Consider the following 55476-nt stretch of genomic DNA (forward strand, 5'->3'; position numbering starts at 1 on the left):
CGCGTGCGCATGAGCGAGCGCAGCTTCGTGCGCCACTACCGAGCCGGAACCGGCCGCACGCCCGCGCGCGCGGTCGAGCAGATCCGCGTCGAGGCCGCGCAGCGCCTGCTCGGTGAAACAGCATGGCCCGTCAAGCGGATCGCCGCGCGCTGCGGCTTCGGCTCGGAGGAGACGCTGCGACGCTGTTTCGCGCGCGTGCTGGGCGTGTCGCCGCAGGGGTATCGCGAGCGATTCGTGCGGTAACGCACGGCGTGCGGCCGTGATCGGGCCGGAACGATTGCCGTGTGGAACTGAACGGAAATCGATCGCTTTCCAGTCCGAAACGCCCAAATTATTCGGGATCGGATAACAATGGGTGGGGGCTTGTGCCGTGCCCGTCGCGCGCTCTATTCTGTTCCGTTGGCGATTCGAAGGGGGGCAGCATGGACCGAATCCAGGCAATGGAAGTTTTTACCCGCGTGGTCGACGCGAACAGCTTCACGCGGGCGGCCGACACGCTCGCGATGCCGCGCGCGTCGGTGACGACCATCATCCAGAACCTCGAGGCGCTGCTCGGCGTGCGCCTGATGCATCGCACGACGCGCAGGCTGTCGCTGACGCCGGAAGGCGCGGCGTACTACGAGCATTGCATGAAGATCATCTCGGAGATCGCGGAGGCCGACGCAAGTTTCCAGACCGGCAACCGCAAGCCGAGCGGCGTGCTGCGCGTCCACATGCCGAGTTCGCTCGGGCGGCGCGTCGTGCTGCCGTCGCTGTCGATTTTCCGCCAGCGCTACCCTGACATCACGCTCGAACTGGGGCTCTCCGATCGTTACGTGGATCCGATCGAGGAAGGCATCGACTGCATGATCCGGGTCGGGCCGCTCGAGGATTCGTCGATGGTCGCGCGGCGGATCGGGATGCTCAAGCGCGTGACCTGCGCGTCGCCCGATTACCTCGCGCGTCACGGCGAGCCGCACGAGATTGCCGATCTCGCCGAACATCATGCGGTGAATTTTCGATCGAGCCACGGCGCGCGGCCGATTCCATGGGTGTTCATGATCGACGGCAAGCCGTTCGAGGTGCGGATGAACGGGGGCGTCACGGTCAACGATTCGGATGCCTATGTGACGTGCGGGCTCGAAGGGTTCGGGATGATCCAGCCGACGCTGTTCATGGTGCTGCCGAACCTGCTCGACGGCTCGCTGGTCGAGGTGCTGCCGGACTGCAATCCGAAGCCGAAGCCGATTTCCATCGTCTATCCGCACAACCGGCATCTGTCGCAGAAGGTGCGCGTGTTCGCCGACTGGATCGCGGAGGTGTTCGAGTCGACGCCGTCGCTGGAAGGTGGGGAGAACTGGCGCGGGCGGGTGGAGGCGCAGGCGGCGAAGCTGCAGAGAGGGGCGGTGGCGGCGTGAAGTGCCGCATGGCGTGCAGCGAACGCACCGGAGGGCATGCACGTGCGTCTCGAGGCGCAGAAGCAAGGCGATGATGATGCGGCCAGGTACGGGCGCGACATGCGTCGTGCCCGGCCGCGCATGCAGATTGGCGGGTCCGCGACTCGGACGATCTGCCGTTTGACCGACGTTGCGACTTTCTCGACATATCTTCCGCTCGGCGATCCCGCCCGGAGCGGTTGAGCCCCTGACAACCCCGACAGTTATCTTTTAAACGACGGATTCGTTCAATTCGCGCAGCGGCTTTCCGCATGCGGTGGAGAGGCCGCGGCCGAGACGACAGCGGCGACAAGAAATGCTTGCGACTACCGGGGGGAACCGTGTCGAAGTCGATGACGATCGTTCGACGTCTCGCGTGCCTGTTGTGCGCGCTGGCGCTCGGTGCGTGCTCGAAAGACTGTAGCAACATCCTTTCCGGTAATCACTCGACGGCGTGCGATCTTGCGTGGGGAGCCGCGATGGTGGTCGTCACACCCTATGCGCTGGTGTCCAACACAATCGACGAGCACCGGCAAAATGTGCGCGAAGAGGAAACCTGGAAGCGGTGGAAAGCGGGCGATCCCCCGGTCGTTGCGGAATGCGTGATCGACTGCCGGTTACCGTTGCATGTGACGGCAGCGTTTATCAGCCGGTTCGGCCGAAGTAATATGCGCGTCTCGTCGCTCGGGCGGCGCGCCCGATCGGCCGTACGGATGGCGGCCGATCAGGACGGCAGTATGCCGATGCGCGGACTCAGGCATGCGTAGACGAGGCTGAAGGCGAGCAGTGCGAACAGCAGCGACGTGACGATGCGGGCGACCGTGCGTGCGCGTTCGATCCGGATGAAGAGCGTGCCGCCGACGAGCATCAGCGCCACGCCGATGTAGAAGCTGTTGGCGAAATCGCCGAGGTCGTGCTCGACGAGGCTGTCCGCGAAGCTCATGTAGTCGTAGCTCAGCAGGCGGTGCAACTGGCCGGGCGTCGACAGGTTGGCGAACGTGCCGGCGACGGACACGAGCCCGATCAGCGTGAACAGCGAGGCGATGACGATCGTGATGCGCCGCTTCATCGGTCAGCCCACGTTGTAGAACGCCTGGATCTGCGCGTTGACGAGCACGATCAGCATGACGAGGGCCCAGCCGAGCACGAGCGCAGAGCGCTTGCGGCTGCGATGGGCGTCAAGTGCAAGGCGCGCGGCCACTGCGTTGAGCGCGGCCAGCACCAGCACGTAGAAGCGGCTGGCGAACAGGTCCGCTTCGGGGATCGCGCGATCGACGTGATTGACCCAGTGATAGGTGATCGGTTTGAGGGCGAGGCCTTCGCCGATCACGGTGGGGGCGAGCAGGCGGGAGAGCGTCGGAGCACCGGCGCCGGCATAGCAAAGCACGACGACTCCCAGTGCGAGGGCGGTGGTGCGCCATGTCTTGTCGGGAGTGGTCGGGATCATCGGGTGACGTCGGCCGTGCGCTGGACGGTGTCATTGTGCCTGCGAAGCAGGGCCGGTGTTGATGCACGACTGAGGTGGCGCGAAGGTTGGCTCGTGAAAGCGGAACCGGCGCATCGGACGATGCAAATGAAAAAGCCGCTGTTTCTTTCGAAACAGCGGCTCTCGCATCTGGTGGCGAATCAGGGATTCGAACCCCGGACCTGCGGATTATGATTCCGTCGCTCTAACCGACTGAGCTAATTCGCCGAAGAATTGAATTATGTAGATCGACGGCCGGGCTGTCAACACCTTTTTTCATCTTCCGCGAAAAAAGTGCCGGCGACCCGTGCCGGCCTGGTCGCGGGGCGGGTTGCCGTTCACCGGAACCCGCCCGCTCCTCGCCGTCAATCCTGCGCGTAGATGTTCGAGTCTTTCGTCTCCTTGACGAACAGCAGGCCGATCACGAATGTCGCCAGCGCGATCACGATCGGATACCAGAGGCCTGAATAGATGTCGCCCTTCGCGGCGACGATCGCGAACGCGGTTGCCGGCAGGAAGCCGCCGAACCAGCCGTTGCCGATGTGATAGGGCAGCGACATCGACGTGTAGCGGATCCGCGTCGGGAACATCTCGACCAGCATCGCGGCGATCGGGCCGTAGACCATCGTCACGTAGATCACGAGGATCGTCAGGATCACGATCGTCATCGGCCAGTTGAGCTGCGCCGGGTCCGCCTTCGCCGGATAGCCGGCCGCCTTCAGCGTCGACGCGAGCGTCTTGTCGAACGCCGCGCCCTGCGTCTTCGCGTCGGCTGCCTTGCCCTCATAGGCCGGGATCACCGTGTCGCCCACCTTGATCTCGGCCATCGCGCCGGCCGGTGCCGCGACGTTCTCGTAGTTCAGGCCGGCCTTCGCGAGCGCGCTCTTCGCGATGTCGCACGAGTTCGTGAACTTCGACGTGCCCACCGGGTTGAACTGGAACGAGCAAGCGGCCGGATCGGCGACGACCGAGATCGGCGCCTTCTGCGTCGCGAGTTCGAGCTGCGGGTTCGCGTAGTGCGTGAGCGCCTTGAACAGCGGGAAGTAGGTCAGCGCCGCGATCAGGCAGCCCGCGAGGATGATCGGCTTGCGGCCGATCTTGTCCGACAGCGAACCGAAGAACAGGAAGAACGGCGTGCCGATCAGGAGCGCGATCGCGATCAGGATGTTCGCGCTCGCACCGTCCACCTTCAGCGTCTGCGTCAGGAAGAACAGTGCGTAGAACTGGCCCGTGTACCACACGACAGCCTGGCCGGCAGTCAGGCCGACAAGCGCGAGGATCACGATCTTCAGGTTTTTCCACTGGCCGAACGCTTCGGTCAGCGGCGCCTTCGACGTCTTGCCTTCCGCCTTGATGCGCAGGAACACCGGCGATTCGTTCAGCTGCAGCCGGATCCACACCGACACCGCGAGCAGCAGGATCGACGCGACGAACGGCACGCGCCAGCCCCAGCTGCCGAACGCTTCCTCGCCGATGAGCGTGCGCACGCCGAGGATCACGAGCAGCGACAGGAACAGGCCGAGCGTGGCGGTCGTCTGGATCCACGCGGTGTAGAAGCCGCGACGGTTGGCCGGCGCATGCTCGGCGACGTAGGTCGCCGCGCCGCCGTACTCGCCGCCGAGCGCGAGCCCCTGCAACAGCCGCATCGCGATGAAGATCACGGGCGCGGCGATGCCGATCGACGCGTAACCGGGCAGGAAGCCGACCACGAACGTCGAGATACCCATGATCACGATCGTCACGAGGAACGTGTGCTTGCGGCCGACGAGGTCGCCGAGGCGGCCGAACACGATCGCGCCGAACGGCCGCACCGCGAAGCCGGCGGCGAAGCCGAGCAGCGTGAAGATGAAGGCGGCGGTCGGATTGACGCCGGAGAAGAAGCTCTTGCTGATGTAGGCCGCGAGCGAGCCGGCCAGGTAAAAGTCGTACCACTCGAACACGGTGCCGAGCGACGACGCGAAGATCACCTTCTTCTCCTCGCCCGTCATCGGCGCGTGCGAAATTTGCCCGCCTAACGTTGCCATGAGTCGTCTCCAAGTCCCTTGATATAGATATGCGGCCGCCTCGGGTGGGCGGGCCTGTCGAGGATTATTGGTACGGAAACTTACGGCCGACTGACTCGCGCGTGCAAAAAGACCGCGCGTCAACCTGCGTCAAATTGATTGCATTGCACGCCTATCATGCCTTGAAGTTCAGATAACGTCCTGTAAATCGCCGATCTTCGTGCAATCGCGGCGTGCCGGGGCGGCGCGCGTCAGGGTTAATCCGGGGCGGTTTCGGTCAGCGGCAGGCTGACGCGCACGAGCGTGCCGGCGAGGCGCGGTGCGTGCTGGTAGACGTGATCGTCGAGCGTCAGCGTGCCGCCGTGCTGGGTGGCGATCTCGCGCACGATCGCGAGCCCGAGGCCGCTGCCGTCGCCTTCGCGGCCGAGGATCCGGTAGAAGCGCTCGACGACGCGCTCGCGCTCGGCGGCCGGGATACCCGGCCCCGTGTCCTCGACTTCGAGATGCACGCGCCGCGCCGCGGGCTCGGCGCGCACGCGCACCGTGATGCGGCCGCCGTCGGGCGTGTAGCGGATCGCGTTGTCGATCAGGTTGCCGAGCATCTCGCGCAGCATCACCGGATTGCCGTCGACGTCGAGCGGCGTGTCGTCCGGCGGGCCTTCATAGCCGAGATCCATCCGTTTCGCGAGCGCGGCCTGTACCCAGTCGCGCACTGCGCGCCGCGCGAGCGTGGCGATCTCGACCGGCTCGAACGTCAGCCCGCTCGCGCGGTTCTCGGCGCGCGCAAGGGCGAGCAACTGGGTGACGAGCCGCGCGGCCTGCTCGGAGCTCGTCGCGATCTGCTCGAGCGAGCGTTGCACGTCGGGCGGGACGGGGTGGCGCAGCGCGAACTCGGCCTGCGTGCGCAGGCCCGCGAGCGGTGTCTTCATCTGGTGGGCGGCGTCGGCGATGAAGCGCTTTTGCAGCGCCATGTTCTGTTCGAGACGGGCGAGCAGGTCGTTGAACGACGTGACGAGCGGCTCGATCTCGGGCGGCGCGCGTTGCGCCTCGACGGGCGACAGGTCGTCGGGCCGCCGCGCGCGGATGTGCGCCTGCAGCGCGTTGAGCGGCGCGAGCCCGCGCGACAGGCCGAACCAGACCAGCAGGATCGCGAGCGGCAGGATCACGAACTGCGGCAGGATCACGCCCTTGATGATGTCGTTCGCGAGCGCGTTGCGCTTGTCCAGCGTTTCGCCGACCTGTACGAGCACGGGCTGCGGGTTGCCCGATTGCGGCAGCGCGACCGTCGTATAGGCGACGCGCACGTCGTTGCCGCGCAGCAGGTCGTCGCGAAACATGACGACGCCTGGCGGCGGGCGGTCCTCGTCGCGCGGCAGCGGCATGTCGGCTTCGCCCGCGACCAGCTCGCCGCGTGTGCCGAGCACCTGGAAGTAAACGCTGTCGACGTTGTCCGCGCGCAGGAAATCACGCGTCTGCTCCGGCAGCGTCAGCTCGGCGACGCCGTTCACCGGATGGATCTGCCGCGCGAGCACGTACGCGTTGGTCTCGAGCGCGCGATCGAACGGGCCGTTCGCGATCGTCTTCGCGACGAGATAGGTGACGGCGATGCTCATCGGCCACAGCAGCAGCAGCGGCGCGAGCATCCAGTCGAGGATCTCGCCGAACAGCGAGCGCGGGCGCGGCGCCTCGGGCGTATCGGTTTCGTCGGGCGGCGCGAACGGGTTCTCGTAGCGCGCGTCGCGCGCCTCGTCGGCGGCCGACGACGGCGCGCCGGTCGGGTGGCGGGTAGGGGCCGGCGTGGCCATCGCGGCGACGCCCGGTTTCAGCGCAGCGGCGTGCCGGCCGCCGCGGGCTGGGGCGCTGCCGTGTCGGCCGGCGCGGCGGGCGCGACCTTCTCGAGGCAATAGCCGAGACCGCGCACGGTCGAGATCCGCACGCCGCTGGGTTCGATCTTCTTGCGCAGCCGGTGCACGTAGACTTCGATCGCGTTGTTGCTGACTTCCTCGCCCCATTCGCAGAGATGGTCGACGAGCTGCTCCTTCGACACGAGCCGGCCGATCCGCTGCAGCAGTACCTCGAGCAGGCCGAGCTCGCGCGCGGAGAGGTCGAGCACGTGATCGTTCGCATACGCGATGCGGCCGACCTGGTCGAATGCGAGCGAGCCGTGGCGCACGACGGTCGGGCCGCCGCCCGCGCCGCGCCGGGTCAGCGCGCGCACGCGCGCCTCGAGCTCGTTGAGCGCGAACGGCTTGGCCATGTAGTCGTCGGCGCCGAGGTCGAGCCCCTTCACGCGCTCGTCGACGCTGTCGGCGGCCGTCAGGATCAGCACGGGAAGGTTGGAATTGCGGGCGCGCAGGCGCTTGAGGACGTCGAGCCCGGACATTTTCGGGAGCCCGAGATCGAGGATCAGCAGGTCGAACGTCTGCATCGACAGCGCGGTATCGGCGTCGACGCCGCTCTTCACGTGGTCGACCGCATAGCCCGATTGGCGGAGTGACCGGGTGAGGCCGTCCGCGAGTATGCTGTCGTCTTCCGCGATGAGAATTCGCATGGTGCTGACCGATGGCCGGCAGGGCGTTCGCGCCGGCCGGCTGTCTCCGAAGTTATTCGTGTACAACGCCGCCTGCATTGCGGGCTTGCACAAAACACTGTTTTTTTATACAGTGTCTGCATTCGTGGGCAGCGCTTGAAAGCGGGCGCGCCTCTGACAGACGCTGCTCATCATAGCAAAGGACGATTCATGGAAGATAGCAAGAAGGGCTCCGGGATGACCGCCGAGAAGAGCAAGGCGCTGGCCGCCGCACTCGCGCAGATCGAGAAGCAGTTCGGCAAAGGGTCGATCATGCGGATGGGCGACGGCGAGGCGGCGGAGGACATCCAGGTCGTCTCCACGGGTTCGCTGGGGCTCGACATCGCGCTCGGCGTCGGCGGCCTGCCGCGCGGCCGGGTGGTCGAGATCTACGGCCCGGAATCGTCCGGTAAAACCACGCTCACGCTGCAGGTGATCGCCGAGCTGCAGAAGCTGGGCGGCACGGCCGCGTTCATCGATGCCGAGCACGCGCTCGACGTCCAGTACGCGTCGAAGCTCGGCGTGAACGTGCCGGAGCTGCTGATCTCGCAGCCGGACACCGGCGAGCAGGCGCTGGAAATCACCGATGCGCTGGTGCGCTCGGGCTCGATCGACATGATCGTCATCGACTCGGTCGCGGCGCTCGTGCCGAAGGCCGAAATCGAAGGCGAGATGGGCGATTCGCTGCCGGGCCTGCAGGCCCGCCTGATGTCGCAGGCGCTGCGCAAGCTGACCGGCACGATCAAGCGCACGAACTGCCTGGTGATCTTCATCAACCAGATCCGTATGAAGATCGGCGTGATGTTCGGCAACCCGGAAACCACGACGGGCGGTAATGCGCTGAAGTTCTATGCGTCGGTGCGTCTCGACATCCGCCGGATCGGCTCGATCAAGAAGAACGACGAGGTGATCGGCAACGAAACCCGCGTGAAGGTTGTCAAGAACAAGGTGTCGCCGCCGTTCCGCGAAGCGATCTTCGACATCCTGTACGGCGAGGGCATCTCGCGTCAGGGCGAGATCATCGATCTCGGCGTGCAGGCGAAGATCGTCGACAAGGCAGGCGCCTGGTACAGCTACAACGGCGAGAAGATCGGCCAGGGCAAGGACAACGCGCGTGAATTCCTGCGCGAGAATCCGGAAATCGCACGCGAGATCGAGAACCGTATTCGCGAATCGCTCGGCGTCGTTGCCATGCCCGATGGCGCAGTCAACGAAGCCGAGGCGGTGGACGAAGAAGAGTGATGGTCGGGCGCCGGGGGCAGGCTGGCGAGCCGGAGGAGAGCGACGCGCGCGGAACAGCGGGTCGCTCCGGCCAGCGAGCCGGATCCTCGGGCGCCGATCGGCGGGGCGCTAGCAGTAATGCCGCGAACCGCACCGCGACGAGGGCATCCGACGATGCTCTCGTTTCGTTTGAGATTGCCGCACCGGACGATCCGTTCGACGACGATGAATCGTTCGACGCGCACGACCGCTCCCGTCGTCGTGTTTCCGGTGTCAGCTTCCCGGGCGATCGCGCAGCCGATGCGGCGGCGCTGGCCAGGGAAGATGTCTATACGCGCAGCAGCCAACATCCGCGCCGCACGCGTCGCGCGTCGGGTGCTTCTTCCGGTACCTCGTCAGGTGACGCTCCGGGCGCTGCCGCGCGCAAGTCGTCGAAGCCTCAGCGATCGTTGAAGGGCCGCGCGCTCGGCTATCTGTCCCGCCGCGAATACAGTCGCGCGGAACTCGCGCGCAAGCTCGCGCCCTACGTCGGCGAAGACGAATCCGTCGACCCGGTGCTCGACGCGCTGGAAAAGGAAGGCTGGCTGTCCGACGCGCGCTTTGCCGAGAGTCTCGTGCATCGTCGTGCGTCGCGTGTCGGCGCCGCGCGCATCGTCAGCGAACTGAAGCGTCATGCGGTCGGCGATACGCTCGTCGAGGAGGTGAACGCCCAGCTTCGCGAGACCGAATGGGCGCGCGCGCAGGCAGTTTGGCGCAAGAAATTCGGTGCACTGCCGCAAACGCCGGCCGAGCGTGCGAAGCAGGCGCGCTTTCTCGCCGCGCGCGGCTTCTCGAGTGCGACCATCGTGAAGTTGCTGAAGGTCGGCGACGATTTCCCGATCGACGACTGACCGCGCCGATCGCGCGCATGTCGCGCGATTTTGCTGCAACGCAACCACTTCCGGACAGGCGGGAATACCCGCCGTCGCGTCAAGCTGTCTCAAATACCCGATATGCTAAAATCCGTGGGTTTTCCTCTTCGGCCTCAACCTCCAGCATGCCGCTATCCGAGCCCGTGCCCCGTCAGTTGCGACATCAACGCGCAATCCGAGCGGAAGCTTACGAGCGCGGCGACGGCTTGTGGGACATCGAAGCCTGCCTGACCGACCACAAGCCGCGCGATGTCGCGCTTGCGTCGGGCATCCGGCCCCAGGGCCTGCCGATCCACGAACTCTGGCTGCGCGTGACTATCGATCGTGACCTCAATGTCGTCGACGCCGAAGCGTCTTCGGAATGGGTTCCCTATCCCGGTCACTGTCAATCCGCCTCTCCCGCCTATCGGGCCCTTATCGGGCTCAATCTCTTTCGCAATTTCCGCCGCAACGCGAACCGGCTGCTCGCTGGCGTCGCAGGCTGCTCCCATCTCACCGAACTATGCGCCGTGCTGCCGACGGCAGCGATCCAGGCGTTCGCCGGTGATGTGTGGAACGTGCGCGAGGAGGGGGGCGAAGGGCCGGATCATGGCGGCGTGCACGACGAAGCGCCTTTCCAGCTCGGCCGCTGCCGGGCGTTGCGGTTCGACGGCGAGGTCGTGCGGCAGTACTACCCGCGCTGGTATGGCGCGAGCCGGCCGGACGTGCCCGGTGAAGGCAGCACGAAGGAATGAACGGAAATCATTCGAAGAAGCGTCTAAAGCGACTTTTCATCCAACTCTCAGACTGAAGGGAATCACGCATGAAGATTCACGAGTACCAGGGTAAGGAAATCCTGCGGAAATTCGGAGTCGCGGTACCGCGCGGCAAGCCGGCGTTCTCGGTTGACGAGGCCGTCAAGGTGGCAGAAGAGCTCGGCGGCCCGGTATGGGTCGTGAAGGCTCAGATTCACGCGGGTGGCCGTGGCAAGGGCGGCGGCGTGAAGGTGGCGAAGTCGATCGAGCAGGTTCGCGAATACGCGAACCAGATCCTCGGCATGCAGCTCGTCACGCACCAGACCGGTCCGGAAGGCCAGAAGGTCAACCGCCTGATGATCGAAGAAGGCGCCGACATCAAGCAGGAACTGTATGTCAGCCTCGTCGTCGATCGCGTGTCGCAAAAGATCGTTCTGATGGGTTCGAGCGAAGGCGGCATGGACATCGAAGAAGTCGCCGAAAAGCACCCGGAACTGATCCACAAGGTCATCGTCGAGCCGTCGACGGGCCTGCTCGACGCGCAAGCCGACGACCTCGCCGCGAAGATCGGCGTGCCGGCCGCATCGATTCCGCAAGCACGCGCGATCCTGCAAGGCCTGTACAAGGCATTCTGGGAAACCGACGCATCGCTGGCTGAAATCAACCCGCTGAACGTCTCCGGCGACGGCAAGGTCATCGCACTCGACGCGAAGTTCAACTTCGACTCGAACGCGCTGTTCCGCCACCCGGAAATCGTCGCGTACCGCGATCTGGACGAAGAAGATCCGGCTGAAATCGAAGCGTCGAAGTTCGATCTCGCGTACATCTCGCTCGACGGCAACATTGGCTGTCTCGTGAACGGCGCAGGCCTGGCGATGGCGACGATGGACACCATCAAGCTGTTCGGCGGCGAGCCGGCGAACTTCCTGGACGTCGGCGGTGGTGCGACGACCGAGAAGGTCACGGAAGCGTTCAAGCTGATGCTGAAGAACCCGGACCTGAAGGCGATCCTCGTGAACATCTTCGGCGGCATCATGCGCTGCGACGTGATCGCGGAAGGCGTGATCGCCGGTTCGAAGGCCGTGAACCTGAACGTGCCGCTCGTCGTGCGCATGAAGGGCACGAACGAGGACCTCGGCAAGAAGATGCTGGCCGATTCGGGCCTGCCGATCATCTCGGCGGACAGCATGGAAGAGGCTGCGCAGAAGGTCGTCGCGGCTGCCGCAGGCAAGTAAGCGCGCTCAATGAATAGGTATGGCGGCGCGGTTTGCACGCGACGCCAATCGCACAGAGGTCAAAATACATGTCGATTCTGATCAACAAGGACACGAAGGTCATCACGCAGGGCATTACCGGCAAAACCGGTCAGTTCCATACGCGCGCCTGCCGTGAATACGCAAACGGCCGCGAAGCATTCGTCGCGGGCGTGAACCCGAAGAAGGCCGGCGAAGACTTCGAAGGCATTCCGATCTACGCAAGCGTCAAGGAAGCGAAGGCGGAAACCGGCGCGACCGTGTCGGTCATCTACGTTCCGCCGGCAGGCGCGGCGGCTGCGATCTGGGAAGCGGTCGAAGCCGATCTGGATCTCGCGATCTGCATCACGGAAGGCATTCCCGTGCGCGACATGATCGAAGTGAAGGACCGCATGCGCCGTGAAGGCCGCAAGACGCTGCTGCTCGGGCCGAACTGCCCGGGCACGATCACGCCGGACGAACTGAAGATCGGCATCATGCCGGGTCACATCCACCGCAAGGGCCGCATCGGCGTCGTGTCGCGTTCGGGCACGCTGACGTATGAAGCCGTTGCTCAGCTGACGGCACTCGGCCTCGGCCAGTCGTCGGCGGTCGGTATCGGCGGCGACCCGATCAACGGCCTGAAGCACATCGACGTGATGAAGATGTTCAACGACGATCCGGATACGGACGCAGTCGTGATGATCGGCGAAATCGGTGGTCCGGACGAAGCCAATGCGGCGGAGTGGATCAAGGACAACATGAAGAAGCCGGTCGTCGGCTTCATCGCCGGCGTCACGGCGCCTCCGGGCAAGCGCATGGGCCACGCCGGCGCGCTGATCTCGGGCGGTGCGGATACGGCCGAAGCGAAGCTGGAAATCATGGAAGCGTGCGGCATCACCGTCACGCGCAACCCGTCGGAAATGGGCCGTCTGCTGAAGAAGGCGCTGTAATATTTCCACCTGGGTTCGTCCTGCAGAAAACGCCGGCTTTGCCGGCGTTTTTTGTTATGCTCGCGCAATGAATTCGTAAGCACCGGGCATGCATCGCGCATGTGCCGGCGATGAACCGGGTCGCCTGCGGGCGGCCGCCGTCCTGCCCGTCACGCCATGCTCGAATTCCTGACGTCGCTGCACTGGGGCGCCGTCCTCCAGATTGTCATCATCGATATCCTGCTCGGCGGCGACAACGCGGTCGTGATCGCGCTCGCATGCCGCAACCTGCCCGCGAACCAGAGGCTGCGCGGAGTCATCTGGGGCACCGCGGGGGCGATTCTGCTGCGCGTCGCGCTGATCACGTTCGCGGTTGCAATGCTCGACGTGCCGTTCCTGAAGCTCGGTGGCGGGTTGCTGCTGTTGTGGATCGGCATCAAGCTGATGGCGCCGGCCGCCGACGCGCACGACGACATCAAGCCGGCCAGCCGGCTGTGGGACGCCGTGAAGACGATCGTGATCGCCGACGCGGTGATGAGCCTCGACAACGTGATCGCGATCGCGGGCGCGGCCGAACAGGCCGACCCGTCGCACCGGATCGCGCTCGTGATCTTCGGGCTCGTCGTCAGCGTGCCGATCATCGTGTGGGGCAGCACGCTGGTGCTGAAGCTGCTCGATCGTTTCCCGATCGTCGTGGCGCTCGGCGCCGGGCTGCTCGGCTGGATCGCGGGCGGGCTGATCGTGAATGACCCGGTAGGCGACCGCTGGCCGGTGCTCGATACGCCGGAGGTCCTCTACGGCGCGAGCATCGCGGGCGCGCTGTTCGTCGTGGCGATCGGTTACGCGCTCAGGAAGCGCCGCGACGCACCGCACGCGCACTGACATTGGCCGTCCGGCCGACTGCCGGATTCATGGCCCGCTGGCTACGATCGAGACGCCTGCCTTTATCGGCAGGCGTTTTTCGTTTCCGGAGCCTGCCATGTTCGAAGCCTTTTCCGTTTCCCTGTTCCGTCGCGTGGCCGCCGATCTGCGGCGCGCGAACCGGCCGTCGCCGCGCTGGCGGCCGGCCGGCTTCACGCTGATAGAACTGATGATCGTGCTGGCGATTGTCGGCGTGATCGCGGCCTATGCGATTCCCGCGTACCAGGATTACCTTGCGCGCTCGCGCGTCGGCGAGGGGCTCGCGCTTGCGTCGTCCGCGCGGCTTGCCGTCGCCGACAACGCCGCAAGCGGCGCGAGCCTCGACGGCGGCTACAGCCCGCCGGCCGCGACCCGCAACGTCGAATCCGTCGCGATCGACGGCGAGACTGGCCAGATCACGGTCGCCTTCACCACGCGCGTCACCGCGGCCGGCGCCAATACGCTGGTGCTCGTGCCGTCCGCGCCGGACAAGGCCGACGCGCCCACTGCGCGCGTGCCGCTCAAAAAGGGCGCGATGCAGGCGGGTGCGATTGCGTGGGAGTGCTTCGCCGCCGGCAAGAATGCGTCGTCGTTGCCGGCACCGGGGGCCGGGCCGCTGCCGGGCGACGCCGCGACGCTGCCGGCGAAATATGCGCCGGCGGAGTGCCGCGCGTAGTGATGGCGGCGGGGCTGGGCGGTGCGGGCAGCCTCCCGGCCGCCGCTTCAGCCGGCCGGGGTGGCCACGCGGTGTTGGGTCGCGGCGCGAAGGCCCCGCACAGAGGGAGGAAAGTTTTGTATAGTGCGCCGGTTGCTGACATCCGGTTCGCTCATGCCTTCTACTTTTTCCCGTTCGTTGCCGCTCGTTGCGCTGGCTGTCGCCCTGATCGTGCCGTACGCAATCACGAATCACACGTATCCGATTCCGACTTTCTATTCCGAGTTTTCCGCGCTGGTGCTGTACCTGCTGGTGGGGGTGTCCGTCGTGCTGCTCGCGCGCACGGGTCGCCCGGCCGAGCCGTTTGCGGCGCCGGCTGCGTTCGCGGCGCCGCTCGGGTTCGCCGTGGTGCTCATCGCGCAGGTCGCGCTGATCCCGCTCAAGGTGCCGTCGATGAACTGGCTGGCGGTCGGCTATCTTGCCGCCGCGCTGGTCGCGATGCAGGCCGGCTATGCGCTCGCACGCGACGGGCTGGCCGAGGCCGTGTCGCGGATCATGGCCGGCGCGCTGCTCATCGGCGGCGTGTTCGCGGTCGGAACGCAGATCGTGCAGTTGTTCCACCTCGAGTCGGCGCTGTCGCCGTTCGTCGTGATGTACAACGTCGCGGTCGATCGCCGTCCGTACGGCAACATGGCGCAGGCGAACCATCTGGCCAGCTACATCGCGTTCGCGCTCGCGGGCGCGCTGTATCTCGTGCAGGCGCGCCGGCTCGCGGTATGGGCATGGCTCGCGCTGTCGATCGTGCTGTCGGTCGGCCTTGCGCTGACGGTGTCGCGCGGGCCGTGGCTGCAGGTCGCGGTGATGGTCGTCGCGGGCTTCTGGATGGCGTGGCTCGAATCGCGCCGCGCGCCGGGCAATGCGCGCGCGTGGGTCATCCCGGTCGTGCTCGCGGCGGCGTTCATCGCGGTGAACGTCGCGGTGCGCTGGGCGAACGTCCACTACCACCTGGGTCTCGCGGAATCCGCGGCCGACCGGATGCGTGACGCGGGGCAGATCGCGCCGCGCCTCGCGCTGTGGAAGTACGGGCTCGCGATGTTCCGCGAGCATCCGCTGCTCGGCGTCGGCTGGGGCGAGTTCCCGTCCCACCAGTTCGCGCTAGTGCGCGCGCTGGGCGGCGTCGAGATCGCGAACAACTCGCACGACATCTTCATCGACCTGCTCGCGAAGTCCGGCCTCGTCGGCCTCGGCGTGCTCGTCGTTGCGCTCGTGACGTGGTTCGTGCGTGCGGTGCGTGCGCCGCAGTCGAGCATGCGCGTGTTCGGCTTCGCACTGATCGGCATCCTGCTGATGCACGCGCTGGTCGAGTATCCGCAGCAGTACATGTTCTTCCTGTTGCCCGCGATGTTCGTGATCGGGCTGCTCGAGGTGAAGCCGCTGCGCATCCTGCCGGGGCGTGCGGCGTTCGGGTTGTTCGTGGTGCTGTCGGTCGGCGGCGTACTGGCGGCGGTGCCGGTGCTGCGCGACTACCAGCGCGCGGAAGTGCTGTATTACGGTAGCGATCCGGCCGCGCAGTACCGCGATGCGCCGTCGCTGCTGTTCGGCGCGTGGGGCGAATACGGTGCGGCCACGCTGCTCCCGATTTCGGCGGATGACCTGCCGGCCAAGCTTGCCGCGCATGAGCGCGCGATCGCGCTGCTGCCCGGCGAGACGGTGCTGCGCCGCTATGCGGTGCTGCAGGCGCTGGCCGGCCGCGAGGCCGACGCGCTCGACACCGTCGCGCGCCTGCACGTGTTTGCGAAGGAGTTGAAGGACTGGCCGCAGCAACTGGCGGCGCTGTACAAGCTGTGCGACCAGCAGCCGGCGCTGAAGCCGTTCAAGGCGGCGGTCGTCGCGAAATATGGCGAAGTGCCGGCCGATGCGGCCGACGACGAGGACGACGACGATTCGGATTGATGCGCGCAGCGCTTGCCGGAACGGGGAATTCCGGCATGTGCCGCGCCGTGAGGAAGTAGCGGCGCGTGTCGGGCGTTAAAGCTCGGCGCCAACCCGCCGAATCCGGCCGCATATCGATTACCTCGCGGATCGCGTGGATTCCGGCTGAAGGCGCGGCGATTCGCGTCAACCATTGTCAAATCGCCGCCGCTCGCCGGGCCGCGCGTGCACAATGCGCGAAAACGCTCGCGTGCTGGCCGGTGGAAGGCGGGGGCCAGCGCGAACACCGGCAACACCCGGCTAGCCGGGAAGTCCGTCACGCAGGATCGCGGCCGAGCATCGAGCGGCCGTGCGGCCTTAACGGGGCGCCGGTCCGATGGCCGCGGCGCAGCGTGACGCATGCGATGCGGCCGGGCGACGTTTTCCGGTGCGCGGCGCGTGCGTCCTGAACAGTGCTGAAGAACGATATTCGACCATGTCTATTCGCTCGATCTACCTGATCTTGCCCGCCGTCGCGATGCTGTTTTCCGGCTGCGCGATGCTGTCGTCGTCGCAGGAAAGCAAGCTGACGTGCCACATTCCGCGCGCCGTCTATCCGGATACCGCGAAGCCGCTCACGCGCCCGGCGACCGTGCTCGTGCGTGCGCTGATGACGACGTCCGGGGAAGCGCAGAACGTCACCGTGACGACCAGCAGCCGCAATGCGGCTGCCGACCGCGCGGCCGTCGATGCGATGACGCACGCGACCTGCGTGCAGACGGGCGCGACCGCGAACCCGTTCCTGCTGACCCAGCCGTTCGTATTCGAGCCGCAGCGCGGCCAGTGATGCGTGGGCTACGTGTGCCGCGCGCGCTCGATGTGCGCTGCCGAGGAGTCGACGTCCGAATCGCGACGAGGGCTCCGCGGCGATCGCATCGGAACGGTCAGAACTGTCGCTTCTTGAGCGTATAGGCGACCAGCGAATACAGCGTATTCGTTTGGGTGTTGAAATATCCGCCCTGAGTCGCTTTCTCCCGGCTCGAGTTCCAGGTCTTTCCCGCGTCGCTGCTGACGAACGTGAGGTCGAGCGGCGCGCCGTTGCGGCCGGAGTCGGTTGCGTAGACGAGCAGCAATCCGTCCCGGCCGACGCTCAGGCTATCGAGCGTCAGCGTGTCGTCAAACGAATGCAACTGCTGAACCTGCTCGGGCGCGCTGTTCGTCCAGGTCGAAATGGCGCCGGCGCGCTGCCCCTTGTCGGCGGGATTGTCGAAATTGCGCGGTTCGCCGAGGCGTGACAGTGCGTAAAGCGCATAGTGATTCGACGCGACCGGTGACGAGGACAGGTTGACGATTACCTGTTCCGGCAAAACGGTATCCAGCGCGAACTCGGATTGTTCCCAGCCGAGCCGATAGACGACGCTTCCGGCGGCAGCGTGCTCGGATTTCCCGACGTGGTACGCCACGCGCAAGGTACCGTCCGGGCCGAGATCGACGCCGGCAAGGGTACGGCGAGGTTTGCCGGCCTGCGCGGCACCCGGCGGCAATTCGATTTCCCGCCACGATTGCCCGCCGTCGGCCGTGCGCCACACGTGCGGGCCCCAACCGATCGCATAGCCGCGCTGCGGATCGAGAAACAGCAGGCGATCGATGTTCCGGTCTTCGGGCCACGCGAGCTGGACCCAGTCGCGTCCGCCGTTGGACGACTTCCAGAGCTTGGTCACTTGCGGCGTCAGGCCGTCGGCAGGCGGCTGCGACTTGTAGTCCATCCAGCCGGTGCTGATGTACTCGACCGTCCAGTCCTTGGCGTGCCACCAGGCGGCGTGCTGGCCGACCTGCTTGAAATAGCGCGTCATGTCGCCGTTCACCGGGCCGCGCCAGAATTCGACCGACGTCCGGTTCAGCGTTTCGCGACTGTCGTTCATCCAGGCTTCGGCCGGTTCCGCCTTTTCCTTGTCCTTCCATTCCGCGTACGGCTTGAAGGTGATCTCCGGATCGCTGATCTTCAGCGTGATCGCTTCGTTTCCCGATATCACGAAGTCGCCTCCGCCGTACGGCGTGCTGTTCTTCATGAAATTGTTGGAAACGACTTGCCAGTCATTCGACATATATGAGTACCCGACAATCAAGACAATGAGCACGACTGCCGCACCGAGCGACAGCTTCAGGAATTTTCTCGTCATTTCATTTCGACATCAGTTTGTCGAGTGCCCGTGCAACAGGGTCGACGACATTTTTGTTGATAGCGTCACCTGTGTCTTTTGCGAATTCCACGGTATTGTCGAAATATTGCTTGCCGACACCTTTGGCGCTGTCGAATGCCTGGTAGTACGTTCTGCCATCGCCCCATTCCTGAGTGTTGGGTTGCATCAGGATGTTTTTCATATCGATCGGCCCGAGCCCGGCCAGACCGCCGTCGAGATAGGCGAGAGGATGGGTCTTGAACGCGTATGTCTTGAAGGTCTCGTCGTCCAGTTCCAGCGTGTACTGCGGTACGTTCATCACGCAGGCGCCGCTGTTCGGCTTCTTGCCCCGGATGGAAATGGTGTCGCCGCGCATGTTCTGTTGCAAACCCTGTTCCAGATAGTGCTGCAGGAACCAGCGTGCGCTGGCCAGCCACGCCTTGCCTTTGTCGCTCAATTCCGGAAGCAGGTATTTACCGTAATTCGAGCAGTAGTAGTAACCGTAGCTGACGTAGTACCCCGGCGGTTTATGCCCGCATCCGATATGGCGCATCATGAAATTGCCATGACGTGACCAGTCGGAATCGGTGCTTGCGATTTCTATCAGTTTCTCCCGCCGATGCAGCAGTTCACGGGCAACTTTCGTGTCTTTCCAAGGATCCCATGAGGTGGCGAATTTCTTGACGGTCGCCCAAATGCTCGACTTGCTGACTTTTTCAACCGTTTCCCAGTACTCGCCATGCAGCGGCCGGTAATAGTACGGACAGGTTCCGATAATGGAATCTGCCGCCGGCGTCACATGCTTGTCGCAGATGTTGATCTGCACCTTGGGCCGATTCTTGTAGTCCGTCGGGGTCAGCATCCCCGCGCCGGTGCCGAGCACCTTGTCCTGTTGTCCGTCAGCCATTCGATTTCCCTAGAAACTTGACGACGACGTCATGCGGCACGTGGCTCTGCGTGAGCCCCGTCTCACCCGCCGCGTTGGTGACGCCTTCCGAGATCAGCGTGCCGTTCGAGAACATCTGGTATCGCGTGTTCGCGACCGGAATGTCGGTGCCGGCCCAGTGCGCGATGAACGCCTGGTCGTAGTTGCCGCTCGAGTTCGGCAGCGTCGGCATGGTTTGCGACAGGTGCGTGGGGCCGCTGAACGCGTGCTGCGCGCCCTTGATGTCGATCTTGCCGGGCGCATGCACCTCGATGTTGCCGTCCGCGATGCGGATATAGGCGCCGCCGGACGTCAGCAGGATTTCCTTTGCCGCGGCACCTTCGATCGATTGCGTGACGGCGATCAGCTTCAGCGCCTTCTGGGCGGTCAGCTCGATGTTATCCGTGTGCGCCTGCACTTCGATCTTGCCCTTGCCGGCGAACAGCTTCATCCCCGCGTTCTGCGCGAACAGGCTGATCCGGTCGAGGACGCTCGCGATCAGCGACTTCCCGGCCGCGACGTGCGTGCTCTGTCCGCTGACGAGGTTGACGTGCTGGTCCGCGGCGAACTGCACCGATTGCTGTGTCGACAGCGCGATGCCGGCCGGGCTGCCAAACAGCATCACGGGTTCCTTGAACGCATTGGCGCTGCCGGTTCCGCCACCGCCGGTTCGCCCGCCCGACGCGCTGCGGCTCACACTGCTCTGCGTCGCATCGCTGAACTGCTTCAGCGCCGCGTGGCCGGGGTCGAGCGACTCGCCCTGATGCTGCGCGCTGATCCCCGACATCGATTCCATCAGGCCTTCCGCCCTGACGAGCTGCTGTTGCGTCTCCTGGACGTCGAGCGGCTGGCTTGCCGGTTGTTTCGGATGCGTGGTGACGTACAGGCCGCGGTTCGCGCGAACCGCGCCGAAGGCGTCGGAGCGCAGGTCGAACCCGCTGCCGAGGTAGCGGCCACGGTTGTTGCCCGTGTGGTCGATCAGGTAGCCGAGGTGCAGGTGCGTGTTGGCCTGGCTGCTGTACAGGTGCACGCGGTTCTGCGCGGTCGCGTCGTCGAGCACCAGCTGGTTGTAACCGACGCCTGCGTATTCCTTCGATCGGTATCCGGACAGGATGCCGTTGCTGTGCCATTGCGGGCTGGTCGCACCGTTGTACAGCTTCCCGACGACGATCGGGCGGTCGCAGTCGCCGCCGAGGAAATCGACCAGCACTTCCTCGCCGCTGCGATGGGGGTGCACGGCACCGTAGCCGTTGCCCGAATCGGATGCCGCGGCGCGCAACCAGCACGAGGCCTTCTCGTCGCCGTCGTTGAGACGATCCCAGTGGAAGCGGACCTTGATCCGGTTGAGTTCGTCGGTATGGACTTCCTCGCCTTGCGGCGCGACGACGATCGCCGACTGCAGATGCATCGGCGGCTTGGGGTGTTCGAACGGGCTGCGGAACGGCACCGTGGTGCGCTGCGCTTCGATGCTGACCTGGAAAACGCCCGCGCTGCCGTCCGGATGCCGGACATGCGGCAGGTCGGCGCCGGCGGCCTGCACGAGTTCGTCGATTTCGGCCTGCAGGCTGTGCGGGAATCCGGCCTGCCGATCGGCGACGGGCAGGTTGTTGGCGATCAGCCATGCCGTTTCGATCACGGCGAAGCGGCGCTGGGCCGCATCGTCCTTGTCGTGTTCGGGGTGATCCGCCAGCTCGAACGTGCGTCCCGCGTCCATGCGCCGGACGCCACCGATACCGTGGAAGCGCTTCGCGAACGACTCCTGCTCCTCCATCCAGATCTTCGACAGATGGTCGCCGCGAGACTGTTCGGGGTACGTGTAGGCTCCGGTGTATTCGTAGACTTCGAGTTGCTGCGGCAGGTCGCCCTGGTTCGCGATCGTCGGCAGGTGAGTCGCCTTCGGATTCGAAGCGGTGGGCGGCTGCTTGTAGTCGAACGTGCGCGTCGTGCGCGCGACGCTGCGCAGCGTGCGCGTGCCGGAGAACTGGACGAGCGTGTCGGCTTCGTCGTGTGCGCCGGCATGATGAAAGCGCAGGGTCTGTGGTGACAGCGCGGGCAGTGCGTCGATCCGGTCGACGATGACGAGCTTGTGCGACTTGCCGTCCTGCGCCTGCTCCCAGAAACCGTACAGGCCTTCCGATTCCATCAGGCGGTGCACGAAGTTCCAGTCGTCCTCGTATTGCATGCAGAACGAACGGGACGGAAGCGGCTGGTAAAGCCTGAAGTCGAAACAGCCCTGGGCCTGCCGATGCTGGTTCAGGACGTCGGCGATGATCTCGTCGGCGGACTTGTCCTGCCAGATGCGCTGGTCACGGCGGAACTTCAGGAAGTGCAGGAACGAGGCGAAGACGAGCTGGTAGTGCGTGAGCCCGCTGTCCGACCCGAGCCGGCGGGCAGCGTGCACGTACCCGTGGTGCGGCGCGTACGACTTGTCGGCCTGCTGGATCCGCAACGTCACCGGCTGCGCGATCAGCTTCTTGAGTTCGATGTCATCGGACACCGACACGGCGTCGACCGTGAACTCGAAATGCCGCCCGAGCCGGGATCGGCCCTTGACGCGATGGGGCAGGAGGACGTCAGGGCCAAGTGGCGTTTCCAGTTTGACGAGTCGTTCGTCCTGGATCGGACCGGTCAGCAGCGCGCTTCTCAATGCTTGCGAATTCATCACCCGTGCTCGCTTTTTTTGTGCTGGGTCGCACGCTCTCTCGTGCGGAATCTCGCAATTGTATGAGATAAACGACGGATATCTCGAATTTGCCCTTCAACGGCATTTCAAATTTGGTCAGATCGTCGGCCTGACGAGCAAGGCGCGCACGTCGTCCGGCCGGGCAACGGCAGGGCGTTAGCGGTTCTGGCCGGATCGACCGTCGCAGGGCCACTCAGCCCGCCGGCTCCTCCGCCTTCCAGTCCCCCGACTTCCCGCCGCGTTTCTCGCGCACGCTCACGTCGGTGATCACCATCCCCCGATCGACGGCCTTGCACATGTCGTAGACGGTCAGCAGCCCGACCTGCACGGCCGTCAGCGCCTCCATCTCGACGCCGGTCCGGCCGAACGTCTCGACCTGCACGACGCAGTGGACGCCCGGCAGCGCGTCGTCGAGTTCGAACTCGACGGCCACGCGCGTCAGTGCGAGCGGGTGGCACAGCGGGATCAGGTCGGCCGTGCGCTTGGCGCCCTGGATGGCCGCGATGCGCGCGACGCCGAGCACGTCGCCTTTCTTGGCCTTGCCGTCGCGAATCAGCGCGAACGTGGCCGGCAACATCCGGATCGTGCCGCGCGCGATCGCGATGCGTTGGGTTTCCTGCTTGCCGCCGACGTCGACCATGTGCGCATGGCCGGCGGCGTCGAAATGGGTGAGTCCTGACATGTCATGCTCCAGTGGAACGGCGTGCGCGCGCGAGCACGCCCCGCGGTCCTGCTTCGCGATCAGGCAGGGCGCCGTATCCAATCCTCGCACCCCGATCCGATCCAACGTTTCAACGGGCGCCTATCATAGCAGCGGCATTCGCGGCGCCGGGTACGCAGATGGCGCGTATGCCGCACGGGACAGTCGTGATGTCGCCGGTACAATGACCCGAATGTTCAGACCAAACGCCGCGAAGCGCGCCCGGCGCGCGGGACGGCGTCGTTTTCATCCTGCCATGCGTGTCAAACAGTTGCTTGCCATATCGCTGTCGGCGGCGCTCGCATTGCCGCCGAACAGCCATGCGCAGAGCGCGTCCGCGCCGCCGCTCGAATCGGCGGCCGGCGGCGCCCGGTCGATTTCCACCGTGCCATCCGGTATCGCGGCCGGCGTGTTCGGCACATACGGCGGCGCGGAGAGCCGATTTTCGGACGCAGGCGGCGCATCGGCGCCGGCCGCGAGCCTGCGTGCGCCGCTTCGCTCGCTCGAGCTGCCCGACCTTGGCGACGGTTCCGGCGGTTCCCTGACGCCGCAGGCCGAGCGCCGGCTCGGCGAGCGTGTGATGCGTGAAGTGCGGCGCGATCCCGACTATCTCGACGACTGGCTCGTACGCGACTACCTGAACGCGATGGCGGCGCGGCTCGCGGCCGCGGCGGCCGCGCGCTTCATTGGCGGCTACACGCCGGACTTCGACCTGTTCCCGGTCCGCGATCCGCAGATCAACGCGTTCTCGATGCCGGGCGGTTTCATCGGGATCAACAGCGGGCTCGTCGTCACGACACAGACGGAATCGGAACTCGCGTCGGTGGTCGGCCACGAGATGGGGCACGTGCTGCAGCGGCACATCGCGCGGATGATCGGTGCGAACGAGAAGACCGGCTATACGGCGCTCGCGACGATGCTGCTCGGCGTGCTGGCCGGCGTGCTCGCGAGAAGCGGCGATCTCGGCAGTGCGATCGCGTTGGGCGGGCAGGCGTATGCGGTGGACAACCAGCTGCGCTTTTCACGATCGGCCGAGCGCGAGGCCGATCGCGTCGGCTTCCAGCTGCTCGCGGGCGCGGGCTATGACCCGTACGGGATGCCGGGCTTCTTCGAGCGGCTCGACCGCGCGTCGATGGGCGATGCGGGCGTGCCGGCCTATGCGCGCACGCACCCGCTGACCGGTGAGCGGATCGCCGACATGGAGGATCGCGCGCGCCGCGCGCCGTACCGTCAGCCGCGCCAGTCGGCCGAATACGGGTTCGTGCGCGCGCGGCTGCGCGTCCTGCAGAACCGCGCGCCGACCGACATCGCGGCCGAGGCGCGGAGGATGCAATTCGAGATCGACGATCGCACCGCGCCGAACGTCGCGGCGAACTGGTACGGCATCGCGCTCGCGAAGGCGCTGCTCGGCGAGTACGACGCGGCCGGCAACGCGCTCGCGTCGGCGTGCACCGCGTTCGACGCGCGCGAGCGGCGCGAGGACGATCCGGTGACGAGTTCGCCGAGCCTCGACGTGCTGGCCGCCGATATCGCGCGCCGCGCGGGGCGGGCTGACGACGCGGTGCGACTTGCGGCACTCGCGCAGCGGCGCTGGCCGGCATCGCACGCCGCGATCGTCGCGCATCTTCAGGCGCTGATCGCGGCACGCCGGTTCGCCGAAGCGCAGGCGCAGGCACGCGCGCAGGCGAAGGCAGATCCCGAGCAGCCGGACTGGTGGGACTATCTTGCGAAGGCGAGCGACGGCAAGGGCGACCTGCCGGCGCGGCGCCGCGCGCTCGCGGAGAAGCTCGCGCTCGACGGCGCGTGGCCGTCGGCGATTCGCCAGCTGAAGGAAGCGCGCGACGCGAAGGACGTGTCGTTTTACGAACAGTCGATGATCGGCGCGCGGCTGCTGGAATTCGAAGCGCGCTACAAGGAAGAGCGCGAAGACGAGAAGAACGGCCGCGGGTAGCGGCCGGCGTGCGGTAAAGGCGGACGGCGCCGCTGCGGGTCAGTTGCCGCCGCGGGTCGCGTCGCGAGCCTGTTGCGCCGGGCTTGCGATGTAGCCGAATCGCGTGGGCACATCGGCGCAGACGATGCTGCCGAGCGGCACGGTGCGGCCGTCGCGCCAGCGCAGCACCGGCGGCGCGGCATCGAGATCCGCGTGATCGGCGAACAGCCCGAGATCGTGGTCGTGCAGCGCCGCGATGCGCGGCGGCGTGCCCGCCGCGTGAAACAGCACGCCACCCGCGTCGTCGAGCCATGCTTCGTCCGGTTCGAACGGCGTGCCGGTCTGGTCGGTGAGCGTGAGTTGCCCGTCGCGCTCGGCGAGCCGGACGACCCACGGCGTATAGGCGAGCTCGACGTACACGCGCTGCGGCCCGTTCTGGAAGAACCACTGGCCCTGCGCGTCGCATTCGTAGTTGCGGCCGATGAACGCGTTCAGCGCCGCATGCCGGATCGGCGAGCCGAGTTCGCCGGCCGCCTGCGCGGCATCATCGCGCAGCCGCCATTCGCCGCGCCGGTCGAGCAGCAGCCAGCCGGTACAGTGCGGCACGTCTGGCCATTTGGCGAGGGCCTGCCTGACGATGTCATCCATGGTCGACGAATTTGGAGCAATAGCCGAACACCCGCGCCGACAGCCAGTCGAGGCGGCCGGGGAACGGCCCGGTCATGAATCCCGCGTGCCCGCCCGCCGCGGGCTGGTCGAGCTCGACGGCCGGCGATACGTCGGCCGGCCCCGGCAGCGCCGATTCAGGCAGGAACGGGTCGTTGCGGGCGTTGAGAATCAGCGTCGGCACGTCGATCGCGGGCAGTAGCGGCCGTGTCGTCGCCTTGGTCCAGTAGTCGTCCGCATCCGCGAAACCGTGCAGCGGCGCGGTCACGACCTCGTCGAAGTCGCGCATCGTCACGGCCTGCAGCATGGCTTCGCGGTCGAACAACCCAGGGTACTGGTCGAGCTTCGCGAGCGCCTTGCGCTTGAGCGTCTTCAGGAAGCTGCGCGTGTAGACCATCGCAAAGCCTTGCGACAGCGCGCGCCCGCCGGCGTGCACGTCGATCGGCGTCGAGATCGCGGCGGCCGCCCGCAGGATCGACGTGTCGCTGCGATGCTCGCCGAGCCAGCGCAGCAGCACGTTGCCGCCGAGCGATACGCCGGCCGCGACCAGCGGCCCGCGATGCTGCGCGGCAAGCCGGCGCAGGATCCAGTCGACCTCGGCGCTGTCGGCGAGATGGTAGAAGCGCGGCTGGCGGTTGATCTCGCCGCTGCAACTGCGGAAGTGCGGCACGACGGCGTGCCAGCCCTTCGCGCGCGCGGCGGCCATCATCGCGAGTGCGTAGTGCGAGCCGGAGCTGCCTTCGAGGCCGTGGAACAGCACGAACAGCGGCGCGTCGGGCTGCGGCGCGGCGCTGTCGAGATGCGCGACCCAGTCGAGATCGATGAAGTCGTGGTCGGGGGTTTCCCATCGCTCTCGTCGGTAAGCGACGACGGGGCGCCGCGCGAACAGCGCGGGCACGATGGTTTGCGCATGGCTGTTCGGCAGCCAGCGTGGTGCGCGATAGCGCAGGTTGTCGTCGTCGGGGGCCGGAGCCCCGGTCAGCGGCGATGTGGGCGGAGAAGCCGTACTCATGATCGCCCCGCGGATGCGTTGCTTCGTCTTTTCGTCAGTGCAGCGGACCCTGCCCATGACGGATCTTCGCGGCGAATTGTCCGGCCGCTTGTTCGGGAATCGGGCTCGCGTGAATATGCGCGATGCGCCACTCGCCGCGTTCGTGAATCATCACGTACGTGGCGAAAACCATGTCGGGTTCGGCCGTCAGGTCGGCCTGCTGATGCGCTTCGGCGATCGTATAGACGACCGTGCCGAGGCTGTCGTACACGCGGATGTCGAGCGGCTCGATCGTCACGGGGCGCGTGGCGAGCCGGTTGGCGAGCCCGCTGCGGATCTGGTCGAGGCCGTGCAGATGCTCACCGTCCGCCCACACGCAGCTGGCGAAATCCTCGTCGATCCACAATCCCAGCAGCGCGTCGAGATTGGCATCGGCGACGGCCTGGTAGTAGGCGTTCAGCGTATCGGCGGCGGCTTCGAAGAGGCGGGCAAAACGTGGCATCGGGGTTATCTCTCGCGCGCGTCGCGCGCCGTATTCAGCACGGCGGCCCGGATGGAGCCGCCGTACACCGGTGAATCGGATTGCCCGGCGCGTCGTGCGACGCTGCCGGCCAGGGTCAGCGCTGCCCGACGAGCATGCCGCGCAAATCGCCGAATACCTGCTCGGGACCGAGTTCGCGCAGGCACTTCAGGTGGCCGAGCGGGCACTCGCGTTCGAAGCAGGGACTGCATTCGAGATGAAGCCATTGTACCTTCGCCAGGTCCGACAGCGGAGGGGTGTGGCGCGGATCGGTCGATCCGTACAGCGCGACGAGCGGCCGGCGTAGCGCGGCGGCAACGTGCATCAGCCCCGAATCGTTGGTGACCACCGCGTTCGCGCGCGCGATCAGCGCGCACGCCTCCGACAGCGAAGTCTGTCCGCACAGGTTGCGCACGTTCGGCGCGTGGTCGGCGATCGCCTGTGCCGCGGCGGCGTCCTTCTGCGAGCCGAGCGCGACGATCTGCGTGTACGGGAACGACTGATGGACGATGGTGGCGAGCGTCGCGAAGTGCTCCGGGGGCCAGCGCTTGGCCGGGCCGTACTCTGCGCCGGGACAGAACACGACGAGCGGCTTGCGTGTATCGAGATTGAAGCGCGCGGACACGCGCGCCGTCTCGTTCAGGTCGGCGTCGAGGCGCGGCGGGGGCAGCGTCTTCATCGATTCGGGCAGCTTCGCGCCCGGCGCGTACGCGAGCGCTGCGTAGTGAGCCGTCATCGGCGGCCGCTCGCCCGACTTGTCGGGGTTCGCGTGCCGCACGTTGAGCAGCCCGTAGCGGTGCTCGCCCGTGTAGCCGACCCGCAGCGGGATGTTCGCGAGCCACGGGATCATCGCGGATTTCAGCGAATTCGGCAGCACGTACGCGGCGTCGTAGCCGACGTCGCGCAGGTCGCTCGCGAGCTGCCAGCGGCGCAGCAGCTGCAGCTTGCCGTGCGCGAGATCGGTCGCGTAGACATCGTGGATCTCGGGCATCCGTTCGAGCACGGGCGCGACCCACGAGGGCGCGACGGCATCGATCGCGATGCGGGGATGGTTTTTCTTCAGCAGCGCAAAAAGCGGCTGCGCCATCAATGCGTCACCGATCCAGTTCGGTGCGATAACCAGCGCTCGACGCATCAGGTCGACTTCCGATGTCGTAATGAAGCACGGCGCTCAGGCGCCGCGTTCGGGTTGCCAGAATGGAGAAGGGCGGCGCGCCGGCAATCCGGCTGCGCCGCCTTGCGGGCCGGCGGTCCTGCAAACCTGCAGGACCGGCCGCCGGGGCTCAGTGGCCCTTGACGACCTCGCCGTCGCGCAGCTTGTAGCGCGTGCCGCAGTACGGGCAGCGTGCTTCGCCGTGCGAGACGTCGATGAAGACGCGCGGGTGAGCGCTCCAGCGCGCCATGGCCGGGTTCGGGCAGTACGCGGGAAGATCCTTGGCCGTCAGCTCGACCAGCGGCATTTCCTTGATTTCACTCATGAGACTTTCTCTTATCACTCTTTTGTGGGGCGGTCGGTGGCGCGGCGCGCTCAGACCTTCGTCAGCCAGTGCGCGTACTTCGCGTTCTTGCCCGACACGATATCGAAAAACGCCGACTGGAGCTTTTCCGTGACGGGGCCGCGTGCGCCGCTGCCGATCGTGCGGTTGTCGAGCTCGCGGATCGGCGTGACTTCGGCGGCCGTGCCGGTGAAGAACGCTTCGTCGGCCGTGTAGACCTCGTCACGCGTGATGCGCTTCTCGATCACCTCGATGCCGGCGTCTTTCGCGAGCGTGATGACGGTATCGCGCGTGATGCCGTCGAGGCACGACGACAGGTCGGGCGTGTACAGCTTGCCGTTGTTCACCAGGAAGAAGTTCTCGCCGGAGCCTTCCGACACGTAGCCGTCGACGTCGAGCAGCAGCGCTTCGTCGTAGCCGTCGGCCGTCGCTTCCTGGTTCGCCAGGATCGAGTTCACGTACCAGCCCGACGCCTTCGCGCGCACCATCGACACGTTCACGTGGTGGCGCGTGAACGACGACGTCTTCACGCGGATGCCCTTCGCGAGGCCTTCCTCGCCGAGGTACGCGCCCCACGGCCATGCGGCGATCGCGACGTGGATCGTGTTGCCCTTCGCGGCCACGCCGAGCTTTTCCGAGCCGACCCAGATGATCGGGCGCAGGTAGCACGACTCGAGCTTGTTCTCGCGCACGACTTCGAGCTGCGCGGCTTCGAGCGTTTCCCGGTCGAACGGCACGTCCATCTGGAAGATCTTCGCCGAATTCAGCAGACGTTTCGTGTGCTCGTACAGGCGGAAGATCGCGGTGCTGCCGTCGGCCGACTTGTACGCGCGCACGCCCTCGAAGACGCCCATGCCGTAGTGCAGCGTGTGGGTCAGGACGTGGATCTTGGCGTCGCGCCAGTCGATCAGCTTGCCGTCCATCCAGATCTTGCCGTCGCGGTCGGCCATTGACATAGATTTCTCCTGGGATGCGGTTGTATGCAGCGTTGAGCCGGAAAGACGCTCATTTTAGCGTCATTTGAAGGCGATCCGGTCGGTCGGCGCGGGGCCGGCGCTATAATCGCCCGGTACCGATTCCAATAACGACGGGTCGTACCGGCAGGAGGCGCCGGCGGCCCGACGAACCGCCCGCTGCGGCCCGCTTCCCATGCTCGCTCGATTGTCCGCCACCGACCGCTTCGCGCTGATCCAGGGCGCGCGCGACTATTCGCCGACGTTGATGGCGATTTTCTCGTGGGGGCTCGTCACCGGCATCGCGATGAGCAAGTCGGTGATGACCCTCGGGCAGGCGAGCGCGATGTCGCTGCTGGTCTACGCGGGCTCGTCGCAGCTCGCGGTGCTGCCGCTCCTCGCGGCGAAGCTGCCGATCTGGACCGTCCTGCTCACGGCCGCGATGGTCAACACGCGCTTCGTGATCTTCAGCGCCGGGCTTGCTCCCCATTTTTCCTACCTGCCGCTGTGGCGGCGCCTCGCGATCGGCTATTTCAACGGCGACGTGATCTACCTGCTGTTCCAGAAACAGGGCTTCGCGTACGGCCACGTGCCCGGCAAGGAGGCGTATTTCTGGGGGATGGCGCTCGCGAGCTGGCTGTCGTGGCAGGTGTCGTCGCTCGCCGGCATCCTGCTCGCGAGCGTTTTTCCCGCGAGCTGGGGGCTGGAGCTGGCCGGCACGCTCGCGCTGATTCCGATCATGGTGTCGGCGGTCGCGAACCGCTCGACGCTCGCGGCCGTCGCGGTCGCCGGTGTCGTGTCGCTCGTCGCGTTCGACCTGCCGTACCGGCTCGCGCTGCCGCTCGCGGTGCTCGCCGCGCTCGCGGCCGGCTGCACGGCCGATTTCTTCGTCGAGCGGGCCGATTGGCGGCGCATCCGCACCGAAACCGTGCACGAGAAGGAGATCGAATGAGCGCGACGGAAATCTGGATCGTCATCATCGGGATGACGATCGTCACGGCCGTCACGCGCGCGCTGTTCCTGATCGGCGGCGAACGCACCGTGCTGCCCGAACGCGCGCAGCGCGCCATGCGCTACGCGCCGGCCGCGGCACTGGTCGCCGTCGTGTTGCCCGACGTGCTCGAAACACCGGCCGGGCTGTCGTTCGCGCTGTCCAACCATCCGTTCTACGCGGCGCTCGCGGGGCTCGGCTGGTTCCTGTGGCGGCGCAGCATGCTCGGCACGATCGTCGTCGGGATGCTCGTGTTCACCGCGCTGCGCCTGATCTTCTGATGGGCCGCCGTTCCGGCCCGTCGGGTACTGGCCGCTCGTGCGGATGCATTGCCGCGTTGCGGCGATGTGTCCGTTCCCGCGCGCGATCCCAAATAGGCGGAATTCGCCGCCCGCGGGTCAGTCCGCCGGGTGGATCGGCTAGAATGCCCGTTCGAGATTTTTTACCCGTGCGCGTCATGCGAACCGCCAGCCACGGCCGCATCCGGCGCCCTTTCGCGGCAGCCCGCGCACGTCCAGCGTGAACCCCCTTTCCCCATCCACTACTTCAATCTGTTCAACATGAGCCAAGTCAAGCGTCTTACCGACCTGATCGCCGCCGGCCAGCTCGCCGGCAAGCGGGTGTTCATCCGCGCCGACCTGAACGTCCCGCAGGACGACCAGGGCAACATCACCGAAGACACGCGCGTGCGTGCGTCCGTGCCGGCCATCCAGGCTGCGCTCGACGCCGGCGCGGCCGTGATGGTCACGTCGCACCTCGGTCGTCCGACCGAAGGCGAATTCAAGCCGGAAGACTCGCTCGCGCCGGTCGCGGCGCGTCTCGCCGAGCTGCTCGGCCGCGACGTGCCGCTCGTGTCGAACTGGGTCGAGAACGGCGTGAACGTCGCGCCGGGCCAGGTCGTGCTGCTCGAGAACTGCCGCGTGAACAAGGGCGAGAAGAAGAATTCGGACGAGCTCGCGCAGAAGATGGCGAAGCTCTGCGACGTGTATGTGAACGACGCGTTCGGCACCGCGCACCGCGCGGAAGCGACCACGCACGGCATCGCGAAGTACGCGCCGGTCGCGTGCGCGGGCCCGCTGCTGGCCGCCGAACTCGACGCGCTCGGCAAGGCGCTCGGCAACCCGGCCCGCCCGCTGGTGGCGATCGTCGCCGGCTCGAAGGTGTCGACCAAGCTCACGATCCTGAAGTCGCTGGCCGGCAAGGTCGACCAGTTGATCGTCGGCGGCGGCATCGCGAACACGTTCATGCTCGCGGCCGGCCTGTCGATCGGCAAGTCGCTCGCGGAAGCCGACCTCGTCAACGAGGCGAAGGCGATCATCGACGAAGCGCGCGAGCGCGGCGCATCGGTGCCGATCCCGACCGACGTCGTGACGGCCAAGGAATTCTCGCCGACGGCCGCGGCCACGGTGAAGCAGGTCGCCGACATCGAAGCGGACGACATGATCCTCGACATCGGCCCCGATACGGCCAAGGCGCTCGCGAGCCAACTCGAGAAGGCCGGCACGATCGTGTGGAACGGCCCGGTCGGCGTGTTCGAGTTCGACCAGTTCGGCAACGGCACCAGGACGCTCGCGGAGGCGATCGCCAAATCGTCCGCGTTCTCGATCGCAGGCGGCGGCGACACGCTCGCGGCCATCGCGAAGTACGGCATCCATGACCAGGTCAGCTACATCTCGACGGGCGGCGGCGCCTTCCTCGAGTTCCTCGAGGGGAAGAAGCTGCCGGCGGTGGAAGTGCTGGAAACGCGGGCGGCCTGAGCGTGGCGGCGCGCGCAGGGGTGACGAAGGCCGCGCGCTCCGCGACAGCGGAGCAGCCGGCCGGCGCGGGCAAGCGCAAACGCGCGCCCGCGCGGGCGAACACCGCCCCGCGCGCACCGGCGGCCGCCGGCGACGCGGCCGAGCAGCACCACGAGATTCAGAACAAAGCGATGCCGGGCGCAAGCACCGGCACGCCCCCCGGAACGGCCGCCGCTGGGCCTGCCGCTTCCGGCTCTCGCAGCGTTTCACCCAGCGCATCCACCTTGATCCAGATGAGGAGTTTCATGCAGCGCGCCACCAAGATAGTCGCCACGATCGGCCCGGCTTCCAGTTCGCCGGAGATTCTGCTGCAGATGATGCAGGCGGGCCTCGACGTCGTGCGGCTCAATTTTTCGCACGGCACGGCCGACGATCACCGCCAGCGCGCCGAGATGGTGCGCGAGGCCGCCCGCAAGGTCGGCCGCGAGATCGCGATCATGGCCGACCTTCAGGGCCCGAAGATTCGCGTCGGCAAGTTCGAGAACGGCAAGACGACGCTCGAGCCGGGCCAGTCCTTCATCCTCGACGCGGGCTGCGAACTTGGCAACGACGAGCGCGTCGGCCTCGACTACAAGGAACTGCCGCGCGACCTGCGCACGGGCGACCTGCTGCTGCTGAACGACGGCCTGATCGTGCTGACCGTCGAGCGCGTGCTCGGCGACGAGATCCACACGATCGTGAAGGTGGGCGGCGAGCTGTCGAACAACAAGGGCATCAACCGCCAGGGCGGCGGCCTGTCGGCCCCCGCGCTGACCGCGAAGGACATGGAAGACATCCGCACCGCGATGTCGCTCGGCGCGGATCTGGTGGCGGTGTCGTTCCCGAAGAACGCGACCGACATGGAAATGGCGCGCCAGCTCGCGAACATCGCGGGCGCGCCGTACGGCATCAAGCCGAAGATGATCGCGAAGATCGAGCGCGCGGAAGCGATTCCGGCGCTGCAAAGCATTCTCGACGCATCCGACGGCATCATGGTCGCGCGCGGCGACCTCGCGGTGGAAGTGGGCAACGCGGCCGTGCCGGCGCTGCAGAAGCGGATGATCCGGATGGCGCGCGAGTCGAACAAGCTCGTGATCACCGCGACGCAGATGATGGAATCGATGATCCACGCACCGGTGCCGACGCGGGCGGAAGTGTCGGACGTCGCGAACGCGGTGCTCGACGGCACCGACGCTGTGATGCTGTCGGCCGAGACGGCTGCCGGCAAGTACCCGGTCGTCACGATCGAGACGATGGCGGCCGTGTGCGTCGAGGCGGAAAAGTCCGAAGAGGTCGAGCTGGACAAGGATTTCCTCGACCGCACGTTCACGCGGATCGACCAGTCGATCGCGATGGGCGCGCTGTTCACCGCGTATCACCTGGGCGCGAAAGCGATCGTCGCACTGACCGAATCGGGCGCGACCGCGCTGTGGATGTCGCGTCACTACACGCACGTGCCGATCTTCGCGCTGACGCCGCGCGTCGGCAGCGAGCGCACGATGGCGCTGTACCGGAACGTGACGCCGCTGCACGTCGACTTCAACAGCGACCGCGACTCGGCGCTGCAGGCGGCGCTCGAGATCGTCGTCAAGCAGGGCTACGTGCAGCACGGCGACATGGTCGTGCTGACCGTCGGCGAGCCGATGGGGCAGGCGGGCGGCACCAACACGCTGAAGATCGTGCGGGTCGGCGAGCACTATTGAGCGCCGACTGAGCATCGGGCCGGCCGGATCGGCTGACGAATCGATCCGACACCGTTTGTCACGCGAAAGCCGCGTGGGGTCCGAAGCCCCGCGCGGCTTTTTTTCTCTTTTTTGCCCGCATTGTGCCGTGCCAACGTAACAAATTGCGGGTCGGCGCCACCGGGCGGTCGGAATCGGAGGCGCTTCGCGATAAAATGCGGCTATTCGACGCTCAGCCGCGCCGCGCCACCCCACCCCGGGTTCGACCGGGAGCGAGCGCCGCGCCGGCGTCAGGGCGCACCGGTTTTCATTCCAAGGAGTTCCACAATGCCTCTCGTATCAATGCGTCAATTGCTGGACCACGCGGCAGAGCACGGTTACGGCCTGCCGGCCTTCAACGTGAACAACCTGGAGCAGGTCCAGGCGATCATGGCGGCGGCGGACCAGGTCGGCGCGCCCGTGATCATGCAGGCATCGGCCGGCGCGCGTAAGTACGCGGGCGAGCCGTTCCTGCGCCACCTGATCGAAGCAGCCGTCGAGTCGTACCCGCACATCCCGGTCGTGATGCACCAGGATCACGGCCAGTCGCCGGCAGTCTGCATGGCCGCGATCCGCAGCGGCTTCACCAGCGTGATGATGGACGGCTCGCTGGAAGCCGACGGCAAGACGGTCGCGTCGTACGAGTACAACGTCGACGTGTCGCGCAAGGTCGTCGAGATGGCGCACTCGATCGGCGTGACGGTCGAAGCCGAACTCGGCGTGCTCGGCTCGCTCGAGACGATGAAGGGCGACAAGGAAGACGGTCACGGCGCGGAAGGCACGATGACCCGCGAGCAACTGCTGACCGATCCGGAGCAGGCCGCCGACTTCGTGAAGCTCACGCAGTGCGATGCGCTCGCGATCGCGATCGGCACGTCGCACGGCGCGTACAAGTTCTCGAAGAAGCCGACGGGCGACATCCTGTCGATCCAGCGCATCAAGGAAATCCACGCGCGCATCCCGAACACCCACCTCGTGATGCACGGTTCGTCGTCGGTGCCGCAGGAACTGCTGGCCGAGATCCGCGAATTCGGCGGCGACATGAAGGAAACCTACGGCGTGCCGGTCGAGGAAATCCAGGAAGGCATCAAGCACGGCGTGCGCAAGATCAACATCGACACCGACCTGCGTCTGGCGATCACCGGTGCGATCCGCCGCTACCTGTTCGAGAACCCGGGCAAGTTCGATCCGCGCGACTACCTGAAGCCCGCGCGCGAAGCGGCGAAGCAGGTCTGCGTCGACCGCTACCTCGCGTTCGGCTGCGAAGGCCAGGCCGGCAAGATCAAGCCGGTGTCGCTCGACAAGATCGCCGAGCAATACAAGTCCGGCGCGCTCGCACAGGTCGTGCGCTGAGACTGTAGTACGATTGCCGCGCCCGATGCTGGCATCGGGCAAAGGCAAGGCCGCCCGGCCGGGTCTGATCCGGCCCCGGGCAGCCGCTCCGTCCGGCCGAACGAGGGCCGGCCGGCAATCGCCCGGGCGCCGTCGCCCGGCCGGTTCGCCGACGTATTGCAAGACCGCCGTTCCCGCCTGCCGCGGGGAACGGCGTTTCCCTTTTGGTTTGGCTCCTTATCTGCGAAAAGACGATGTCTACCCTCTACGAATCCACGCTCCGCTCGCTGCCGCTCCTCGGTCGCGGCAAGGTCCGCGATAACTACGCGGTCGGCAACGACAAGCTCCTGATCGTCACGACCGATCGCCTGTCGGCATTCGACGTGGTGATGGGCGAGCCGATTCCGAACAAGGGCCGCGTGCTGAACCAGATGGCGAACTTCTGGTTCGACAAGCTCGCGCACATCGTGCCGAACCACCTGACGGGCGACGCGCCGGAAGCCGTCGTCGCGGCCGACGAGGTCGAGCAGGTGAAGGGCCGAGGCGTGGTCGTCAAGCGCCTCGAGCCGATCATGATCGAAGCGGTCGTGCGCGGCTACCTGGCCGGCAGCGGCTGGAAGGAATACCAGGCGTCGGGCGCCGTGTGCGGCGTGCCGCTGCCGGCAGGCCTGCAGAACGCGCAGAAGCTGCCCGAGCCGATCTTCACGCCGGCCGCGAAGGCCGAGATGGGCGAGCACGACGAGAACATCACGTTCGAGGAAACCGAGCGCCGCATCGGCACCGAGCTGGCCGCGACGATCCGCGACATCTCGATCAAGCTGTACAAGGAAGCGGCCGACTACGCGGCAACGCGCGGCATCATCATCGCCGACACGAAGTTCGAATTCGGCCTCGACAACCACGGCAAGCTGTACCTGATGGACGAAGTGTTGACGGCCGACTCGTCGCGCTTCTGGCCGGCTGACCAGTACGAAGTCGGCACGAACCCGCCGTCGTTCGACAAGCAGTTCGTGCGCGACTGGCTCGAGGCGCAGCCGTGGGGCAAGACGGCGCCGGCGCCGGCGCTGCCGGCCGACGTCGTCGAGAAGACGGCCGCGAAGTACCAGGAAGCGCTCGAGCGCATCACGGGCCAGGCGCTCGCCTGATCGGGGAACGGAACACATGAGCGAAGTTCAGACTGCCCACACGCACAGCGCGCCGCTCGTCGGCGTGCTGATGGGTTCGAGTTCCGACTGGGACGTGATGAAGCACGCGGTTGCCATCCTGCAGGAATTCGGCGTGCCGTACGAAGCGAAGGTCGTGTCCGCGCACCGGATGCCCGACGAGATGTTCGACTATGCCGAGAAGGCGCGCGAGCGCGGGCTGCGCGCGATCATCGCGGGCGCCGGCGGCGCCGCGCACCTGCCCGGCATGCTGGCCGCGAAAACCACGGTGCCGGTGCTCGGCGTGCCGGTCGCGAGCAAGTACCTGAAGGGTGTCGATTCGCTGCACTCGATCGTGCAGATGCCGAAGGGCGTGCCGGTCGCGACGTTCGCGATCGGCGAGGCCGGCGCTGCGAACGCCGCGCTGTTCGCGGTGTCGATCCTGTCCGGCAACTCGGTCGACTATGCGAACCGGCTCGCCGCGTTCCGCGTGCGTCAGAACGAAGCCGCGCACGCGATGGTGCTGCCGCCGCTGGAATGACGGCGCACCGGCGGCCGCGCGTCGCGGCTGCCTGACCTCCCCACTGCGGCGGGCAGCGCCCGCCGCGACCGACCACTGACATGACCGCAACTCCTGATTCCGTTTCCCCGATCCTGCCCGGCGCGTGGCTTGGCATGGTCGGCGGCGGCCAGCTCGGCCGCATGTTCTGCTTTGCCGCCCAGTCGATGGGCTATCGCGTCGCCGTGCTCGATCCCGATCCGGCGAGCCCCGCCGGCGCGGTCGCCGACCGCCACCTGCGCGCGGCCTACGACGACGAAGCCGCACTCGCCGAACTGGCCGACCTGTGCGACGCGGTGTCGACGGAGTTCGAGAACGTGCCGGCCGCGAGCCTCGATTTCCTCGCGCGCACGACGTTCGTCGCGCCGGCCGGCCGCTGCGTCGCGATCGCACAGGACCGGATCGCGGAGAAGCGCTTCATCGAAGCGTCGGGCGTGCCCGTCGCGCCGCACGTCGTGATCGAATCGCCGGCGGCACTCGCCGCGCTCGACGATGCCGCGCTCGACGCGGTGCTGCCGGGCATCCTGAAGACCGCGCGGCTCGGCTACGACGGCAAGGGCCAGGTGCGTGTGAGTACCGCGCAGGAAGCGCGCGACGCGTATGCGGCGCTGAACGGCGTGCCGTGCGTGCTCGAGAAGCGCCTGCCGCTGAAATACGAAGTGTCGGCGCTGATCGCGCGCGGCGCGGACGGCCGCTCGGCGGCATTCCCGCTCGCGCAGAACGTGCATCACAACGGCATCCTCGCGCTGACGGTTGTGCCCGCGCCGGCTGCCGATGCCGCGCGCGTCGAAGAGGCGCAGCGGGCCGCCGTGCGGATTGCCGATACGCTCGACTACGTCGGCGTGCTGTGCGTCGAATTCTTCGTGCTGGAAGACGGGTCGTTCGTCGCGAACGAGATGGCGCCGCGCCCGCACAACTCCGGCCACTACACGGTCGATGCGTGCGCAACGAGCCAGTTCGAGCAGCAGGTGCGCGCCATGACGCGCATGCCGCTCGGCAACCCGCGCCAGCATTCGCCGGCCACGATGCTGAACATCCTCGGCGACGTGTGGTTCCCGAACGGGGCTGCGGCCGATGCCGTCACGCCGCCATGGGACACGGTCGCGGCGATGCCCGCCGCGCACCTGCACCTGTACGGCAAGGAAGACGCGCGCGTCGGCCGCAAGATGGGCCACGTGAACTTCACGGCTGAGACGCGCGACGAAGCCGTTGCCGCGGCCACCGCGTGCGCGCAGTTGCTGCGCGTGCCGCTCGACTGAGCCGGCCGATGTCCATCGATCTCCCGAACCCGGTGACGGCCGCGCAGATCGACGCGGCCGCCGCGCTGCTCGATGCGGGCCAGCTCGTCGCCTTTCCGACCGAAACCGTCTACGGGCTTGGCGGTGACGCGGCGAATCCCGAGGCCGTCGCGCGCATCTACGCGGCGAAGGGGCGCCCCGCGAATCATCCGGTGATCGTGCACCTGCCGCCGGGCGGCGATCCCGGTTACTGGGCCGACGATCTGCCGGCCGACGCGCAGGCGTTGATCGATGCGTTCTGGCCGGGCCCGCTGACGCTGATCCTGAAGCGCCATGCGCGCATTCCGGACGCCGTGAGCGGCGGCCAGGATTCGGTCGGGCTGCGCTGCCCGTCGCATCCGGTCGCGCAGGCGCTGCTGGCCGCGTTCAGCGCGCGGCGCGGCGGGCATGGCGGCGTCGCTGCACCGTCCGCGAACCGGTTCGGCCATGTGAGCCCGACCACCGCGCAGCACGTACGCGACGAATTCGGCGACACCGTGCACGTGCTTGACGGCGGCGCATCGGAAGTCGGCATCGAATCGACGATTCTCGACCTGTCGCGCGGCTTTCCGGCGCTGCTGCGTCCGGGCCACGTGACGCCGCAGCAGATCGCCGACGTGCTCGGTCGCGCCCCGCGGCTGCCGGACGGCAGCGACGCGACCGCGCCGCGCGCGTCGGGTACGCTGAAAGCGCATTACGCGCCGCGCACGCCGCTCGCGCTGCTGCCGTTCGACGCGCTCGAGCCGCTGCTCGCGGCCGCGCAGACCGACGGCGAGCGTGTCGCGCTCGTCGCACGCGCGTCGCGCGCGGGACGCTGGGCGCAGGCCGACGGCGTGCATTTCGTCGCGGCGCCGGAAGATCCGCAGGCGTATGCGCGCGACCTGTACGGGATGCTGCGTGCGCTCGACCGCGCGCAGGTTGCGCGGATTCTCGTCGAGAAGCTGCCCGAGACCGTCGAATGGATCGCGGTCAACGATCGCCTCGGCCGCGCGGCGGCCGCGTTCGAAGCGCGCGATTGACGCCAATCCCGGCGTAGGAATGAAAAAAAACGCCCGACCGGCAAACCGGTCGGGCGTTTTCGTTTGGGCGTGTGGCCGGCTGCTTACTTGCCGACGCCGGACTTCGCGATCTGCTGTTCGACGTACTGCGCAAACAGCGCATGCAGGTGCGTCGTCGGGTGGACCGTGTCGGCGAACATGTAGGTCTGGTCCGCGTTCGCGACCGTGTAGGTCTGCGGCGAGCAGAACAGCGACGAGCCGAATGCGGCCGCGTTCGCGCCCGTGAGGCCGTACTGCATCGCGGACTGGACCATCGCCTGCAGGTTGCACGCGGTGCCCGTGTTCGACACCGAGAAGCCGTTGGCCTGGTAGTTGGCGAGGATGCCGTCCTGCCACGTGAACGTGTCGAGCAGCACGTACTTGGTCGTGTCGACCTTCAGCGCCTGCAGCGTCGCGGCGAGCGTGCCGTTGAACAGCATCGACAGTTGCGTGAGGGTCGTCTGCGAGCCGCCCTGGACCGCGAGCGGCGTGCCGCCGATGTCCGGCACGTTCGACACGAACACGTGCGTCGCACCGGACGCGACGATCTGCTGGACGAGGCCCGCGAGCTGCTGCGCGGCGGTCTGGATGCCCGCCTGCAGTTGCGCCTGCGTGACGGCGCCCGCCTGCAGCGCCGCGACCCAGTAGAAGATGTCGTTCGCGCCGCCGTTCAGCAGCACGATCTGGTTCGCGTTGAAGCTGCCGCGCTGCTGCAGGTATTGCGCGAGCTGGCTGGCGATCGGCGTCGTGGTCGCCTGCGCGTAGTCGGCGTTCGGCACGCTGGCGTCCGCGTGGCCGATGCCCGGCTGTTGCGTCACGCGCGAGCCGCCCTGTGCGTAGCCGAGGCCGCCGGTGGCCTGCAGCGGAATGCCGAAGCCGCCCTGGTTCGCGGGTTGCAGCGTGTCGCCGTAGTACTGCGCGACGTCCTGCGTCCACACCTGGCCCGGGTTGGTCGTGAAGCGGCCGCCGCCGAAGCCGAGCTTGATCTGCGAGTAGGTGCCCGCGTCGGACAAGCTGTCGCCGAACGACACGATCTGCATTTTTACGCCCGACGGCGGCGTGTTCGATGCGCTGCTGCCGTTGTTGTCGTCACCGCCGCCGCATGCGGCGAGCAGCGCGAGCGCGGCGCCGGCGATCGCGACTTGCGCGGTGCGCAGCATGCGCCGACGGGTGCGGGCGGGTGCGTGTTGTTGTGTCTGCATCGTTCGATCTCCTCGTAGATATGGCCTGATGTGTTTCTCATCTGCCGCGTGCCTGCTCGGTTCCGGGCTGCGCGGCGGCCGTTGGCTGAAACGGTTTATTGGTCTCGCGCAGCCGCAAGCGGCTCGGTGCGCGGATCGGGGTTCGCGGCCTCGGCAACCTGCGCATGATAAGCGCTCGCCCATTCGGGCGGGCCGAAAATCGCGCGCAGCTTGTTGCGCCAGCCGTCGACGCGCAACGCGTCGCCGGCCATCGATATCCACTCGTGGAACGTCGCGACGAGCGGGTTGTTCGAGTCGAGCCGCTCGACGATCCCGTACTGCGGCGGATCGTCGGGCGTTTCCTCGACATAGCTGCCGAACAGGCGATCCCAGATCACAAGGACGCCTGCGTAATTGCGGTCGATGTAGCGCGGGTTGCGCGCATGGTGTGCGCGGTGGATCGACGGCGTGTTCAGCACGTATTCGAGCCAGCCGAGCTTGCCGATCGCCTGCGTGTGCACGAAGAACTGGAACGCGAGGTTGATCAGCACGATGCCGACGACCTGTTGCGGCGGAAAGCCGGCGAACGCGAGCGGCAGCCAGAACACCCACATCCCCGCGACCGGGTACATCAGGCTCTGGCGGAACGCGGTCGAGAAATTCATCCGTTCGGACGAGTGGTGCACGACGTGCGCGGCCCACAGCCAGCGCACCCGATGGCTTGCGCGATGGAATACGTAGTAGAGGAAATCCTGCGCGACGAACAGCACCGCGAACGACAGCCAGCCGTCGTGCCACGTGAACAGGCGATAGTGCTGGTAGCAGTACGCGTAGACGGGGATCACGAACAGCCACGCGATCTTGTCGGCGCCCTGGTGCATCAGCGCGAGCGCCGCGTTGCACAGCGTGTCGCGCCACGCATAGACAGGGTCCTGCGCACGAGTGCGGGCGAGGTGCCAGGCCTCCCACGCGATGCAGAGCAGGAAGACGGGCGCCAGCGCGAGCAGAAGCAATTCGACGTCGAATCGCATGGGCGTGTCTCCTTCTTTCCCCTGCAAGCCTTGAGGCCGGGCGTATGGCCCGTTGTAGATATCGGTCAGGCCAACAGCCTACGCAATCGCCACGCGCTAGGCGAGGGGGGAGCGTAGAGGGTTCCCTCTGAGGACAGGGTTTTTACGGAAGCCGCGCGGCACGGGGCCGGGCGGTATGGCCCTGTTTCACAGGCGCGGGTGGTGCGCGGTGCGGTGCGCGCCGGAGGCGGCTACCGTTTCAAACCGGGGAGGGCGGGATGCGGTGTGCAGGCGCGCGGGCGGGCCGCCCCGGCGGCCCGCCAGGTCGACCCGTCGTGCGGGTGCGGCCCGATGCGGAGGCGAGCCGCCAAGCGCCGGCGGCAGGGCCGCCGTGTGTCGCGGCGCGCGGAAACGTCAGTGGGCGCCTGCGTAGATCCACTCGAGCAGCGAGTCGTGCGCGGCGCGCGCGGCTTCCGCGTGATCGTCGTTGATGAAGCTCACGACGACGTAGCTCTGGCCGTCCGCGCCGGCGACGTAGCCGGCGATCGCGCGCACGTCGCGCAGCGTGCCGGTCTTGATGTGCGCGTTGCCGAGCACGCCGGCGTTGGTGAGGCGGTTCTTCATCGTACCGTCGATGCCGGCGATCGGCAGCGAATCGACGAAGGCCTGCGCGACGGGGCTCGCGTTCGCGGCCTGCAGCAGCGCGGCGAGCGACAGCGCGCTCACATGCTCGTCGCGCGACAGGCCCGAGCCGTTTTCGAGCACGAGGTCGGGCATCGCGATGCCGTTCTTCTGCAGGAACGCCTGGATCACGCGGCTCGACTGCTCGGGCGTCGCGGGCGGCTTGCCGCTGACCGCGCCGATCGTCAGGAACAGGTTGCGCGCCATCACGTTGTTGCTGAACTTGTTGATGTCGTAGACGATGCTGCCGAGCACCGGGCTGTGGTGCACGGCGAGGGGCCGCGCGGTGGCCGGCACCTTGCCTTCGCTCACCGGCCCCGCGATCGTGCCGCCGTCCTGCTGCCACAGCGCGAGGAAGCCGCGCGCGAAGAACGTCGTGTGATCGAGGATCGCGAGGTTGGTCGTGTGCGCGCCGCAACGCAGCGGGTAGTCGCCGGCGAACGAGGCGGTCATGATCCCGCCGTCGGCGGTCAGCGTCGGCCGCGCGGCCGCGGCGGCCGCGCTGCACGAGCCGGTGCCTTCGACCAGCTGGTTGTCGATCGACAGGTCCGCGAGCGGCGGCAGCACGTCGACGGCCACCTTGCCGTCGTCGCCCGGCGTGACGGTGAACGACACGGCCTTGAACGCGTACAGAAGCGGATCGGGGCCGACGTTGTACGGCGCGCTCGCGTCGTCGTCGAACGACGGGAGATCGCGCGTCGATGCCGCGAAGTAGCTCTTGTCGAGCACCAGGCCGCCGGTCACGCGCTTGACGCCGGCCTTGCGCAGCTTGTCGACGAGGTCGATCAGCTCTTCGGGCACGAGCTTCGGATCGCCGGTGCCCTTGATGTACAGGTTGCCCTGCAGCGTGCCGTCGGGATCGATCGTGCCGTCCGTGTAGGCGGTCGTGCGCCAGCGGTAGTCGGGGCCGAGGATCGACAGGCCCGAGAAGGTCGTCACGAGCTTCATCGTCGAGGCGGGCAGCATCGGCCGGCTCGCATTCCACGCGATCAGCGGTTCCGGATCGCCGACGCGCTCGACGACGACGCTCATCGCCGACGCCGGCACCTTCGCGCGCTGCAGCGCGACGAGCACGGACGCCGGCAGGCCGGCCGCGCGTGCGGCGGGCGACACGACGGTCGTCTTGTGCGCTTCCTTGTGGGATTTCTTGCGGGCCTGCGCGGCAGGCGCGAAGGCGAGGGCCGTGCAGGTGGCGACGATGGCGGCTGCCCGCAGGCAGGTGCGGGCGCGGGGGGCGAACCGGGTGGAAAGATCGGAAATCGGCATGAGCGAATACGGGAAAAGCACGACGTTCGGGCAGGGCGCGCGCGGCGCCAAAGCGCACATTGTAGAGACAAGTCCGGACAGCCCCCTTGCAATCCGCCTTTCTGTTGCATTGCACGGTGCCGCGCATGCGATTCGCGGCGCTACAATGGTCGACGTGTTTGAGTTGCCCCATGGATGCCAGTCCCGATGCGGATTCTGCTTGTCGAAGATGATCGAATGATTGCCGAAGGCGTGCGCAAGGCGCTGCGCTCGGACGGCTTTGCGGTCGACTGGGTGCAGGACGGCGACGCCGCCCTGACGGCGCTCGGCGGCGAGGCGTACGACCTGCTGCTGCTCGATCTCGGCTTGCCGAAGCGCGACGGCATCGACGTGCTGCGCACGCTGCGCGCACGCGGGCTGGCGCTGCCGGTGCTGATCGTCACCGCGCGCGACGCGGTGGCCGATCGGGTGAAGGGGCTCGACGCGGGCGCCGACGACTACCTCGTCAAGCCGTTCGACCTCGATGAACTGGGCGCACGGATGCGCGCGCTGATCCGCCGCCAGGCCGGGCGCAGCGAATCGCTGATCCGCCATGGCGCGCTGACGCTCGATCCCGCTTCGCACCAGGTGACGCTCGACGGCGTGCCCGTCGCGTTGTCCGCGCGCGAGTTCGCGCTGCTCGAGGCGCTGCTCGCACGGCCCGGCGCGGTGCTGTCGAAGAGCCAGCTCGAGGAGAAGATGTACGGCTGGGGCGAGGAGATCGGCAGCAACACGGTCGAGGTCTACATCCACGCGCTGCGCAAGAAGCTCGGCTCGGACCTGATCCGCAACGTGCGCGGGCTCGGCTACATGGTCGTCAAGGAAAGCTGACGCGTGAGGTCGATTCGTCATCAATTGCTGATCTGGCTGCTCGCGATCGTCGTCGCGGGCGTGGGCATCGCGGGCTGGCTCATCTACCGGCAGGCGCTCGCCGAGGCGAACGAACTGTTCGACTACCAGTTGCAGGAAATCGCGGCGGCCTTGCCGTCCGAGCCGTTCTCGCAGGTGTTCGGTTCGCGCACCAACGGCGACGAAGGCATCGTGATCCAGATATGGAACCGCAACGGCGTGCTGATGTACTTCTCGCATCCGCGTGCGCCGATCGCGCCGCGCGCGGAGCTCGGCTTCTCGACCGAGCGCACCGATCGCGGCGAATGGCGCGTGTACGGCGCGATCGTCGGCGACAACGTCGTGCAGCTCGCGCAGCCGCTGTCGGTGCGTAACCGGCTCGCGGCGAACGTGGCGCTGCGCACGCTGTGGCCGCTGATCGTGCTGCTGCCGTTCCTCGGTGCGGCCGTGTGGGTGATCGTCGGGCGCGGGCTCGCACCGCTCGGCCGCGTGACGCGCGCGGTCGAGGCACGCCGGCCGGAAGCGCTCGATCCGCTGCCCGATGCGCGCCTGCCGCTCGAGGTGCAGCCGCTCGTACGGGCGCTGAACGGGCTGCTCGCGAGGCTGTCGGCCGCGCTCGACACGCAGAAGGCCTTCGTGGCCGACGCCGCGCACGAACTGCGCACGCCGCTCGCGGCCGTGCAGATCCAGGCGCAGCTCGTCGCCCGCGCGAAGGACGACGCATCGCGCCGCGAGGCGGTCGCGGATCTCCAGGATGGCGTGTCGCGTGCGACGCGTCTCACGGAGCAACTGCTCGCGCTCGCCCGCGCCGAACCGGATGGCGCGACGATGCGCGAGCCGGTCGACCTGCAGGCGCTGCTCGCCGAGTGCGTGGCCGCGCTGGCGCCGCTCGCGCAGCGGCGCGACATCGATCTCGGTTTCGAGGAGACGCGCGCGGCGAGCGTCGTCGCGGACGTCGGCGCGCTGCGCGTGATGTTCGGCAACCTGCTCGACAACGCGGTGAAGTACACGCCGGACGGCGGCCGCATCGACGTGTCGCTGACTCGCGACGCGGCCGGTCGCGCATGCGTGCAGATCGGCGACAGCGGGCCCGGCATTCCGGCCGACGAGCGCGAGCGCGTGTTCGACCGCTTCTACCGCGACAGCTCCGCGCGGGCGCGCACCGACGTGTCGGGCAGCGGGCTCGGGCTCGCGATCGTCAAGCGCGTGGCGGCGCAGCAGGGCGCGACGGTGTCGCTCGGCGACGCGGCCGCGGGCGGCCTGCTCGTCAGCGTCGTGTTCCGCGATGCCGAGATGCCGGCCGAGGCGCCGCAGCCGTCCGAATCCGTGTGAAGAACGCCGCCGGGCGCGCGCCGGCGGCCGCTTAAGCCCCGCTTAAGGCTGATTAAGCCTCCTTTAAGTCAGGGTCGTTACGCTGCGTTCTAACAACGAGGAGGTCCTACGATGAACACCCGATTCCTTGCGCGCGGCGCCGTCGCGGTCGCCGTGGCGGCCGCCCTGTCCGCCGGCTATGTCGCCGGCACGCGCCGCGCCGATCCGCAGATCATCACGCCGGCGCAGGCTGCCGCGCTGATGCCGGCCGAAGCGGCCGCCAAGACCGGCATTCCCGATTTCTCGGGGCTCGTCGAGACCTACGGCCCGGCGGTCGTGAACATCAGCGCGAAGCACGTCGTGAAGCAGGTGTCGCGGCGCGTGCCGCAGCCGCAACTGCCGATCGACCCGAGCGATCCGTTCTACCAGTTCTTCAAGCATTTCTACGGCCAGGTGCCGGGCATGGGCGGCGACGCGCAGCCGGACGACCAGCCGAGCGCGAGCCTTGGTTCCGGGTTCGTCATCAGCTCCGACGGGTACATCCTCACCAATGCGCACGTGATCGACGGCGCGAACGTCGTCACGGTCAAGCTGACCGACAAGCGCGAATACAAGGCGAAGGTCGTCGGCTCGGACAAGCAGTCCGACGTCGCCGTGCTGAAGATCGACGCGAGCGGCCTGCCGACCGTGAAGATCGGCGACCCGGCGCAGAGCAAGGTCGGCCAGTGGGTCGTCGCGATCGGTTCGCCGTACGGCTTCGACAACACGGTCACGTCGGGCATCATCAGCGCGAAGTCGCGCGCGCTGCCCGACGAGAACTACACGCCGTTCATCCAGACCGACGTGCCGGTGAACCCCGGCAACTCGGGCGGCCCGCTGTTCAACCTGCAAGGCGAGGTGATCGGCATCAACTCGATGATCTACTCGCAGACGGGCGGCTTCCAGGGCCTGTCGTTCGCGATCCCGATCAACGAGGCGATCAAGGTGAAGGACGAGCTCGTGAAGACGGGCCACGTGAGCCGCGGCCGCCTCGGCGTCGCCGTGCAGGGGCTGAACCAGACGCTCGCGAGCTCGTTCGGACTGCAGAAGCCGGACGGCGCGCTCGTCAGCTCGGTCGATCCGAACGGCCCGGCCGCGAAGGCCGGCCTGCAGCCGGGTGACGTCATCCTGTCGGTCAACGGCTCGCCGGTCGCCGATTCGACGTCGCTGCCCGCGCAGATCGCGAACCTGAAGCCGGGTTCGAAGGCCGACCTGCAGATCTGGCGCGACAAGTCGAAGAAGTCGATCAGCGTGACGCTCGGCGCGATGGCCGATGCGAAGCTCGCGTCGAATGACGGCGGCCCCGTCGAGCAGGGGCGCCTGGGTGTCGCGGTGCGTCCGCTGTCGCCGCAGGAGCGCAGCGCCGACAACCTGTCGCACGGCCTGATCGTGCAGCAGGCCGGCGGGCCGGCCGCCAACGCGGGCATCCAGCCCGGTGACGTGATCCTCGCGGTCAACGGCCGCCCGGTCACGAGCCCCGAGCAGTTGCGTGACGCGGTCAAGAGCGCGGGCAACAGTCTTGCTCTGCTGATCCAGCGCGATAATGCACAGATCTTCGTGCCGGTCGACCTGAGCTGACCGGCTACGGCCGACGGCCGGCCAGGCCGGCCGCGGCGGGCGCCGCCGCCGTTCCGAATGGGAGACGCGGCGCCCTGTATGTGTTCCGACCCCAAGGAGGGAGCCATGCAATATCTACGCAACGTGTCCCGAATTGCCGTCGCCGCGGCGCTGGCCGCCGGCCTCGCAGCCGGGGCGACCGGCGCGTACGCGCAGTCGGACGGCTTGCCCGCCGCGCGCCAGCAGGGCGACGTCACCTTCGTGTCCGGCGGCGTCGGACAGGACGAATCGACGGCGTTCCAGCGCAACGAGTCGAGTTGGCCGCTGGCGCTGCGGTTTACCGGCAAGGGCGGCGAGTTCCTGGCCGACGTCCATGTGCGGATCGTCGACGGCAAGGGTAACGAAGTGCTGAAGACCGACGCGCGCGGGCCGTACATGCTCGTGAAGGTGCCGCCGGGCCGCTATACGGTGCATGCGTCGTACCAGGGCAACGAGGAATCCCGCGCCGTCACGGTCGGCGCGAAGGGCGGTGCGAAAACCGCATTCCAGTGGAGCGCGCAGTAGCCCGCCGCGCGCGGCCCCGATCGGGGTCGCGCATTCGGCTGCGGTTTCGCCCATAATGAAAGCCACGGCACTCGTGCCGTGGCTTTTTCGTTTCCTGAGCCTGGCTTGGCCTGACCGCCCCAAGGAGAAACGATGTCCGACGCAGCCGACCCTCGTCTCGAAATCGTGCCGAACCGCCATCGCGTTCGCGTTATTCATCGCGGCATCACGTACGCCGATTCGCACGGCGCGCTGACCGTGCGCGAAACGGGCCTGCCGGACACCCACTACCTGCCGCGCGGCGACGTCAACATGCGCCGGCTCGTGAAATCAGGCGTCACGTCGGCCTGCCCGCTCAGGGGCGAGGCCGTGCACTTCGACTTGCAGACCGAAGACGGCGTGATCGAGAACGCCGCATGGAGTTACGAGGAACCGAAGGAGGCCGCGCTGGCGCTCGCGCACTACGTGGCCTTCGACGCTGCACGGATCGACAGTCTCGTCGAGACGTCCTGATGCGGCGCGTGTTCATCGGGGAGGCGTCATGGAACTGAACGACACATTACGGATACCGCTCGCCCCGCCTGTCGTGCGGGAGGCGTTCGAGGATCTCGCGTTGCTGCGCGCGAGCTTCGAGCACTGCGAATCCTTCGTGAAGCTTGCGCATGGCGAGTTTGCGTTGACGATCACGGTGCCGCTCGGCCCGCTGCGCGCCCGCTACGACGTGCGTGCGCATGCCGCCGCCGAGCAGGGCGACGCGGAAGGGCAGCCGCGCCGCGTGCTCAACTTCAAGGCCCGGGCCGACGGGCTCGGCGCGCTGCGCGGCCAGGTCGAACTTGTCCTGATGCCGGATGACGACGCGCACGCCACGCGCATCGAGTACGTGGTCTGGGCGACGGCGAGCGGTCCGCTCACCGAGCTTCCGGGGCGGCAGATCGAAAATACGCTGCGCGAATGGACCGACGATTTCTTCCGTGAATTCTGTGCGGTCGTGCAGGCGAAGCACGGTCTTGCGCCGAATCGCGCGCGCTCGGCCGCGCCACGGCGCCAGCACGTGTTCCTGCGGCCGGCGTCGCTGGTGGCCGCGACGAAGCGCGCGCTGCCGCCGCACCTCGGCGGCGCGCTGACCGGGCGTGCCGCCAGCGCGCTCCCGCATCGCGGCTCCGGCACGGTGCCCGTGTGGGCGTGGGCCGCGATGATCGTCTTCGTCGCGCTGCTGCTTTACGCGGCACGCTGGATCAACGGCGGCTGAGCGGCCGGCCGGTTCCGCTGCGAGGCCCGCTCGGCACGCGCGTTACCGCACGACCTCGGCGCCGGCTCCGGCGCCGCGAAATTCCCTTCGATAGGCCGACGGCGACGTGCCGAGTGCGCCCGCGAAATGCTGGCGCAGCGACACGCTCGACCCGTAGCCGGCCGCTTGCGCGATCGCGTCGATCGATTGTCCGGTGGTCTCCAGCAGATGCTGCGCGCGCGCGAGCCGCTCGGCCTGCAGCCACGCGGTGACGGTCGTGCCGGTCGCCTGGCGGAAGTGGCGCGTGAACGTGCGCCGGCTCATCAGCACGCGTTCGGCGAGCGAATCGACGCTGTGCGCCGCGTCGAGGTGGGCGCGCACCCAGTCGAGCAGCTCCGCGAGCCGTGCGTCGCGCGGGTGCGCGGCGACCGGCTGCGGCACGTATTGCGCCTGCCCGCCCTGGCGGTGCGGCGGGATCACGAGGCGGCGCGCGATCTGGTTCGCGGCGTCGGAGCCGAAGCGCCGCCGGACGACGTGCAGGCAGCAGTCGAGCCCGGCTGCCGTGCCGGCCGACGTCATCAGGTTGCCGTCGTCCACGTACAGCACGTCCGGATCGAGCTTCACGCGCGGAAAGCGTCGCGCGAAGTCGTCGGCCCACGCCCAGTGCGTGGTGGCCGGGCGACCGTCGAGCAGGCCGGCCGCGGCGAGCACGTAGGCGCCGAGGCACAGCCCGACGAGCTGCGCGCCACGTGCGGCGACCGCGCGGACGGCGTCGAGCAGCACGTCGGGCGGCGCTTCGTCCGGATCGCGCCATGCCGGCACGATGACGATGTCCGCATCGTCGAGCCCGTCGAGCCCGTATGGCGCGGTGATCGTGAAGCCGCCCGTCGTCGACAGCGGGCCACGCTCGGCCGAGCAGACGCGAAACTCGAACGCAGGCGAGGCGGCCGCGTCGCGTTCCTTGCCGAACACGACCGACGGCACCGACAGGTGGAACGGGCTGATGCCGTCGTACGCGATCACGGCAACGACGGTCGGAACGGGCGGGGCGGCTCGGGTGGACGAGGCGACGGCGGTCATGGGGGCTCCGGAATGGCGATGGCCCGATTCTATCGAAGAATGACTATCGGGCCACTATCTGCGTGAACGATGCGCACCGACAATGCATCGCATCGCGCCGCTGGCCGTCCCGTTCCGGGGCGGGGCCGCGCCCCCGGACCAGGAGCCCGTCATGTCGAACGCCGTCCCGCATTCCGCTTCCCCGATCGTTTCCCCTCCGGCTTCCCGCCGTGCGCTGATCGTGATCGACGTCCAGAACGAATACGTGACGGGCAATCTGCCGATCGAGTATCCGCCGCTCGACGTGTCGCTCGCGAACATCGGCCGCGCGATCGATGCCGCGCATGCGGCCGGCGTGCCCGTGATCGTCGTCCAGCACGTCGCGCCGGCCGGCGCGCCGATCTTCGCGCCCGGCTCCGACGGCGTCGCGCTGCACGCGGTCGTTGCCGGCCGGCCATACGCGCACCTGATCGAGAAGAAGCAGGCAAGCTCGTTTGCCGGGACCGACCTCGCCGCGTGGCTCGAGGCGCACGGGATCGACACGCTCGCGGTGGCCGGCTACATGACGCATAACTGCAATGCGTCGACGGTCTATCACGCGGCGCACGCGGGGCTGAATGTCGAGTACCTGGACGACGCGACGGGCGCGCTGCCTTACGAGAACGAAGCAGGCGCGGCGAGCGCCGAGGAGATTCACCGCGCGTACACGGTGGTGTTCCAGTCGAATTTCGCGGCCGTGATGCCGACCGACGCATGGATCGCGGGACTCGCCGGCGCGCCGATGCCGAAGCGTGGTTCGGTCGCCGGATCGAACCGGCTGGCCCGCGCGCAGCGCGCGAAGGCGGCCTGAACCGGGCGGGGAGAAGGGGGCGTGGGCAGCGCGTTGGTGCGGCCCGGCGCGCCGCCCGATGAAACAAAAACCGCAGGCGAGCGCGCGTCGCGCGGTCAGCGCGGTCAGTCGTCGTCTTTCAGCATCGCCGGGCTGTAGCGCAGCATGTCGAAACAACCGTCGACGAGCTTTTCCGCATGCCGCTCGGCGTCGATCTCGTCGGGCAGCATCAGCATGTCGCGCACGAAACCGCTGACGAGCGTGTGCAGCATCAGCGTCGCGCGCCACGTATCGAGCCGTTCGGGCAGCAGCTTGAGCTGCACGGCCCCCGCGAGATCGGCGTCGATCGCGTGCAGCGCCTCGCTCATTCCCGCACGGTTGCGCTGCAACAGCGGCTCCAGGTCGGCGACGTACTCGCACTTCATGAACAGGATGCTGAACACGCGGCGCAACTGCGCGTCGCGTTGCACGCCGAGCAGGCACCAGATCAGGATCTGTCGGATCTTCTCGAGCGGATTGCCGCCCGGCGCGTCGAGCGGCATCCGCTTCAGTTCGTCGATCGGCAGAAACACGCGGTCGAACATCGCGTCGAACAGTTCGCTCTTGTTCGCGAAATGCCAGTAGATTGCGCCGCGCGTCACGCCGGCATGCTGGGCGATGTCCGCGAGCGACGTATGCGACACGCCTTTCTCGAAGAACACGTGCTCGGCGGCGTCGAGAATGCGATTGCGCGTCTCGAGTGCCTCCTCCTTGGTACGTCTGACCATGTGCAGGCCTGATTGGAATGATCGTAGGTGAATTTGGGGTCTGCAACCCTCGTCGCAGCCAGGTAGACCGGCTATGCTTGCGGCTGGTAACAATCCGTAAGACTGGACCGCGGGCGGGGCATAAACGGGCTTTTTACATACATTCATGAATGTATATACAATACCACCCTACGATCGAATGACCCAAGTGGCAATCAGTTAATATCCCACTCTGCTGATTCCCGCCAAAGTACCAGTCCGCAGTTGCGGGGCAACCTGTCGGCACGGAGGTTTCGTGCCGCTTGCTGTATCTAGCAGTCCAGTATTTCAGGTGTTCGATCTGCGCCGTGAGGCGCATCCGTGTTGCACTCCCTCCGGTGGGGTGCGGCACTTATTCCATTGGTTATACACAGAGGTCGCTCCATGCGCGTCGAACGGGTTCCATACCGCTTAATCACTGTCGCGACGGCCGCCGTTTTCCTGGCCGCGTGCGGAAAAAAAGAATCGGCACCGCCGCCGCAAGTACCGGAAGTCGGCGTCGTCACCGTCCAACCGCAAGCCGTACCGGTCTTCACCGACCTGCCGGGCCGCACCAGTGCATTCCTTGTCGCGCAGGTCCGCGCGCGGGTCGACGGCATCGTGCTGCGCCGTGAATTCACCGAAGGCACCGACGTCAAGGCCGGTCAGCGCCTGTACAAGATCGACCCGGCGCCTTACATCGCCGCGCTGAATAGTGCAAAGGCGACCCTTGCGAGGGCGCAGGCGAACCTCGTCACGCAGAATGCGCTGGTCGCGCGCTACAAGGTGCTGGTGGCCGCGAACGCGGTCAGCAAGCAGGACTACGACAACGCGGTGGCCGCGCAAGGCCAGGCCGCGGCGGACGTCGCGGCCGGCAAGGCAGCGGTCGACACCGCGCAGATCAACCTCGGCTATACCGATGTCGTGTCGCCGATCACCGGCCGCGTCGGCATCTCGCAGGTGACGCCGGGTGCCTACGTGCAGGCGAGCCAGGCGACGCTGATGTCGACGGTGCAGCAGCTCGATCCGGTGTACGTGGACCTCACGCAGTCGAGCCTCGACGGGCTGAAGCTGCGCCAGGACGTGCAGAGCGGCCGCCTGAAGACGAGCGGCCCGGGCGCGGCGAAGGTGTCGCTGATCCTGGAGGACGGCAAGACCTACTCGGAGCAGGGCAAGCTGCAGTTCTCGGACGTGACGGTCGACCAGACCACCGGCTCGGTGACGATCCGCGCGGTGTTCCCGAACCCGGGCCGCGTGCTGCTGCCGGGCATGTTCGTGCGTGCGCGGATCGAGGAAGGCGTGAACGAGAACGCGTTCCTGGTGCCGCAGATCGGCGTCACGCATGACCAGAAGGGCCAGGCGATCGCGATGGTGGTGAACGCCAGCAACAAGGTCGAGCCGCGTCCGCTGAAGACGACGGGCATGCAGGGCCCGAACTGGATCGTCGAAGGCGGTCTGCAGGCGGGCGATCACGTGATCGTGCAGGGCGTCGAGAAGGTGCGCCCGGGTGCGACCGTGAAGACCGTCGCCGCGCAGCTTGCACCGGCGGCCGATGCCGCATCGGGTGCCGCTGCCGCCACCGCCGCGCCGGCTGCCGCCGGTTCCGGCGCCGCTGCCGCTTCCGGTGCTGCAGCATCGGGCGCCGCGCCGGCGAGTGCTGCCGCTGCTTCGAGCGCGCAATAACAGGGAGCCTGTTTCATGGCAAAGTTTTTTATCGATCGCCCGATCTTCGCGTGGGTGATCGCCATCATCCTGATGCTGGCCGGGGTTGCGTCGATCTTCACGCTGCCGATCTCGCAGTATCCGACGATCGCGCCGCCGTCGATCCAGATCACCGCGAACTACCCGGGCGCTTCCGCGAAGACGGTGGAAGACACGGTGACGCAGGTGATCGAGCAGCAGATGAGCGGTCTCGACAACTTCCTGTACATGTCGTCGACCAGCGATGACTCGGGCAACGCGACGATCACGCTGACCTTCGCGCCGGGCACCAACGCCGACATCGCACAGGTTCAGGTGCAGAACAAGCTGTCGCTCGCGACGCCGATCCTGCCGCAGGTCGTGCAGCAGCTCGGCCTCTCGGTGACGAAGTCGAGCAGCAGCTTCCTGCTGGTGCTCGCCTTCAACTCCGAAGACGGCAGCATGAACAAGTACGACCTCGCGAACTTCGTGGCGTCGCACGTGAAGGACCCGATCAGCCGGTTGAACGGCGTCGGTACCGTCACGCTGTTCGGCTCGCAGTACGCGATGCGGATCTGGCTCGATGCCAACCGCCTGACGAACTACAGCCTCACGCCGGTCGACGTGTCGACCGCGATCTCCGCACAGAACGTGCAGATCGCGGGCGGCCAGATCGGCGGCACGCCGGCCACGCCGGGCACGATGCTGCAGGCGACGATCACCGAATCGACGCTGCTGCAGACGCCTGCGCAGTTCGGCAATATCCTGCTGAAGGTCAACCAGGACGGCTCGCAGGTTCGCCTGAAGGATGTCGCGAAGATCGAACTCGGTGGTGAAAACTACAACTTCGACACGAAGTACAACGGTCAGCCGACCGCGGCACTCGGTATCCAGCTCGCGACCAACGCGAACGCGCTCGCGACCGCGAAGGCCGTGCGCGCGAAGATCGACGAACTGGCGCCGTTCTTCCCGCACGGCCTCGTCGTGAAGTACCCGTACGACACGACGCCGTTCGTGAAGCTGTCGATCGAGGAAGTGGTCAAGACACTGCTCGAAGGTATCGTGCTGGTGTTCCTCGTGATGTATCTGTTCCTGCAGAACCTGCGGGCGACGATCATCCCGACGATCGCGGTGCCGGTCGTGCTGCTCGGCACATTCGCGATCATGTCGATGGTCGGCTTCTCGATCAACACGCTGTCGATGTTCGGCCTCGTGCTCGCCATCGGCCTGCTGGTGGACGATGCGATCGTGGTCGTGGAGAACGTTGAGCGGGTGATGGCGGAAGAGGGCCTGTCACCGAAGGAGGCGACCCGCAAGGCGATGGACCAGATCACCGGCGCACTCGTCGGCGTGGCGCTCGTGCTGTCGGCGGTGTTCGTACCGGTGGCGTTCTCCGGCGGGTCGGTCGGCGCGATCTATCGCCAGTTCTCGCTGACGATCGTGTCGGCGATGGTGCTGTCGGTGCTCGTCGCGTTGATTCTGACGCCGGCACTGTGCGCGACGATCCTCAAGCCGATCCCGCAAGGGCATCACGAAGAGAAGAAGGGCTTCTTCGGCTGGTTCAACCGCACGTTCAACAACAGCCGCGACAAGTACCACGTCGGCGTGCACCACGTGATCAAGCGCTCGGGCCGCTGGCTCATCATCTACCTGGTCGTGATCGTCGCGGTCGGCCTGCTGTTCGTGCGCCTGCCGAAGTCGTTCCTGCCGGATGAGGACCAGGGCCTGATGTTCGTGATCGTGCAGACGCCGTCGGGTTCGACGCAGGAAACGACCGCGAAGACGCTCGCGAACATTTCCGACTACCTGCTGAAGGACGAGAAGGACATCGTCGAATCGGCGTTCACGGTCAACGGCTTCAGCTTCGCCGGCCGCGGCCAGAACTCCGGTCTCGTGTTCGTGCGCCTGAAGGACTACTCGCAGCGTCAGCATGCGAACCAGAAGGTGCAGGCGCTGATCGGCCGGATGTTCGGGCGCTACGCGGGCTACAAGGACGCGATGGTGATCCCGTTCAACCCGCCGTCGATTCCTGAGCTCGGCACGGCTGCCGGCTTCGACTTCGAGCTGACGGACAACGCGGGTCTCGGCCACGATGCGCTGATGGCGGCGCGTAACCAGCTGCTCGGGATGGCCTCGAAGGATCCGACGCTGCAGGGCGTGCGTCCGAACGGCCTGAACGATACGCCGCAGTACAAGGTCGACATCGATCGCGAGAAGGCGAACGCGCTCGGCGTGACGGCATCGGCGATCGACCAGACGTTCTCGATCGCATGGGCGTCGCAGTACGTGAACAACTTCCTGGATACCGACGGCCGGATCAAGCGCGTGTACGTACAGGCGGACGCACCGTTCCGGATGACGCCGGAAGACCTGAACATCTGGTACGTGCGCAACGGGTCGGGCGGGATGGTGCCGTTCAGCGCGTTCGCGACCGGTCACTGGACGTACGGTTCGCCGAAACTCGAGCGCTACAACGGTGTGTCGGCGATGGAAATCCAGGGGCAGGCCGCACCGGGCAAGTCGACCGGCCAGGCGATGACCGCGATGGAAGGGCTCGCGAAGAAGCTGCCGGTCGGTATCGGCTACTCGTGGACCGGCCTGTCGTTCCAGGAAATCCAGTCCGGCTCGCAGGCGC

At 67.1% G+C, this 55476-nt stretch carries 54 protein-coding genes and 1 tRNA gene (1 of these 55 only partly in view); 33 read left to right on the forward strand and 22 right to left on the reverse strand.

Features of this window, described 5'->3' with window-relative positions; translation table 11 throughout:
- From HWX36_RS27355 to HWX36_RS27365, 3 genes are all read left to right on the forward strand, one after another.
- Nucleotides 1-243: the final stretch of a GlxA family transcriptional regulator gene (locus HWX36_RS27355; RefSeq protein ID WP_175956432.1), read on the forward strand. The gene continues 729 nt to the left of window position 1, outside the view; the window shows 243 of its 972 coding nt (coding positions 730-972); its start codon lies beyond the left edge, outside the window; it ends in the stop codon at nt 241-243.
- Between the two features lie 179 nt (nt 244-422).
- The gene (locus tag HWX36_RS27360; RefSeq protein ID WP_175956434.1) at nt 423-1397 is read left to right on the forward strand and encodes a LysR family transcriptional regulator; all 975 of its coding nucleotides are present in this window, start codon (nt 423-425) and stop codon (nt 1395-1397) included.
- Nucleotides 1398-1768: 371 nt separating this feature from the next.
- Entirely contained in the window at nt 1769-2182 is a 414-nt protein-coding gene (locus HWX36_RS27365) for a hypothetical protein (protein WP_175956436.1), read from the forward strand.
- Here HWX36_RS27365 and HWX36_RS27370 read toward each other — a convergent pair.
- From HWX36_RS27370 to HWX36_RS27395, 6 genes are all read right to left on the reverse strand, one after another.
- Nucleotides 2140-2484: a hypothetical protein gene (locus tag HWX36_RS27370; RefSeq protein WP_175956438.1), complete on the reverse strand. Its 345-nt coding sequence runs from the start codon at nt 2482-2484 to the stop codon at nt 2140-2142. The two genes, HWX36_RS27365 and HWX36_RS27370, sit on opposite strands and share 43 nt — an antisense overlap.
- 3 nt (nt 2485-2487) lie before the next feature.
- Nucleotides 2488-2862, reverse strand: a complete 375-nt coding sequence (locus HWX36_RS27375; protein WP_175956440.1) for a hypothetical protein — start codon at nt 2860-2862, stop codon at nt 2488-2490.
- Nucleotides 2863-3031: 169 nt separating this feature from the next.
- A tRNA-Met gene (locus HWX36_RS27380) sits at nt 3032-3108 on the reverse strand.
- A 137-nt stretch (nt 3109-3245) separates the two neighbouring features.
- Nucleotides 3246-4904 (reverse strand): MFS transporter, encoded by a 1659-nt coding sequence (locus tag HWX36_RS27385; protein WP_175956442.1) that lies wholly within the window; start codon nt 4902-4904, stop codon nt 3246-3248.
- A gap of 236 nt (nt 4905-5140) precedes the next feature.
- Entirely contained in the window at nt 5141-6688 is a 1548-nt protein-coding gene (locus HWX36_RS27390; protein ID WP_175956444.1) for a sensor histidine kinase, read from the reverse strand.
- A gap of 17 nt (nt 6689-6705) precedes the next feature.
- On the reverse strand, nt 6706-7434 hold the full coding sequence (locus HWX36_RS27395) for a response regulator transcription factor (protein WP_175956447.1): 729 nt from the start codon (nt 7432-7434) through the stop codon (nt 6706-6708).
- On the opposite strand from HWX36_RS27395, the gene HWX36_RS27400 reads away from it, so the two are divergent.
- From HWX36_RS27400 to HWX36_RS27445, 10 genes are all read left to right on the forward strand, one after another.
- Entirely contained in the window at nt 7433-7573 is a 141-nt protein-coding gene (locus HWX36_RS27400; RefSeq protein ID WP_159068969.1) for a hypothetical protein, read from the forward strand. The two genes, HWX36_RS27395 and HWX36_RS27400, sit on opposite strands and share 2 nt — an antisense overlap.
- 50 nt (nt 7574-7623) lie before the next feature.
- Entirely contained in the window at nt 7624-8694 is a 1071-nt protein-coding gene (gene recA / locus HWX36_RS27405; RefSeq protein ID WP_175956449.1) for a recombinase RecA, read from the forward strand.
- Nucleotides 8694-9563 (forward strand): recombination regulator RecX, encoded by an 870-nt coding sequence (recX, locus tag HWX36_RS27410; protein WP_175956523.1) that lies wholly within the window; start codon nt 8694-8696, stop codon nt 9561-9563. The genes recA and recX overlap by 1 nt, the downstream gene beginning before the upstream one ends.
- 146 nt (nt 9564-9709) lie before the next feature.
- On the forward strand, nt 9710-10318 hold the full coding sequence (locus HWX36_RS27415; protein WP_041492941.1) for a DUF2889 domain-containing protein: 609 nt from the start codon (nt 9710-9712) through the stop codon (nt 10316-10318).
- Nucleotides 10319-10386: 68 nt separating this feature from the next.
- Nucleotides 10387-11553, forward strand: coding sequence for an ADP-forming succinate--CoA ligase subunit beta (gene sucC / locus HWX36_RS27420; protein WP_175760170.1), 1167 nt, complete (start codon nt 10387-10389; stop codon nt 11551-11553).
- Nucleotides 11554-11621: 68 nt separating this feature from the next.
- A complete protein-coding gene (gene sucD / locus HWX36_RS27425) occupies nt 11622-12503 on the forward strand; it encodes a succinate--CoA ligase subunit alpha (protein WP_006477916.1) in 882 nt (293 codons plus the stop codon).
- A 156-nt stretch (nt 12504-12659) separates the two neighbouring features.
- On the forward strand, nt 12660-13364 hold the full coding sequence (locus tag HWX36_RS27430) for a TerC family protein (protein ID WP_175956451.1): 705 nt from the start codon (nt 12660-12662) through the stop codon (nt 13362-13364).
- A 97-nt stretch (nt 13365-13461) separates the two neighbouring features.
- Nucleotides 13462-14058: a pilin gene (locus HWX36_RS27435; protein ID WP_175956453.1), complete on the forward strand. Its 597-nt coding sequence runs from the start codon at nt 13462-13464 to the stop codon at nt 14056-14058.
- 153 nt (nt 14059-14211) lie between these two features.
- Nucleotides 14212-15990 (forward strand): Wzy polymerase domain-containing protein, encoded by a 1779-nt coding sequence (locus tag HWX36_RS27440; RefSeq protein ID WP_175956455.1) that lies wholly within the window; start codon nt 14212-14214, stop codon nt 15988-15990.
- A gap of 454 nt (nt 15991-16444) precedes the next feature.
- Complete coding sequence (locus HWX36_RS27445) at nt 16445-16795, forward strand: TonB family protein (protein ID WP_175956457.1); 351 nt, start codon at nt 16445-16447, stop codon at nt 16793-16795.
- Nucleotides 16796-16892: 97 nt separating this feature from the next.
- On the opposite strand, the gene HWX36_RS27450 is transcribed toward HWX36_RS27445, so the two are convergent.
- From HWX36_RS27450 to moaC, 4 genes are all read right to left on the reverse strand, one after another.
- Nucleotides 16893-18128 carry a glycosyl hydrolase gene (locus HWX36_RS27450; RefSeq protein ID WP_244136526.1) on the reverse strand — a complete coding sequence of 412 codons (1236 nt, stop codon included), beginning with the start codon at nt 18126-18128 and terminating at the stop codon, nt 16893-16895.
- 1 nt (nt 18129) lies between these two features.
- Nucleotides 18130-19035 carry a hypothetical protein gene (locus HWX36_RS27455; protein ID WP_175956459.1) on the reverse strand — a complete coding sequence of 302 codons (906 nt, stop codon included), beginning with the start codon at nt 19033-19035 and terminating at the stop codon, nt 18130-18132.
- Nucleotides 19028-21715 (reverse strand): type VI secretion system tip protein VgrG, encoded by a 2688-nt coding sequence (locus tag HWX36_RS27460; protein ID WP_175956467.1) that lies wholly within the window; start codon nt 21713-21715, stop codon nt 19028-19030. Before HWX36_RS27460 ends, HWX36_RS27455 begins: the two co-directional genes overlap by 8 nt.
- 214 nt (nt 21716-21929) lie before the next feature.
- Nucleotides 21930-22418 (reverse strand): cyclic pyranopterin monophosphate synthase MoaC, encoded by a 489-nt coding sequence (gene moaC, locus HWX36_RS27465; RefSeq protein WP_089456855.1) that lies wholly within the window; start codon nt 22416-22418, stop codon nt 21930-21932.
- A 274-nt stretch (nt 22419-22692) separates the two neighbouring features.
- Here moaC and HWX36_RS27470 point away from each other — a divergent pair, with 274 nt between their 5' ends.
- On the forward strand, nt 22693-24387 hold the full coding sequence (locus HWX36_RS27470; protein ID WP_175956469.1) for a M48 family metalloprotease: 1695 nt from the start codon (nt 22693-22695) through the stop codon (nt 24385-24387).
- Between the two features lie 39 nt (nt 24388-24426).
- Here the strand turns inward: HWX36_RS27470 and HWX36_RS27475 are convergent, their stop codons facing one another.
- The 6 genes from HWX36_RS27475 to HWX36_RS27500 form a co-directional block, all read right to left on the reverse strand.
- The gene (locus HWX36_RS27475; protein ID WP_175956471.1) at nt 24427-25014 is read right to left on the reverse strand and encodes a DUF2946 family protein; all 588 of its coding nucleotides are present in this window, start codon (nt 25012-25014) and stop codon (nt 24427-24429) included.
- Entirely contained in the window at nt 25007-26044 is a 1038-nt protein-coding gene (locus HWX36_RS27480; protein WP_175956473.1) for a hydrolase, read from the reverse strand. Before HWX36_RS27480 ends, HWX36_RS27475 begins: the two co-directional genes overlap by 8 nt.
- 34 nt (nt 26045-26078) lie before the next feature.
- Complete coding sequence (locus tag HWX36_RS27485) at nt 26079-26525, reverse strand: nuclear transport factor 2 family protein (protein ID WP_006749968.1); 447 nt, start codon at nt 26523-26525, stop codon at nt 26079-26081.
- 115 nt (nt 26526-26640) lie between these two features.
- The gene (gene waaF / locus HWX36_RS27490) at nt 26641-27678 is read right to left on the reverse strand and encodes a lipopolysaccharide heptosyltransferase II (RefSeq protein WP_175956475.1); all 1038 of its coding nucleotides are present in this window, start codon (nt 27676-27678) and stop codon (nt 26641-26643) included.
- Between the two features lie 148 nt (nt 27679-27826).
- Nucleotides 27827-28021: a zinc-finger domain-containing protein gene (locus HWX36_RS27495; protein WP_006749970.1), complete on the reverse strand. Its 195-nt coding sequence runs from the start codon at nt 28019-28021 to the stop codon at nt 27827-27829.
- 50 nt (nt 28022-28071) lie between these two features.
- The gene (locus tag HWX36_RS27500) at nt 28072-28995 is read right to left on the reverse strand and encodes a branched-chain amino acid transaminase (protein WP_011353071.1); all 924 of its coding nucleotides are present in this window, start codon (nt 28993-28995) and stop codon (nt 28072-28074) included.
- Between the two features lie 193 nt (nt 28996-29188).
- Here HWX36_RS27500 and HWX36_RS27505 point away from each other — a divergent pair, with 193 nt between their 5' ends.
- The 3 genes from HWX36_RS27505 (at nt 29189) to HWX36_RS27515 (ending at nt 31740) form a co-directional block, all read left to right on the forward strand.
- Nucleotides 29189-29944: an AzlC family ABC transporter permease gene (locus tag HWX36_RS27505; RefSeq protein ID WP_175956477.1), complete on the forward strand. Its 756-nt coding sequence runs from the start codon at nt 29189-29191 to the stop codon at nt 29942-29944.
- The gene (locus HWX36_RS27510; protein ID WP_174940363.1) at nt 29941-30264 is read left to right on the forward strand and encodes an AzlD domain-containing protein; all 324 of its coding nucleotides are present in this window, start codon (nt 29941-29943) and stop codon (nt 30262-30264) included. Before HWX36_RS27505 ends, HWX36_RS27510 begins: the two co-directional genes overlap by 4 nt.
- A gap of 279 nt (nt 30265-30543) precedes the next feature.
- A complete protein-coding gene (locus HWX36_RS27515; protein ID WP_175956479.1) occupies nt 30544-31740 on the forward strand; it encodes a phosphoglycerate kinase in 1197 nt (398 codons plus the stop codon).
- A 157-nt stretch (nt 31741-31897) separates the two neighbouring features.
- Here the strand turns inward: HWX36_RS27515 and HWX36_RS37690 are convergent, their stop codons facing one another.
- A complete protein-coding gene (locus HWX36_RS37690) occupies nt 31898-32026 on the reverse strand; it encodes a hypothetical protein (RefSeq protein ID WP_021164118.1) in 129 nt (42 codons plus the stop codon).
- On the opposite strand from HWX36_RS37690, the gene pyk reads away from it, so the two are divergent.
- The 6 genes from pyk (at nt 32025) to HWX36_RS27545 (ending at nt 38808) form a co-directional block, all read left to right on the forward strand.
- Nucleotides 32025-33461 carry a pyruvate kinase gene (gene pyk / locus HWX36_RS27520; protein WP_175956481.1) on the forward strand — a complete coding sequence of 479 codons (1437 nt, stop codon included), beginning with the start codon at nt 32025-32027 and terminating at the stop codon, nt 33459-33461. The two genes, HWX36_RS37690 and pyk, sit on opposite strands and share 2 nt — an antisense overlap.
- A 306-nt stretch (nt 33462-33767) precedes the next feature.
- Complete coding sequence (fba, locus tag HWX36_RS27525; RefSeq protein WP_011353066.1) at nt 33768-34832, forward strand: class II fructose-bisphosphate aldolase; 1065 nt, start codon at nt 33768-33770, stop codon at nt 34830-34832.
- Between the two features lie 233 nt (nt 34833-35065).
- Nucleotides 35066-35956, forward strand: a complete 891-nt coding sequence (locus HWX36_RS27530; RefSeq protein WP_175956483.1) for a phosphoribosylaminoimidazolesuccinocarboxamide synthase — start codon at nt 35066-35068, stop codon at nt 35954-35956.
- Nucleotides 35957-35972: 16 nt separating this feature from the next.
- The gene (gene purE / locus HWX36_RS27535; RefSeq protein ID WP_039360624.1) at nt 35973-36494 is read left to right on the forward strand and encodes a 5-(carboxyamino)imidazole ribonucleotide mutase; all 522 of its coding nucleotides are present in this window, start codon (nt 35973-35975) and stop codon (nt 36492-36494) included.
- 80 nt (nt 36495-36574) lie between these two features.
- Nucleotides 36575-37771, forward strand: coding sequence for a 5-(carboxyamino)imidazole ribonucleotide synthase (locus tag HWX36_RS27540; RefSeq protein ID WP_175956485.1), 1197 nt, complete (start codon nt 36575-36577; stop codon nt 37769-37771).
- 8 nt (nt 37772-37779) lie between these two features.
- A complete protein-coding gene (locus HWX36_RS27545) occupies nt 37780-38808 on the forward strand; it encodes an L-threonylcarbamoyladenylate synthase (protein WP_175956487.1) in 1029 nt (342 codons plus the stop codon).
- Nucleotides 38809-38891: 83 nt separating this feature from the next.
- Here HWX36_RS27545 and HWX36_RS27550 read toward each other — a convergent pair whose 3' ends face one another.
- The 3 genes from HWX36_RS27550 to dacB form a co-directional block, all read right to left on the reverse strand.
- On the reverse strand, nt 38892-40028 hold the full coding sequence (locus HWX36_RS27550; RefSeq protein WP_175956489.1) for an SGNH/GDSL hydrolase family protein: 1137 nt from the start codon (nt 40026-40028) through the stop codon (nt 38892-38894).
- Between the two features lie 95 nt (nt 40029-40123).
- Nucleotides 40124-41038 carry a sterol desaturase family protein gene (locus HWX36_RS27555; RefSeq protein WP_175956491.1) on the reverse strand — a complete coding sequence of 305 codons (915 nt, stop codon included), beginning with the start codon at nt 41036-41038 and terminating at the stop codon, nt 40124-40126.
- Between the two features lie 393 nt (nt 41039-41431).
- Entirely contained in the window at nt 41432-42964 is a 1533-nt protein-coding gene (gene dacB, locus HWX36_RS27560) for a D-alanyl-D-alanine carboxypeptidase/D-alanyl-D-alanine-endopeptidase (protein ID WP_175956493.1), read from the reverse strand.
- On the opposite strand from dacB, the gene HWX36_RS27565 reads away from it, so the two are divergent.
- The 7 genes from HWX36_RS27565 to HWX36_RS27595 all read left to right on the forward strand — a co-directional run bounded on the left by HWX36_RS27565 (nt 42963) and on the right by HWX36_RS27595 (nt 48530).
- Nucleotides 42963-43184, forward strand: coding sequence for a hypothetical protein (locus HWX36_RS27565; protein WP_175956495.1), 222 nt, complete (start codon nt 42963-42965; stop codon nt 43182-43184). The two genes, dacB and HWX36_RS27565, sit on opposite strands and share 2 nt — an antisense overlap.
- On the forward strand, nt 43151-43813 hold the full coding sequence (locus HWX36_RS27570; protein WP_175956497.1) for a response regulator: 663 nt from the start codon (nt 43151-43153) through the stop codon (nt 43811-43813). The genes HWX36_RS27565 and HWX36_RS27570 overlap by 34 nt, the downstream gene beginning before the upstream one ends.
- Nucleotides 43814-43816: 3 nt before the next feature.
- A complete protein-coding gene (locus HWX36_RS27575; RefSeq protein ID WP_175956499.1) occupies nt 43817-45163 on the forward strand; it encodes an ATP-binding protein in 1347 nt (448 codons plus the stop codon).
- Between the two features lie 111 nt (nt 45164-45274).
- Nucleotides 45275-46759 (forward strand): DegQ family serine endoprotease, encoded by a 1485-nt coding sequence (locus tag HWX36_RS27580; protein WP_175956501.1) that lies wholly within the window; start codon nt 45275-45277, stop codon nt 46757-46759.
- A gap of 105 nt (nt 46760-46864) precedes the next feature.
- Nucleotides 46865-47302, forward strand: coding sequence for a carboxypeptidase-like regulatory domain-containing protein (locus tag HWX36_RS27585; protein WP_175956503.1), 438 nt, complete (start codon nt 46865-46867; stop codon nt 47300-47302).
- Between the two features lie 132 nt (nt 47303-47434).
- On the forward strand, nt 47435-47794 hold the full coding sequence (locus HWX36_RS27590; protein ID WP_175956505.1) for a DUF427 domain-containing protein: 360 nt from the start codon (nt 47435-47437) through the stop codon (nt 47792-47794).
- Between the two features lie 28 nt (nt 47795-47822).
- Complete coding sequence (locus tag HWX36_RS27595) at nt 47823-48530, forward strand: SRPBCC domain-containing protein (RefSeq protein ID WP_175956507.1); 708 nt, start codon at nt 47823-47825, stop codon at nt 48528-48530.
- A gap of 42 nt (nt 48531-48572) precedes the next feature.
- Here the strand turns inward: HWX36_RS27595 and HWX36_RS27600 are convergent, their stop codons facing one another.
- Entirely contained in the window at nt 48573-49589 is a 1017-nt protein-coding gene (locus HWX36_RS27600; protein ID WP_175956509.1) for a helix-turn-helix domain-containing protein, read from the reverse strand.
- A gap of 151 nt (nt 49590-49740) precedes the next feature.
- Between HWX36_RS27600 and HWX36_RS27605 the strand changes: the two genes are divergently transcribed.
- Complete coding sequence (locus HWX36_RS27605) at nt 49741-50418, forward strand: cysteine hydrolase family protein (protein ID WP_175956511.1); 678 nt, start codon at nt 49741-49743, stop codon at nt 50416-50418.
- A 104-nt stretch (nt 50419-50522) separates the two neighbouring features.
- On the opposite strand, the gene HWX36_RS27610 is transcribed toward HWX36_RS27605, so the two are convergent.
- Nucleotides 50523-51164 (reverse strand): TetR family transcriptional regulator, encoded by a 642-nt coding sequence (locus HWX36_RS27610; RefSeq protein ID WP_175956513.1) that lies wholly within the window; start codon nt 51162-51164, stop codon nt 50523-50525.
- A 402-nt stretch (nt 51165-51566) separates the two neighbouring features.
- Between HWX36_RS27610 and HWX36_RS27615 the strand changes: the two genes are divergently transcribed.
- Together HWX36_RS27615 and HWX36_RS27620 are read left to right on the forward strand one after the other, a co-directional pair.
- Nucleotides 51567-52844 carry an efflux RND transporter periplasmic adaptor subunit gene (locus tag HWX36_RS27615; protein ID WP_175956515.1) on the forward strand — a complete coding sequence of 426 codons (1278 nt, stop codon included), beginning with the start codon at nt 51567-51569 and terminating at the stop codon, nt 52842-52844.
- Nucleotides 52845-52859: 15 nt separating this feature from the next.
- Nucleotides 52860-55476: efflux RND transporter permease subunit (locus HWX36_RS27620; RefSeq protein ID WP_175956517.1), on the forward strand; the 2617-nt coding region annotated here is incomplete at its 3' end.

Origin of the sequence: Burkholderia sp. BCC0405 (assembly GCF_902833075.1) — a bacterium.
Lineage (GTDB): Bacteria > Pseudomonadota > Gammaproteobacteria > Burkholderiales > Burkholderiaceae > Burkholderia.

What these genes read in the sequence shown, in the direction of transcription:
- sucC (WP_175760170.1), top strand. Translation starts at nt 10,387, where the DNA reads ATGAAGATTCACGAGTACCAGGGTAAGGAAATCCTGCGGAAATTCGGA.
- HWX36_RS27595 (WP_175956507.1), top strand. Translation starts at nt 47,823, where the DNA reads ATGGAACTGAACGACACATTACGGATACCGCTCGCCCCGCCTGTCGTG.
- HWX36_RS27415 (WP_041492941.1), top strand. Translation starts at nt 9,710, where the DNA reads ATGCCGCTATCCGAGCCCGTGCCCCGTCAGTTGCGACATCAACGCGCA.
- HWX36_RS27375 (WP_175956440.1), bottom strand. Translation starts at nt 2,862, where the DNA reads ATGATCCCGACCACTCCCGACAAGACATGGCGCACCACCGCCCTCGCA.
- HWX36_RS27580 (WP_175956501.1), top strand. Translation starts at nt 45,275, where the DNA reads ATGAACACCCGATTCCTTGCGCGCGGCGCCGTCGCGGTCGCCGTGGCG.
- fba (WP_011353066.1), top strand. Translation starts at nt 33,768, where the DNA reads ATGCCTCTCGTATCAATGCGTCAATTGCTGGACCACGCGGCAGAGCAC.
- HWX36_RS27600 (WP_175956509.1), bottom strand. Translation starts at nt 49,589, where the DNA reads ATGACCGCCGTCGCCTCGTCCACCCGAGCCGCCCCGCCCGTTCCGACC.
- HWX36_RS27565 (WP_175956495.1), top strand. Translation starts at nt 42,963, where the DNA reads ATGAGCGAATACGGGAAAAGCACGACGTTCGGGCAGGGCGCGCGCGGC.
- HWX36_RS27445 (WP_175956457.1), top strand. Translation starts at nt 16,445, where the DNA reads ATGTCTATTCGCTCGATCTACCTGATCTTGCCCGCCGTCGCGATGCTG.
- recA (WP_175956449.1), top strand. Translation starts at nt 7,624, where the DNA reads ATGGAAGATAGCAAGAAGGGCTCCGGGATGACCGCCGAGAAGAGCAAG.
- HWX36_RS27470 (WP_175956469.1), top strand. Translation starts at nt 22,693, where the DNA reads ATGCGTGTCAAACAGTTGCTTGCCATATCGCTGTCGGCGGCGCTCGCA.
- dacB (WP_175956493.1), bottom strand. Translation starts at nt 42,964, where the DNA reads ATGCCGATTTCCGATCTTTCCACCCGGTTCGCCCCCCGCGCCCGCACC.
- HWX36_RS27570 (WP_175956497.1), top strand. Translation starts at nt 43,151, where the DNA reads ATGCGGATTCTGCTTGTCGAAGATGATCGAATGATTGCCGAAGGCGTG.
- HWX36_RS27605 (WP_175956511.1), top strand. Translation starts at nt 49,741, where the DNA reads ATGTCGAACGCCGTCCCGCATTCCGCTTCCCCGATCGTTTCCCCTCCG.
- HWX36_RS27545 (WP_175956487.1), top strand. Translation starts at nt 37,780, where the DNA reads ATGTCCATCGATCTCCCGAACCCGGTGACGGCCGCGCAGATCGACGCG.
- HWX36_RS37690 (WP_021164118.1), bottom strand. Translation starts at nt 32,026, where the DNA reads ATGAAACTCCTCATCTGGATCAAGGTGGATGCGCTGGGTGAAACGCTG.
- HWX36_RS27400 (WP_159068969.1), top strand. Translation starts at nt 7,433, where the DNA reads ATGGTGCTGACCGATGGCCGGCAGGGCGTTCGCGCCGGCCGGCTGTCT.
- waaF (WP_175956475.1), bottom strand. Translation starts at nt 27,678, where the DNA reads ATGCGTCGAGCGCTGGTTATCGCACCGAACTGGATCGGTGACGCATTG.
- HWX36_RS27590 (WP_175956505.1), top strand. Translation starts at nt 47,435, where the DNA reads ATGTCCGACGCAGCCGACCCTCGTCTCGAAATCGTGCCGAACCGCCAT.
- HWX36_RS27370 (WP_175956438.1), bottom strand. Translation starts at nt 2,484, where the DNA reads ATGAAGCGGCGCATCACGATCGTCATCGCCTCGCTGTTCACGCTGATC.
- HWX36_RS27450 (WP_244136526.1), bottom strand. Translation starts at nt 18,128, where the DNA reads ATGACGAGAAAATTCCTGAAGCTGTCGCTCGGTGCGGCAGTCGTGCTC.
- HWX36_RS27435 (WP_175956453.1), top strand. Translation starts at nt 13,462, where the DNA reads ATGTTCGAAGCCTTTTCCGTTTCCCTGTTCCGTCGCGTGGCCGCCGAT.
- HWX36_RS27440 (WP_175956455.1), top strand. Translation starts at nt 14,212, where the DNA reads ATGCCTTCTACTTTTTCCCGTTCGTTGCCGCTCGTTGCGCTGGCTGTC.
- HWX36_RS27485 (WP_006749968.1), bottom strand. Translation starts at nt 26,525, where the DNA reads ATGCCACGTTTTGCCCGCCTCTTCGAAGCCGCCGCCGATACGCTGAAC.
- HWX36_RS27505 (WP_175956477.1), top strand. Translation starts at nt 29,189, where the DNA reads ATGCTCGCTCGATTGTCCGCCACCGACCGCTTCGCGCTGATCCAGGGC.
- HWX36_RS27365 (WP_175956436.1), top strand. Translation starts at nt 1,769, where the DNA reads ATGACGATCGTTCGACGTCTCGCGTGCCTGTTGTGCGCGCTGGCGCTC.
- recX (WP_175956523.1), top strand. Translation starts at nt 8,694, where the DNA reads ATGGTCGGGCGCCGGGGGCAGGCTGGCGAGCCGGAGGAGAGCGACGCG.
- HWX36_RS27510 (WP_174940363.1), top strand. Translation starts at nt 29,941, where the DNA reads ATGAGCGCGACGGAAATCTGGATCGTCATCATCGGGATGACGATCGTC.
- HWX36_RS27540 (WP_175956485.1), top strand. Translation starts at nt 36,575, where the DNA reads ATGACCGCAACTCCTGATTCCGTTTCCCCGATCCTGCCCGGCGCGTGG.
- HWX36_RS27360 (WP_175956434.1), top strand. Translation starts at nt 423, where the DNA reads ATGGACCGAATCCAGGCAATGGAAGTTTTTACCCGCGTGGTCGACGCG.
- HWX36_RS27585 (WP_175956503.1), top strand. Translation starts at nt 46,865, where the DNA reads ATGCAATATCTACGCAACGTGTCCCGAATTGCCGTCGCCGCGGCGCTG.
- HWX36_RS27390 (WP_175956444.1), bottom strand. Translation starts at nt 6,688, where the DNA reads ATGGCCACGCCGGCCCCTACCCGCCACCCGACCGGCGCGCCGTCGTCG.
- HWX36_RS27385 (WP_175956442.1), bottom strand. Translation starts at nt 4,904, where the DNA reads ATGGCAACGTTAGGCGGGCAAATTTCGCACGCGCCGATGACGGGCGAG.
- HWX36_RS27610 (WP_175956513.1), bottom strand. Translation starts at nt 51,164, where the DNA reads ATGGTCAGACGTACCAAGGAGGAGGCACTCGAGACGCGCAATCGCATT.
- HWX36_RS27555 (WP_175956491.1), bottom strand. Translation starts at nt 41,038, where the DNA reads ATGCGATTCGACGTCGAATTGCTTCTGCTCGCGCTGGCGCCCGTCTTC.
- HWX36_RS27480 (WP_175956473.1), bottom strand. Translation starts at nt 26,044, where the DNA reads ATGAGTACGGCTTCTCCGCCCACATCGCCGCTGACCGGGGCTCCGGCC.
- HWX36_RS27615 (WP_175956515.1), top strand. Translation starts at nt 51,567, where the DNA reads ATGCGCGTCGAACGGGTTCCATACCGCTTAATCACTGTCGCGACGGCC.
- HWX36_RS27430 (WP_175956451.1), top strand. Translation starts at nt 12,660, where the DNA reads ATGCTCGAATTCCTGACGTCGCTGCACTGGGGCGCCGTCCTCCAGATT.
- pyk (WP_175956481.1), top strand. Translation starts at nt 32,025, where the DNA reads ATGCAGCGCGCCACCAAGATAGTCGCCACGATCGGCCCGGCTTCCAGT.
- sucD (WP_006477916.1), top strand. Translation starts at nt 11,622, where the DNA reads ATGTCGATTCTGATCAACAAGGACACGAAGGTCATCACGCAGGGCATT.
- HWX36_RS27550 (WP_175956489.1), bottom strand. Translation starts at nt 40,028, where the DNA reads ATGCAGACACAACAACACGCACCCGCCCGCACCCGTCGGCGCATGCTG.
- moaC (WP_089456855.1), bottom strand. Translation starts at nt 22,418, where the DNA reads ATGTCAGGACTCACCCATTTCGACGCCGCCGGCCATGCGCACATGGTC.
- HWX36_RS27515 (WP_175956479.1), top strand. Translation starts at nt 30,544, where the DNA reads ATGAGCCAAGTCAAGCGTCTTACCGACCTGATCGCCGCCGGCCAGCTC.
- HWX36_RS27455 (WP_175956459.1), bottom strand. Translation starts at nt 19,035, where the DNA reads ATGGCTGACGGACAACAGGACAAGGTGCTCGGCACCGGCGCGGGGATG.
- HWX36_RS27495 (WP_006749970.1), bottom strand. Translation starts at nt 28,021, where the DNA reads ATGAGTGAAATCAAGGAAATGCCGCTGGTCGAGCTGACGGCCAAGGAT.
- purE (WP_039360624.1), top strand. Translation starts at nt 35,973, where the DNA reads ATGAGCGAAGTTCAGACTGCCCACACGCACAGCGCGCCGCTCGTCGGC.
- HWX36_RS27530 (WP_175956483.1), top strand. Translation starts at nt 35,066, where the DNA reads ATGTCTACCCTCTACGAATCCACGCTCCGCTCGCTGCCGCTCCTCGGT.
- HWX36_RS27395 (WP_175956447.1), bottom strand. Translation starts at nt 7,434, where the DNA reads ATGCGAATTCTCATCGCGGAAGACGACAGCATACTCGCGGACGGCCTC.
- HWX36_RS27500 (WP_011353071.1), bottom strand. Translation starts at nt 28,995, where the DNA reads ATGTCAATGGCCGACCGCGACGGCAAGATCTGGATGGACGGCAAGCTG.
- HWX36_RS27475 (WP_175956471.1), bottom strand. Translation starts at nt 25,014, where the DNA reads ATGGATGACATCGTCAGGCAGGCCCTCGCCAAATGGCCAGACGTGCCG.
- HWX36_RS27460 (WP_175956467.1), bottom strand. Translation starts at nt 21,715, where the DNA reads ATGAATTCGCAAGCATTGAGAAGCGCGCTGCTGACCGGTCCGATCCAG.